This window comes from Leptospira ilyithenensis, assembly GCF_004771005.1.
Taxonomy (GTDB): domain Bacteria; phylum Spirochaetota; class Leptospiria; order Leptospirales; family Leptospiraceae; genus Leptospira_A; species Leptospira_A ilyithenensis.
The window spans coordinates 115,344-158,046 of the sequence record NZ_RQHV01000038.1 but is presented as its reverse complement, the minus strand read 5'-3'; the positions used below and the strand labels follow the sequence as shown (position 1 = coordinate 158,046).

The 42,703-nt window shown below is 40.7% G+C and carries 40 protein-coding genes and 3 tRNA genes; 26 read left to right on the top strand and 17 right to left on the bottom strand.

Features of this window, described 5'->3' with window-relative positions; all coding sequences use genetic code 11:
* Window positions 1–1,300 precede the first annotated feature (1,300 nt).
* Genes EHS11_RS06625 through EHS11_RS06595 form a run of 7 tightly spaced genes read left to right on the top strand, consistent with a single transcriptional unit; the run spans window position 1,301 to window position 8,899 of the window.
* On the top strand, window positions 1,301–1,663 hold the full coding sequence (locus EHS11_RS06625; RefSeq protein ID WP_135763603.1) for a response regulator: 363 nt from the start codon (window positions 1,301–1,303) through the stop codon (window positions 1,661–1,663).
* Between the two features lie 10 nt (window positions 1,664–1,673).
* Entirely contained in the window at window positions 1,674–1,991 is a 318-nt protein-coding gene (locus tag EHS11_RS06620; RefSeq protein WP_135763602.1) for an STAS domain-containing protein, read from the top strand.
* Window positions 1,978–4,008, top strand: coding sequence for a chemotaxis protein CheA (locus EHS11_RS06615; protein ID WP_135763601.1), 2,031 nt, complete (start codon window positions 1,978–1,980; stop codon window positions 4,006–4,008). Before EHS11_RS06620 ends, EHS11_RS06615 begins: the two co-directional genes overlap by 14 nt.
* Before the next feature lie 37 nt (window positions 4,009–4,045).
* Entirely contained in the window at window positions 4,046–6,472 is a 2,427-nt protein-coding gene (locus EHS11_RS06610) for a methyl-accepting chemotaxis protein (protein WP_135763600.1), read from the top strand.
* Between the two features lie 11 nt (window positions 6,473–6,483).
* Window positions 6,484–7,011 (top strand): chemotaxis protein CheW, encoded by a 528-nt coding sequence (locus EHS11_RS06605; protein WP_135763599.1) that lies wholly within the window; start codon window positions 6,484–6,486, stop codon window positions 7,009–7,011.
* Window positions 7,012–7,019: 8 nt separating this feature from the next.
* Window positions 7,020–7,823 carry a CheR family methyltransferase gene (locus EHS11_RS06600; RefSeq protein WP_135763598.1) on the top strand — a complete coding sequence of 268 codons (804 nt, stop codon included), beginning with the start codon at window positions 7,020–7,022 and terminating at the stop codon, window positions 7,821–7,823.
* A complete protein-coding gene (locus EHS11_RS06595) occupies window positions 7,820–8,899 on the top strand; it encodes a protein-glutamate methylesterase/protein-glutamine glutaminase (RefSeq protein WP_135763597.1) in 1,080 nt (359 codons plus the stop codon). The genes EHS11_RS06600 and EHS11_RS06595 overlap by 4 nt, the downstream gene beginning before the upstream one ends.
* Before the next feature lie 4 nt (window positions 8,900–8,903).
* Here EHS11_RS06595 and EHS11_RS06590 read toward each other — a convergent pair whose 3' ends face one another.
* From EHS11_RS06590 to EHS11_RS06580, 3 genes are all read right to left on the bottom strand, one after another.
* The gene (locus EHS11_RS06590) at window positions 8,904–10,205 is read right to left on the bottom strand and encodes an ATP-binding protein (RefSeq protein ID WP_135763596.1); all 1,302 of its coding nucleotides are present in this window, start codon (window positions 10,203–10,205) and stop codon (window positions 8,904–8,906) included.
* A 150-nt stretch (window positions 10,206–10,355) separates the two neighbouring features.
* The gene (locus EHS11_RS06585; protein WP_135763595.1) at window positions 10,356–11,945 is read right to left on the bottom strand and encodes a glycoside hydrolase family 57 protein; all 1,590 of its coding nucleotides are present in this window, start codon (window positions 11,943–11,945) and stop codon (window positions 10,356–10,358) included.
* Window positions 11,942–12,622 carry a hypothetical protein gene (locus tag EHS11_RS06580; RefSeq protein WP_135763594.1) on the bottom strand — a complete coding sequence of 227 codons (681 nt, stop codon included), beginning with the start codon at window positions 12,620–12,622 and terminating at the stop codon, window positions 11,942–11,944. Before EHS11_RS06580 ends, EHS11_RS06585 begins: the two co-directional genes overlap by 4 nt.
* Window positions 12,623–12,757: 135 nt before the next feature.
* On the opposite strand from EHS11_RS06580, the gene hpf reads away from it, so the two are divergent.
* Both hpf and EHS11_RS06570 read left to right on the top strand, forming a co-directional pair.
* Window positions 12,758–13,045 carry a ribosome hibernation-promoting factor, HPF/YfiA family gene (hpf, locus tag EHS11_RS06575; protein WP_135763617.1) on the top strand — a complete coding sequence of 96 codons (288 nt, stop codon included), beginning with the start codon at window positions 12,758–12,760 and terminating at the stop codon, window positions 13,043–13,045.
* A gap of 30 nt (window positions 13,046–13,075) precedes the next feature.
* Window positions 13,076–13,966, top strand: a complete 891-nt coding sequence (locus EHS11_RS06570) for a tetratricopeptide repeat protein (protein ID WP_135763593.1) — start codon at window positions 13,076–13,078, stop codon at window positions 13,964–13,966.
* On the opposite strand, the gene EHS11_RS06565 is transcribed toward EHS11_RS06570, so the two are convergent.
* The 4 genes from EHS11_RS06565 to EHS11_RS06550 form a co-directional block, all read right to left on the bottom strand.
* On the bottom strand, window positions 13,967–14,521 hold the full coding sequence (locus EHS11_RS06565) for a hypothetical protein (RefSeq protein ID WP_135763592.1): 555 nt from the start codon (window positions 14,519–14,521) through the stop codon (window positions 13,967–13,969). It abuts the gene before it with no gap.
* Window positions 14,522–14,525: 4 nt separating this feature from the next.
* A complete protein-coding gene (locus tag EHS11_RS06560; RefSeq protein ID WP_210413644.1) occupies window positions 14,526–15,131 on the bottom strand; it encodes an RNA polymerase sigma factor in 606 nt (201 codons plus the stop codon).
* Between the two features lie 85 nt (window positions 15,132–15,216).
* The gene (mutL, locus tag EHS11_RS06555) at window positions 15,217–16,992 is read right to left on the bottom strand and encodes a DNA mismatch repair endonuclease MutL (RefSeq protein ID WP_135763591.1); all 1,776 of its coding nucleotides are present in this window, start codon (window positions 16,990–16,992) and stop codon (window positions 15,217–15,219) included.
* A gap of 37 nt (window positions 16,993–17,029) precedes the next feature.
* Window positions 17,030–17,392, bottom strand: coding sequence for a Fur family transcriptional regulator (locus EHS11_RS06550; protein WP_135763590.1), 363 nt, complete (start codon window positions 17,390–17,392; stop codon window positions 17,030–17,032).
* Between the two features lie 124 nt (window positions 17,393–17,516).
* On the opposite strand from EHS11_RS06550, the gene EHS11_RS06545 reads away from it, so the two are divergent.
* The 3 genes from EHS11_RS06545 (at window position 17,517) to EHS11_RS06535 (ending at window position 22,223) form a co-directional block, all read left to right on the top strand.
* Window positions 17,517–17,993 carry a flavin reductase family protein gene (locus EHS11_RS06545; protein WP_135763589.1) on the top strand — a complete coding sequence of 159 codons (477 nt, stop codon included), beginning with the start codon at window positions 17,517–17,519 and terminating at the stop codon, window positions 17,991–17,993.
* A gap of 15 nt (window positions 17,994–18,008) precedes the next feature.
* Window positions 18,009–20,261, top strand: a complete 2,253-nt coding sequence (gene purL / locus EHS11_RS06540) for a phosphoribosylformylglycinamidine synthase subunit PurL (RefSeq protein ID WP_135763588.1) — start codon at window positions 18,009–18,011, stop codon at window positions 20,259–20,261.
* Between the two features lie 177 nt (window positions 20,262–20,438).
* A complete protein-coding gene (locus EHS11_RS06535) occupies window positions 20,439–22,223 on the top strand; it encodes an FG-GAP-like repeat-containing protein (RefSeq protein WP_135763587.1) in 1,785 nt (594 codons plus the stop codon).
* Between the two features lie 12 nt (window positions 22,224–22,235).
* Here EHS11_RS06535 and EHS11_RS06530 read toward each other — a convergent pair whose 3' ends face one another.
* On the bottom strand, window positions 22,236–24,428 hold the full coding sequence (locus EHS11_RS06530; RefSeq protein ID WP_135763586.1) for a bifunctional SulP family inorganic anion transporter/carbonic anhydrase: 2,193 nt from the start codon (window positions 24,426–24,428) through the stop codon (window positions 22,236–22,238).
* A gap of 160 nt (window positions 24,429–24,588) precedes the next feature.
* Between EHS11_RS06530 and EHS11_RS06525 the strand changes: the two genes are divergently transcribed.
* Window positions 24,589–26,712, top strand: a complete 2,124-nt coding sequence (locus EHS11_RS06525) for a 7TM diverse intracellular signaling domain-containing protein (RefSeq protein WP_135763585.1) — start codon at window positions 24,589–24,591, stop codon at window positions 26,710–26,712.
* A 103-nt stretch (window positions 26,713–26,815) separates the two neighbouring features.
* Window positions 26,816–27,517, top strand: coding sequence for an SH3 domain-containing protein (locus tag EHS11_RS06520; protein WP_135763584.1), 702 nt, complete (start codon window positions 26,816–26,818; stop codon window positions 27,515–27,517).
* Window positions 27,518–27,586: 69 nt separating this feature from the next.
* On the opposite strand, the gene EHS11_RS06515 is transcribed toward EHS11_RS06520, so the two are convergent.
* Window positions 27,587–27,910 carry a hypothetical protein gene (locus tag EHS11_RS06515; protein ID WP_135763583.1) on the bottom strand — a complete coding sequence of 108 codons (324 nt, stop codon included), beginning with the start codon at window positions 27,908–27,910 and terminating at the stop codon, window positions 27,587–27,589.
* Between the two features lie 298 nt (window positions 27,911–28,208).
* Between EHS11_RS06515 and EHS11_RS06510 the strand changes: the two genes are divergently transcribed.
* From EHS11_RS06510 to EHS11_RS06495, 4 genes are all read left to right on the top strand, one after another.
* Window positions 28,209–29,012, top strand: coding sequence for an SDR family oxidoreductase (locus EHS11_RS06510; protein ID WP_135763582.1), 804 nt, complete (start codon window positions 28,209–28,211; stop codon window positions 29,010–29,012).
* 95 nt (window positions 29,013–29,107) lie between these two features.
* Window positions 29,108–29,716: a hypothetical protein gene (locus EHS11_RS06505; RefSeq protein WP_135763581.1), complete on the top strand. Its 609-nt coding sequence runs from the start codon at window positions 29,108–29,110 to the stop codon at window positions 29,714–29,716.
* Between the two features lies 1 nt (window position 29,717).
* Window positions 29,718–30,002, top strand: a complete 285-nt coding sequence (locus EHS11_RS06500) for a DUF8156 family protein (protein ID WP_135763580.1) — start codon at window positions 29,718–29,720, stop codon at window positions 30,000–30,002.
* A gap of 10 nt (window positions 30,003–30,012) precedes the next feature.
* Entirely contained in the window at window positions 30,013–32,319 is a 2,307-nt protein-coding gene (locus EHS11_RS06495) for a DNA polymerase domain-containing protein (protein WP_135763579.1), read from the top strand.
* A 52-nt stretch (window positions 32,320–32,371) separates the two neighbouring features.
* On the opposite strand, the gene EHS11_RS06490 is transcribed toward EHS11_RS06495, so the two are convergent.
* Complete coding sequence (locus EHS11_RS06490) at window positions 32,372–32,527, bottom strand: type II toxin-antitoxin system PemK/MazF family toxin (protein ID WP_246047637.1); 156 nt, start codon at window positions 32,525–32,527, stop codon at window positions 32,372–32,374.
* Window positions 32,528–33,205: 678 nt separating this feature from the next.
* Here EHS11_RS06490 and modB point away from each other — a divergent pair.
* The 5 genes from modB (at window position 33,206) to EHS11_RS06460 (ending at window position 37,349) form a co-directional block, all read left to right on the top strand.
* Window positions 33,206–33,886 carry a molybdate ABC transporter permease subunit gene (gene modB, locus EHS11_RS06480; RefSeq protein WP_135763577.1) on the top strand — a complete coding sequence of 227 codons (681 nt, stop codon included), beginning with the start codon at window positions 33,206–33,208 and terminating at the stop codon, window positions 33,884–33,886.
* 10 nt (window positions 33,887–33,896) lie between these two features.
* A complete protein-coding gene (modA, locus tag EHS11_RS06475) occupies window positions 33,897–34,652 on the top strand; it encodes a molybdate ABC transporter substrate-binding protein (protein WP_135763576.1) in 756 nt (251 codons plus the stop codon).
* Window positions 34,652–35,317 (top strand): sulfate/molybdate ABC transporter ATP-binding protein, encoded by a 666-nt coding sequence (locus tag EHS11_RS06470; protein ID WP_135763575.1) that lies wholly within the window; start codon window positions 34,652–34,654, stop codon window positions 35,315–35,317. Before modA ends, EHS11_RS06470 begins: the two co-directional genes overlap by 1 nt.
* A gap of 114 nt (window positions 35,318–35,431) precedes the next feature.
* The gene (locus EHS11_RS06465) at window positions 35,432–36,592 is read left to right on the top strand and encodes an Lsa36 family surface (lipo)protein (RefSeq protein WP_135763574.1); all 1,161 of its coding nucleotides are present in this window, start codon (window positions 35,432–35,434) and stop codon (window positions 36,590–36,592) included.
* A gap of 127 nt (window positions 36,593–36,719) precedes the next feature.
* Complete coding sequence (locus EHS11_RS06460) at window positions 36,720–37,349, top strand: ACT domain-containing protein (RefSeq protein ID WP_246047630.1); 630 nt, start codon at window positions 36,720–36,722, stop codon at window positions 37,347–37,349.
* On the opposite strand, the gene EHS11_RS06455 is transcribed toward EHS11_RS06460, so the two are convergent.
* The 5 genes from EHS11_RS06455 to EHS11_RS06435 all read right to left on the bottom strand — a co-directional run bounded on the left by EHS11_RS06455 (window position 37,346) and on the right by EHS11_RS06435 (window position 40,479).
* Window positions 37,346–38,632 (bottom strand): MFS transporter, encoded by a 1,287-nt coding sequence (locus EHS11_RS06455; RefSeq protein ID WP_135763573.1) that lies wholly within the window; start codon window positions 38,630–38,632, stop codon window positions 37,346–37,348. The two genes, EHS11_RS06460 and EHS11_RS06455, sit on opposite strands and share 4 nt — an antisense overlap.
* A 92-nt stretch (window positions 38,633–38,724) precedes the next feature.
* On the bottom strand, window positions 38,725–39,090 hold the full coding sequence (locus EHS11_RS06450) for a phasin-related domain-containing protein (protein WP_135763572.1): 366 nt from the start codon (window positions 39,088–39,090) through the stop codon (window positions 38,725–38,727).
* Between the two features lie 161 nt (window positions 39,091–39,251).
* Complete coding sequence (locus tag EHS11_RS06445) at window positions 39,252–39,827, bottom strand: bifunctional nuclease family protein (RefSeq protein ID WP_135763571.1); 576 nt, start codon at window positions 39,825–39,827, stop codon at window positions 39,252–39,254.
* Window positions 39,828–39,856: 29 nt separating this feature from the next.
* Window positions 39,857–39,930: transfer RNA gene (locus EHS11_RS06440), tRNA-Ile, on the bottom strand.
* Between the two features lie 51 nt (window positions 39,931–39,981).
* The gene (locus EHS11_RS06435) at window positions 39,982–40,479 is read right to left on the bottom strand and encodes a hypothetical protein (RefSeq protein WP_135763570.1); all 498 of its coding nucleotides are present in this window, start codon (window positions 40,477–40,479) and stop codon (window positions 39,982–39,984) included.
* On the opposite strand from EHS11_RS06435, the gene hemW reads away from it, so the two are divergent.
* From hemW to EHS11_RS06420, 3 genes are all read left to right on the top strand, one after another.
* Window positions 40,478–41,665 (top strand): radical SAM family heme chaperone HemW, encoded by a 1,188-nt coding sequence (gene hemW, locus EHS11_RS06430; protein ID WP_135763569.1) that lies wholly within the window; start codon window positions 40,478–40,480, stop codon window positions 41,663–41,665. The genes EHS11_RS06435 and hemW overlap by 2 nt on opposite strands.
* Before the next feature lie 80 nt (window positions 41,666–41,745).
* Window positions 41,746–41,819: transfer RNA gene (locus tag EHS11_RS06425), tRNA-Ile, on the top strand.
* An 18-nt stretch (window positions 41,820–41,837) separates the two neighbouring features.
* Window positions 41,838–41,910 (top strand) — tRNA-Ala (locus EHS11_RS06420).
* 113 nt (window positions 41,911–42,023) lie between these two features.
* Here the strand turns inward: EHS11_RS06420 and EHS11_RS06415 are convergent.
* The gene (locus tag EHS11_RS06415; protein WP_135763568.1) at window positions 42,024–42,416 is read right to left on the bottom strand and encodes a type II toxin-antitoxin system death-on-curing family toxin; all 393 of its coding nucleotides are present in this window, start codon (window positions 42,414–42,416) and stop codon (window positions 42,024–42,026) included.
* Window positions 42,413–42,652, bottom strand: coding sequence for an AbrB/MazE/SpoVT family DNA-binding domain-containing protein (locus EHS11_RS06410; RefSeq protein WP_135763567.1), 240 nt, complete (start codon window positions 42,650–42,652; stop codon window positions 42,413–42,415). Before EHS11_RS06410 ends, EHS11_RS06415 begins: the two co-directional genes overlap by 4 nt.
* Window positions 42,653–42,703 lie beyond the last annotated feature (51 nt).

Genomic DNA, 42,703 nt, shown 5'->3' with positions numbered 1-42,703 from the left:
AAAACTTCTTTCTTCACGAACCTCTAATGAATAAACAATATTACTAAATGCCCATTAACAAACACATTAGTAATTGATGTTATGTGGTCGATCGTCTTTGGCTTATAACAAGATCGACAATGGCAGCACGTTAGTTTTTTCTATACTATCCCCGCCCCTCTTCTGTGCCAATAGAAGCGAAGAAATATCCGAAGAATCATCTGCGAAGCTGATCTATATCTATGGGCGGGGTGATCAACAAAATCACCCAATGATTTCCTTACACGGTCTCATAAATGGTTACAGCTGTCGGCAATTCATTACTATTCAAAAACTTTTATGCTTCACTATTTTTTAAAGTAATCCTTATTTATAAAATTCCGATTCATCATCAGAAACTGGCCGCAAAACGACATAAATACAGATGGACATAATTGATTTCCTGATTTGTTTTTCATTGCTTCTTTTTCATCTCATTTTGAGTTTACGATATGGAAATAACACTGGAAATTAAACTGGATTTACACAATTTTTATACAAAGGCCCGCAAAACCTCTGTTTTCTGAGAGATCAGGTGTTTTAGCGCAGAGTCCTTATACGCATCGCTTGTGTTTATGCCCGAGACGTAATCGTAAATGGTCCTGTCTGCCTCGACTTCCCACTGAGCGCGGAATAAACCTTTCTGACGCAGCACCTGATCCATCTAACAACAATGTAGAAAAGGAGATGGACACCCTGGAGTTCTGGCTTTGGCTAGGGGACTTTACAAATTACAATCTGCGGCAATCATGTGGAAGTTACTTACTTATGGGTAACGGGATGGGTGGTTAACCCCACCCAGTCTCATTAGGGCGGGGATACCAAAAATCCCATCTTATAAGGAGAGCCCTTGCTTCGGACAAAAAGAAAAGATGCGAGGTATTTATCCTAACATAGACAAAGCACTCTTCTCTTAAAAGCAAGTGAGATGTTTCCCTTCGGCGGCGAGGCCACGGATGGCCGAAGCTTTTTCGTCGGAACAGGAGGTTCCGCGAAAAAGAGCGGGAAACATCTCACGCTTGTTTTTTTTTAATATGACAATAATTTTCCACATTTCCACGTCACATTCTTCCAGAATAAAGCGAAAGCAAAACTCTCTTAAGCTAAACACAGAATAAAATATGACATTTACTTACATAAAGTCTTTCCATCAGTTTATAAATAAATTATTTACAAACTGGTAACCAGATAAGATAAACCGAAATGTTTGATGAAATAAAGCAAAAACGGCATTTCAATAAATGCCACTCTCGCCAATACACAATAATAAAGGTTAACGCAAATGTCGAAAAAAATATTAATCATCGATGACTCTCAGGCCCAACGAAAGCTTGTACGCATTTCACTGGAAAGGGGTGGGTATGATATAGTTGAGGCCGAAAACGGAGCACAAGGATTGGAGCTTCTGTCTCCTGATTTAAAGTTAATCGTATGTGATGTGAATATGCCGGTCATGGACGGGGCTGAATTTGTGAAAAAGTTAAGGGCTTCCGATCCTTATCAATTTTTACCGATCATCATGCTGACAACGGAATCACAAACATCGATTAAAGAAACACTGATGTCGCAAGGTGTTCGTGCCTGGCTCACAAAACCGTTTAACATGGAACAGCTTCTAACAGCAGTTTCAAGATTAGTTGTATAAATTCAATAAAATGGCAACAAACAGTTTCAGAAAAATCAAATTCAAGGGAGAGTTGAAGATTCGTAAATTAACTTCTATCCAATCCAAACTGCTAAGGTATTCAGATACCAACCTTGGATTTGATCTTTCGGATGTAATCGAATTTGATACCGCAGCATTGCAGTTACTTCTCTCATTGAACAAGGAACTACAAAACAAAAATTGCAAACTTCGTATAACATCCGCTTCACAAGCGGTTGAAAAAATAATTAGATTTTATAACAAAGAATTCCTGTTACTTTCAACGGATGAAATAAATCCGGAAGGACAAAAAATTGGATCCGCGTGACAAACCCGGCTTCAACGACTTTGTTGCGGAAACAAGGGATATGCTCGAAATCCTGGAGCGTGACCTTGTAGAAATCGGCCAAGGGAATCGGGAGAAAGAAACACTAAACTCCCTTTTCCGATCCGTTCATACGATCAAAGGCACGGCAGGGATGTATGATTTTTCCAAGATCTCCGATTTTGTTCACTTTTTAGAAGAAATTCTGGATAAAGTACGTTCTGGAAACTTGGAACCGACGAGCGATCTTGTACAAGTTGTTTTACAATATAAGGATCACTTACTACGTCGTTTGGAAATCTTCGAATCAGGAACATTCGAAGACGAAGAAATTCTACAGGAAGCGGAAAATCTTATCCTCAGCCTTTCCCGTTTCGGAAGTTCCAACCACATTCAAGATCTACCAAGTTCCCAAGAAGAAAACAGAATAAGAAAACTTGCAACCTGGAAGATCAGATTGTTTTGCGGCCCCGATTTATTTATCAATGGTTTGGATCCCTACCCTTTTCTCAGATATCTTTCCGAAAAAGGAACATTGGATGAAGTCTATTTGAGCGAGGACAGGATTCCGCATTTCTCGGAAATAGAACCTACAAAATCATATTTGGACATTGAGGTAATTTATTCTTCAGAACTTTCCAGGCAAGAAATTATAGACTCGTTCGAATTTGCCGGTTTGGATATGCAGATTCAAATCGAGCCAATCGAAAATTCTAAGAATTCGAATACAGACGACGATGTTAAATCTTCCCCAACGAAAGATGCCTCTCATCTTTCCAATGACACTCAAGTTTCGAAACATAAAACAACTTCATCTCGTACAATTCGGGTAGACGCCGACAAACTGGATTTAGTCGTCGATCAGGTCGGAGAGGTTGTTGTAATTTCCTCCGCACTTCAACAGATAGCTTTAGGTCTTAAGAATGAATACTTTGAAGAACTCACCCATAGAATGTCACGTCTGCTAGGTGAGATCAGATCAAATAGTTTAAAGCTAAGAATGGTTCCCGTACAAACTCTATTCAGCAGGTATACCAGAGTCGTTTTCGAATTGGGAAAACAAACTGGAAAACCAATACGGTTGGAAATCAAAGGCGGCGAAACGGAATTCGATAAAAATCTCATCGATAATTTAATAGACCCTTTAACACATATGGTTCGGAACTCAATCGATCATGGAATAGAAAGTTCGATAGAAGATCGTATCCAAGCTGGAAAGCCTCCCGAAGCACTCATTGTATTGGCCGCTTCTCACAAAGCCGGTGAAATATTAATAGAGATTTCCGATGATGGAAAAGGAATCGATCCGGAATCGATTTTAAAACGTGCGAAAGAGAAAGGACTGTACAAGGAAGGTGATCCGATTAAGGAAGAACAAGTATTGGCTTTTTTATTCGAGCCCGGGTTCTCCACAAAAAGCAAAGTCACCGAACTCTCCGGAAGAGGAGTAGGACTGGACGTAGTCAAAAGAAATGTCGAGTCACTCCGTGGTAGGATCGAAATAGATTCTAAAAAAGGAGAAGGAACCACCTTTCGGATTTACCTTCCGCTTACCCTTGCAAATATCGACGGATTTTTAATCAAAATAGGAAACAATCAATATGCGATTCCTTTGGATATGGTTAAGGAGTGTATGGAATTTCATCCTCAAGAATTCGTCATCGGAGAACAAAACTATGTGAAAGTAAGAAATAAAATATTACCTTACGTAGATATGAACGAATGGTTCGGAGAGCCTCAGGATACCACAGGCAGAAGACGTAATCTGATCATTGTAAATTCGGGAAATTTACAAGCAGGATTAATCGTAAACGAACTTTTAGGAAGGATTCATTCCGTTATAAAGCCATTAGGCGAATTATTTGAAAATGCTCAGGGAGTAAGCGGCTTTGCACTATTGGGAGACGGTTCCGTAGCTATGATTATAGACACAACGGCATTGTTATCCGAAGTGCGAATTCGAAGCGAAGAATTTTTACAGAAAAAACTAGATCTGCAAATGGAAGGCCAAGAGGCCTAAGAAGAACGAACTAATTAAAGAGAGTTAGGAGTAAAATATGACTATCACACAAAAACTATTTTCAATCGTAATAATAGGATGCCTTGGCCTTGGAATCAGCAATGGTATATCCATTTATCATACAGATAAGGTTTACGAGGAAACTAACTTTACCAATAAGAACACCTTACCCGGTTTAGTCGTATTGAAAGATATTTCCTTGTCTTTCTCCAATCTTAGAGCTTTAGTCAGAGAAAATCAGACAAACACAATTCCGGAACATAAAATCGGGATCATAAACAAAGTTCAAAAAATTGAAGAAGAATTCTCATCCTCATTGAACAGATACGCCAATTTAATTTCGGATAAAAAAGGGGAAGAACTTTTCGGAATCGTAAAAGCCGCAAAAACGGATTATATGCAAGCGTTTGCAAATAACATTTCCCTTCCTAATCAAGTTATCGATGAACAAATATTTAATGATAAGGAAGAAATTGCCTCTTACGAATTTACCAAAGCACTTAAAAATCAAATTCAATATAGTGTCGAATTGTCCGAGCAAAAAAGTAACGGCATCTCATCAAACAGCCGGACGACAAATTTATTATTGATCGTCTTTACATTGGGGATTTTCGCTATTTTGGCATTACTAGGTTGGCAAATATACAAACAAATCCGCATGCAACTTGGCGGAGATTACGAGTTGCTGGAAAGGGTAGCAAAAAAAATCGCTTCAGGAGATCTTTCCAATGATATTAACGTAAAATCTGAAGATCATAATAGTCTTTTGTTACAACTGTCCCAGGTTCAATCAACTTTAAACGAACTGATATCGGAAATGACCAAAATGTCAACCGAACATGAATCAGGTGACATTGACGTTAAAATCGACGTTTCTAAATTTCAAGGGGCTTTCAAAGCTGTCGCCGAAAATGTAAACGCGATGGTATTTTCCCATATCGCGGTTAAGAAAAAAGCGATGGAATGTTTCAAACAGTTCGGTGAAGGAAATATGGATGCCGATATTGAAAAATTACCAGGCAAAAAGAAATTCATCAATGAAACCATTGATCAGGTCAGAGCAAACATCAAAGATTTGATCCAGGAAATGAACAGAATGTCCATTGAACACGAAGCTGGCGACATCGACGTTAAAATCGACACCTCCAAATTCAAAGGTGCTTTTCAAGTCATGTCGGATAGGATCAATGAGATGGTATTTTCCCATATCGCAGTTAAGAAAAAAGCGATGGAATGTTTCAAACAGTTCGGTGAGGGAAATATGGATGCCGATATTGAAAAATTACCAGGCAAAAAGAAATTCATCAATGAAACCATTGATCAGGTCAGAGCAAACATCAAAGGTTTGATCCAGGATGCCGACAAACTGTCCGAAGCAGCCGTTCAAGGACTTCTTGATACAAGAGCGGATGCAACGAAACATAAAGGTGACTTCAGGCGAATCATCGAAGGAGTAAATTCAACTCTGGAAGCAATCGTTGGACCAATCAATGAAGTTATGAAAGTTCAATCCTCAATGGAAAAAGGTGACCTTACTCAGTCTGTAAAAGGGGACTACAAAGGGAAGTTAGGTGATTTAAGGGACTCGGTCAACAGTACTATCGAAAAATTATCAAGAAGCATTTCGGAAGTAGGCAAAGCGGCGGCGTCTTTTGCAAGTGCTGCGGAAGAAGTTAGTTCCACTTCACAAACAATGAGTCAGGGAGCAACGGAACAGTCAGCAAACGTAGAAGAGACAAGCGCATCGTTGGAAGAAATAACGGCAACCATTGAACAAAATGCGGACAACTCCAAACAAACGGAAGTAATGGCTTCGAATATGGTCAGTCACGCCAACGAAGGAGGAGAAGCAGTGAAAAAAGCAGTACAAGCGATGAAAGACATTGCAGAAAAGATCACTGCTGTGGAGGATATTGCCTATCAAACAAACTTATTGGCTTTAAATGCCGCGATAGAAGCTGCTCGTGCAGGAGAACACGGAATGGGATTTGCCGTAGTGGCAAACGAAGTAAGGAAACTTGCAGAACGTAGTCAAAGTTATGCGGGAGAGATCAGCCATTTTGCTAAAAATTCAGTCAATGTGGCCGAACGTGCAGGAAGTTTGATAAATGAAATCATTCCGAACATCACAAAAATATCGGATTTGATTCGGGAAGTATCCGCAGCCAGCAGAGAACAAAAACAAGGAGTCGGTCAGATCAATTCGGCGATGAACCAATTGGATCGGGTAACACAACAAAATTCCGCCGCATCGGAACAGTTATCAAGTATGGCTGAAGAATTATCGGCACAAGCACAAGGTCTCCAAAAAGTAGTTCAACATTTCCGTATCGGCGGAAATGAAGAGCCGGTCATTGCCGTAGCTTCCATTGATTCGATCCGTTTGCACAAAAATATGAGCCTCTTAAAGACCTCTAAAAATGGAACACCGGATTTTGACGAGTCCAAGTTCGGCCGTTTCTAAGGAGAGATTATATGAGGGCAATGGAAATTAACGCCAATCAATATCTTACATTCCGATTAGGTCAGGATGAGTTCGGTATAGAGATTCTTAATGTTAGGGAAATTTTGGAATATAGGGAGCCGACAAGAGTTCCCAGAACTTCCCGATTTATAAGAGGAGTCATAAATCTTCGGGGAAATGTAATATCTGTAATTGATCTTGCAAAATTATTCCAAAGTAGAGACATCGAGACGACAAGGCACACATGTATACTTATTTTGGAGATCCCTAAAGAAGAGGACAAAATCATCGCAGGCGTGTTAGTTGATTCGGTAAACGAAGTTGTCATGATTCCTCCCGAGTGTGTAGACCCGGTTCCCACATTCGGTGCAAATATGAAAACCGATTTCATTCGCGGAATGGGCAAACTGGAAAGCAGAGTCATTGTATTATTAAATCCTGCAAAGATGTTGGATTTTAATGAAATCATTTCTCTTTATGGAAAAGAAGACGAGGAAGCGAAAAATCCGATAGATCCGCATCCAGTAAGCGTTTCATAACACGAAATATGCATTTGTCCCTGAAAGAATCCGAATTTCAGTCGTTTTCCGATTTAATTTTTCGGTATACCGGAATTCGGATGACCGGTAAAAAGAAAGAGCTGATCGCAAGTCGTTTGTTCAAACGAATAGTAACACATAACTGTCATTCGTATGGTGAATACTTTGACATTTTGAAACGGGATGAAACCGGTGAGGAAAAAAAAGTCTTTATCAATCTGATCACAACTCATGTTACTCATTTTTTTAGAGAGCAGGATCATTTTCAATTTATTGATAAACTGTTGGCGAAAGAGGAAACACCTCCTTCTAAAATTTGGAGCGCCGCCTCATCCACCGGAGAAGAGGCATATAGCGCGGCATTGGTTCTGCATGACCGACTGGGCCCGGGAAAATGGTCTGTACTAGGAACGGACATAAGTACGGAAAGCATTGAGAATGCGAAAGAAGGATTTTTTCCAATTGAAGGGTCGGAACGAATACCAGAATATTATACCAAACGATATTGTTTAAAAGGCAAACAGGAATATGAAGGGTCTTTTACTTTCGAGAAAGAAATAAGATTTGGCGTTCATTTTGAAACGATGAACTTGATGCATTTCAGCGACTTGCCGGGAAGGTTCCGCCCTAATATAGTATTTTTAAGGAACGTATTGATTTACTTCGAACAAAAGGAAAAACAAAAAATCATAGATAAAATAGAATCAATGTTACCTCACGGATCTATCTTGATCATAGGCCACTCAGAATCGTTGAATGGGATTCATCACAATTTTAAGTTATTACAAACATCAATCTACAAAAAACTATGAGCAATCACCACTATAAAGTTATGGTCGTTGACGACTCCGCAGTAGTTCGTCAAAATCTTTCGGACATTTTGGCAAAAGATCCGATGGTTGAGGAAATCATTACTGCTTCCGATCCGATCTTTGCTATGCAGAAAATGCAGATTGTTTGGCCGGATGTAATCGTTTTGGACATTGAAATGCCCAGAATGGACGGAATATCTTTCCTGAAAAAAATCATGGCGGAGAGACCCACTCCCGTTGTCATATGTTCATCCCTTACAACGGAAGGAGCGGCTGTGACAATGGAGGCAATCAGTGCGGGAGCGGTAGATATCATCGGCAAACCAAAGTTAAATATAGTTGGTTTTTTGGAAGAATCTGCAGAAACATTTTTGCAAATCATTCGTGCTGCATCTCAAGCTCGTGTGGGAAAATTAGCTTCTTATACTTCCAAACCCGCACAATCGCATTACAAACAATCGTCTCTAAGTCCGTTGATGACAACAGGAACAACCTGGAAGTTAGTCGCCATAGGAACTTCCACCGGAGGAACCAATGCATTGGAAACAATCCTTACCGCACTTCCACCACTCTCCCCTCCGATCGCTATCGTTCAACATATGCCCGAAAAATTTACGGAACAATTCGCAAAGCGCCTAAACTCAATTTGTCAAATTGAAGTGAAAGAAGCTGTGAATGGAGACGAAATCATTCCGGGAAGAGCACTGATCGCACCAGGAAATCGCCACCTAATGGTACGTATGAGCGGTGCCAGATTTTATGCGGAGGTGAAAGAAGGGCCCGTCGTTAATCGCCACAGACCTTCCGTAGACGTACTTTTTCGTTCCGTAGCCCAACATGTAGGTCAGAATGCAATCGGAATTATTATGACCGGAATGGGAGATGATGGTGCCAGAGGACTATTGGAAATGAAAAAAGCGGGAGCCTATACCGCCGCTCAGGACGAAGCAAGTTCCGTCGTTTTCGGAATGCCGAAAGAAGCAATCTTGTTAGGTGCTGCTGAAGCGGTATTGCCTCTTAGAATGATGGCAACTGAAATTCTATCCAAGGCGGGACACAGCGGTGGAAGGTTTTAAAAAATCATTCCATGGGAAATCGCAAGGAAATACATATTTCCTTTGACTCATTTTCGTAAATATTCGACTTTGAGATTGTAAAATAAACTTTCGCATTCATATCTTCACATAATTTTTTAACCACAGGCAACCCAAGTCCGATCCCAAATTCTTCTTTCACATACCTTTCATCTACGGCTTTCTGCAAGCGGAAGAACGGTTGAAACAAAGCAATTTCTTCCGAGTTCCTACAGTCTAAATCCTCAATCTCTTTATAATTCGGAGGATTTATAAATTTAATAATAAAATCCCGTTCCGTTCTAAGGAATATTGCCATAATATTTGTCATGTTAGGAGAATACTTCATCGCATTAATCAAAACTTCTCTCACAATGGATTGAAGGGATTTTTTGCAGATTTTTATTTTCTGTTTATTTGTGTCCGTTAAAACGGAACCGATGAACTGTTGTTTCTTGATCTCAAACATATCCTTCAAATAGTCTGCCTCAATTTCTACCAAATGAATGACTTCTCCGAGAGTAACTTCACCCATATCCATATTACTTTCTTCAAAGACTATCTGAGCATCCGCCATTGTTTGAATAAGTCTCTTTGTAGTTACAAAATTATCTTCCAATAAGTTTAGAAAAGGAAGAGGAATCTTTGCGTTTGTTTCTTCTTTTTCGGCTATCTCAAGCACCGCACCAACTGTTGTGATGAGTGCACCAATCCCTGAGCCTTGCATTAAAGAAATATTCAAATTTGGTAACGCCTGTTTCATCCAAATCCGATTCCCGCCCTTGCCTTCTATTTCCTGCCTCCAATTGAATATGGAAATAATTTCCTTATACAATCCTTCTTCCTGTTTTAAAAAGCAGAGTTGCTTTTCCAAAACACCGAGCATATCTTTCTCTTTCCGTTTTTCTTCCGTAATGTCCAATTCCGAAAGAAAAACGAATTTATCTTTGCTTTCCGGAAGGGAAATGGAAGAAATTTGAATTCGAAAAGTATGATAGTCAAACTCAATCTCCGTTTGAATCGGGTTTCCATGAAGTGCATCCAAAAATTTGTCTTCGCAAATCGGAAGAAATCTGTTTGGAAATTCTCCGTATTTTTTTCCGATTAATTCTTTTTTTGGAGATTTAGAAATATGACAAGGTTCGTACGCATATACGCAGATAAGTTCCGCATCAAAAATGAAATATTTCCCTTCGGGCAACAAGGAGGACCAACCGTCTAGAACTGAAATAAAATCTAACCCCGAAAACAGATTTTTCTCGGAAATATCTGAAATCATGTACATGTATGCCACCTTTTCCAAAATCATAGGACGAAAATAATCAAAAGATCATACAAAAAAATAGAAAAAATATCACTTATCTAAAGTTAAATGAACATTTAAACCGACAGATTAATTAATAATTTATTTCCAATTTATTGGAATTAAGATCAGTTTGCACAACTGTCTTGGATCTCTTTAGGTAAAGTCGCTGACTTGGATATCGGGAAACAAATTGTGTTCGGACTCTATTTTTGCAAGGGAAGCTTCATCCATATTTCCCGTATCCAACATTGATTTCAGATGTAAAAACAAATTAGAATGAACGTTTGTTCGGCGAATTGCATAATCCACCATCGTTCCTGTTTTCATAATGAACGCCCAATCCGAGCTTTGCAAAAGCAGAAGTTCCCTTCCCATCTGTTTGAGAACACGAATGATTAACGGATCTTTAGAATCTTTCAGTTCGTTTGTTTTATGGAACATATCAATGGATAAGGAATGGATGTGTTTGTAAATCCAGTCATTGGAAGGATTCAGCCAGACATCTCCGTATCCGTTCTCTCCCCAACTGGACATCTGCATCTTTACGGACTGAACTTTGGGAACGACTCTTGTTGCTTCCAAAGGATGAATGGTTTGAATCACATCCTGATCAAAATGTATTTTTTTAAATAAAAACTCGATAAATTGAGGGCCCTCATACCACCAGTGGCCGTATAACTCTGCGTCATACGGAGATACGATGATCGCCGGTTGTTTGTTTTCGGAATATAACGCTTCCGCTTGAGAAATTCTGTTTCTTAAAAAATCCTCTGCATGATTGCCGCAAATCTCCATCGCTTCCAGAGGGCGGTAGTATTCCTTATGTGCCGTTTTGCCCGTGATTTTATGGTATTTGATTCCAGTATTGATTCTGATTCCGTTGGAATTCAGAAAGGGTTCCATATAATTATAATCCAAATCATGGCCGATGTCTCTATAGTATTCCCGGTAATGAAAATCTCCGGGATAACCGTCAATCGAACTCCATACCTGACGCGAACTTTCCTTGTCACGCCCGAATGCGAACACTCCGTATCCTACTTCCACGGGAGAATACACTCCGAACATCGGCCTAGGACTCGCATGATTTATCCCATGAGTGTCTACAAAAAAATAGCGAAAGCCTTCTTTGTCCAAATCATCTTCTAGTCCGGGATAATATCCGCATTCCGAAAGCCAAATTCCTTTTGGATCACGTCCCCAAATTTTGCGAAATGTCCGCCTACCATTCCTTAGTTGAGAGCGAATGATGCTGGGTTCTGATTGATAAAAAGGAAGAAAACCATGAGTAGCAGGACTTGTTATGATCTCCAGATGGCCTGATTCCACAAAAGGTAAAAACTGTTTTGTCAAATCTCCTTTCGTTTCTTCAAAAACGGAAAGACTGTCTTCAAAATGAGAAAGATAATAATCCGATAAATAATTCAGATGAGGATCGAACTTTGTCCTCTTTTTTTCTTCTTTGGCAAGAGAGATCAGATTTTTTATATATTTACGAAATTGATTTTGAAGGTATTCGTCTACAAGCATGGAAGACAATGTGGGAGTAAAAGACATTGTAATCCGAAAAGGAACATTCTCCTTTTTTAGATTCTGAAATACACGGATCAAAGGAATATAGGTTTCCAAAATCGCTTCGTTCAACCAGTTTTCTTCAATGAACGGAAGATCATAGCCAGGATGCCTAACAAAAGGCAGGTGGGCATGCAGCATAAGCAATAAATAACCTTTAGGGTCTGTCATTGGCTTATATGCGAATGAGAACCGAATCCTGAAGATCCGCCCAATATTCCCGGATTCTGAAGTGATTTCTCAGATTCGGCGGATAAGTAAGTTTCGGAAAAGACCCAATGCCCGGAATCAATTTTTTTTATCCAGCCGGACTCCGCCCAATTCGGGTGAATCCATTTTTCATCTAACAGAAATGATTCGGTGGCTTTTGGTAAATCTCCTGTTTTTGTTTCCAAACAGAAAAAAGATTTTTCTCCGAAGAATGCAAACAGGGAAGCATTGATCTCTTTTACGGAAACATCCCATTTGCAGTAATAGGAAGAAGTAAAAGCGGAAAGATCATGCCAGTCTTCCGCAAAACCGGATTCCTTTTTGTATTGTACTCTCAATTTAAAATGAACCTGTTCCATAGAAGGAGCACCCAATTCTATCGGAAGAGAACTGAATCTCTCAGGATCAAAATTCCAAAATACAAATGCTTCTTTAGGATTTCTGACAAGGACCTTCACCAAATCTTTTTCTACTGGTGGAATCGGTTTTAGAAATTTAGGATCATTATAAATCAGATAGCCGGGGCTAGTAGTTTTCAAAGTCGTTTGGATCTTTTCAATCGGGTCCGTAGATACAGTTTTTTTTCCTGCAGTCGTCTTTTTTTTAGGACTTGGCTTTTTTGAATCTGGGTCTGCCATGAAGATAAAAATCTTAGTTTCCTTTACCGGGAAATTCGTTTATAGTTGTAACTGCGAAGAAGGGGGTCTTCAATTCTTTTTTATTTGACTCTCTTTTTTTTTGGCTTATTACGAATTACAAACAAAGGATGAATGATGAAAATTAATTACACTTGGAAACACCTAGACCGCTCCGAAGCTGCAGAAACATACGGCAATGAAAAGCTGGAACGTGTAACGAAATATGTGGGGAAAGTATTATCATGCGAAGTATCTTTCGAAACCATCCACGGAGAAATCCACGCCAACCTCAAACTCAACGCAGACGGAAACCATTTCAACGCTCATAACGAATCCAAGGATATTTATGCATGTATCGACGGACTGGAAGACAAAATCCTTTCCCAAGTGGGCAAACACCACGACAAAAAAAGCTCTCGCTAAGATAACATAGCCGGGAAACTCTCTCCGAGGATGTTCCAAAAATCAGACGAGGCACTACATTCTCTCTCCCTCGGAGAGTTCGAAAAAGCAAAATCGGTTTATTCCGTACTTTTAGACAAAGATCCGGAAGACTTGGAATATATCAGCGGCTACTTCGTAGCAAGTTTTTGGGACAACCGACTGGATCTTGTTTTGCGAACCAGAGAGGGGAAAGACCGGGGCAATCTACTTCTCGAATATTTTTCCCTTTTTGAAGAAGAATCAAAAAAAAGAAATCTGGATACTACCGAACCGTATCATACCTGTCTGAAATGTGTTCTGGAAGAAGCAGCCGGGCATTTGAAACTTGCCTACCAATGGGAAGGCGCCAATGCACTGGATTCGGAAACATTGGGGGATCTTGCGGTATGTCTTATCAAAATCGGAGATTACAAAACCGCTCTCGAAATCATTCAATATTCCAGCGGAAGAAACAGGTTTTCCCCGAACTTAAAATTTTTCCTCGCGGAAAGTTACTGTATGACCGGAAAAGAAAAAGAAGGAATAGAAACTTACAGATCCGCTTTCCTGGACGATCCCAATCAATTCCGAATGGATCTTGTTAGTTGGCCTCCCCTATTGCCTTTGATCGAAGAAGCTAAAACCTTGGTGAAAACCGAAGACGAACTAAAGGAAATCCTACCGGTCCTCGCTTGGAAAAGCGGTTTATTTGTGACGGGAAAAAAGGAAAACATAGAAGACATCAAATCCTGGCAAAAGGAGATAACAAGACTCAGTGAGTCCGCAAAAAAAGGAAGCGGTTATAGTTTTAAAATAAAATGCAGGATCGAACAGTACGCCTACTTTATTATAGAAACGGCACCACAAGGAGTCGCCAGAGATGCCGTTTTATTTGCGCAAAAAATCTTGGAAGAGATTTGATTAACGTTCTGTGGCAGCTTCAATCAGGTAATGGATTTCCTCTGCGGCACTTCCCCTACCCGTATTCAAATAATAAGTTTCCAATTCCTTTAAGCCGCTGATCGAAGTCGGTTCCGTTTTCAAACGATTGATAAATTCCTGTTTTTGACTGCCTGCACTCAAATCAATACTAGTCGGCTCATTTAAATAGGAAGTATTGTCGATCACAACTCCTGCCGAATCATTGAGTTTGGTTTCCGTTGAAGAATACCGGCTCGCGAAAACAATCACAAGGCTGAGGAGCATCACGGTAGAAAAGGAGTATTGAAGGTTTCTATTTTCGAGAACGTTTTTGATAAACAAAAAACGGTTTGCGGAGGGAGACTCGATTCTTTCACTTTGGAGCAGATTGGCAAGTCTGGTATCAAAGTCAGAGGACATACGCGGCATGATGGTTTCTTCTTTTTTCCGCAGTTCCGTAAATAAATTACAGAGATGGGATTCGAGTACTACCGATTCTTTTTCATCGGAAAATATGTGAGGATACTGCGCACGCAACCAATTTCTAATATTCATAATATTACTTCTCAAAAAACCCTTCTCCTCTTTCGTCTTTGAGGATTAGGTGTTTTAGAAACTCCTTCGCTTTAAAGAGACGACTTTTGACTGTCCCTACATTCGTTTCCATGATTTCGGCAATCTCATTATAGGAAAGATTTTCGAAATAACGCAGCTCTAGAACTTGTTTGTAGGAATCTTCCAGCAGGCCAATCTTATCCATTAGATAACTGGACTCTTCAGAAAGTTCTAATTTTTTTTCATAACCCATTCGATCGTCTACGAATTGGTTGTCCCCGGAGTCATCCATAGGCTTTTCTTTGCCGCGTTTGCGTTTTGCGAGCAAATCCTTTGACTTGTTGACTACAATCCGATAAAGCCAGGTATAAACCCCTGCTTCGGCGCGAAAGTTTTGTATCGAGCGGTAGCCGGAAATCAATGCTTCCTGAACGATGTCTTCCGCATCATCCGAGTCTTTGACCATGGAAACTGCCTTACGGAATAGTCTCTCCCGAAAAGGAGAAACAAGTGTCATATAGGCGGTAGGGTCCCCCGATTTGATCTTTTGGAGAAGGATTTTTTCCTTATCCCGGAGGGTCATGTTTTTGCCTTCTAGTGGACGTGGCATTGGAGCAAGTATTGTTTTGGCGTTAAATAATTCAATGTTTTTAGAGCCAAAGAAAGCCCCAATCCCTCGCGCTTTTGCAAACTTTCTAAATCCGATGGAACATCTTTTCCAAATCATAACGTGTGAGTTTGATCAGAGTGGGACGACCATGAGGACAAAGAGAAGGATTTTCGCAATAGGAAAGCCTTTGTAATAACTCTGCAATGATCTGATCGGAAATCTGATCCCCTTTTTTGACGGCCGAACGGCAAGCTACGCACTTTGCCATCTCATCGTATAACTCGGATTCGTCTTTGTCCGCTTTTCTCTCGAAAAAATCAAGAATGGTCTCCTGTTCTTTTCCCGGATCGATATAACTGGGAACTTCCCGAACGAGGATCGTTCCTCCGGAAAAAGGTTCGAGTAGTATTCCCAGTTTTTCCAAAGACTCACTGTGTTTCAATGCGTCCTCTGCCTCTTCTTTTGTCATTTCGATCCGAATCGGAGTCAGAAGAGGTTGTGCCTTATATGCTTTTTGTTTTAAATCGCGAAGTACTTCTTCATAACGAATCCGTTCATGAGCAGTGTGTTGATCTATGATATAAAGTCCGTCTTCCGCCTCAGCCAGGATAAATGTTTCGAAGATGATGCCGTAATGTTTTTTAGGAACAAAGGAATGATGTTTTTTAGGATTGTCGCTTAACTGGAATAAGTTGATTCCGGGCTCCACTCCTTCCAAAGAATAATGGGAACGAAACGGCAATGTGGAAGGAAGTCCGAGACCGGGGCTTTCCCCGGCTCCGGTTGCAAATCCGAAACTCTGTCTGTTTTCCTCCGCCCTATCATAAGGAATCGGCATGGAAAGTCTGCGACGCATTTCCAAAAATTCCACGGGAGTGGAAGAACGTAACACATTCTGAATCCCTTGGAAGAGCAACCCGGTAATGGTTTCCTCCGACAGGAACCGGACTTCTTTTTTTTGGGGATGTACATTTACATCCAGATGTTCGGGAGGGATGGTAAAAAATAAAAACGCGTAAGGATGAGCGCCCGACGGTAACAACTCTCCATAACATTTTTTCAAAATTTGTGAGCTGAACTTAAGCTCTACAGGACGCTTATTTACATAGAAATATTGCCCCGTTCTGTTGGATTTGTAAAAATCCGGATGAGAAATCCAACCTTCCAGGATCACTCCGTTTCTTTCGATACGAACGATGAGTAGATGGTCTCTTAGATTTTCACCGAACACGGAAAGAACCCTTTCGAAGTGGGATTCTTTCGAAACATTCAAAACCTCTTTTCCGTTTTGCATGTAACGAAAACCGACAGATGGTTCTGCGAGAGCCGTGACCTGCACTCTGTTTCTGTTTTTTTTCTCCTCTCCTATCTCGGATTTGAGAAATTTGCGGCGAACGGGAGTATTATAAAACAAATCCCTGATTTCAATTTTGGTTCCTCTGAAATGAGGAACCATTTCCTTTTCTTTAATTTTTCCGTCTTCCACATGCACACGAAAAGCAGTTCTTCCTTCTCCAACTCCACTATCAACAGTTAGATGAGAGACGGATGCAATGGAAGCGAGAGCTTCCCCGCGAAATCCGAATGTGTATACATTTTCCAGATCCTGGAAACTTTGGATTTTGGACGTCGCATAACGCTGAACGGCAAGAGGCAGATCCTCTTCGGAAATTCCATGTCCATCGTCAGAAACTATAATTTTGCCGAGTCCCGCATTTTCCGTGAGGATCTCGATTTTTTCAGCCCCTGCATCAATTGAGTTTTCGAGTAATTCTTTGAGGATGGAATGAGAAGATTCGATCACTTCCCCTGCGGCGATTTGATTGATCAAGTCCGCAGAAAGAGTTTTGATTATGCCCATATATACAAGCTAAGAATCCGGGCGCTTGTTCGTCAAATTAACAGTTTTGGCAACGACCGATGATATTGATGTCTACGTGTTCCACTTCAAATCCAAGGTGCTGGAATTCCAAATTGGGAAGAGTGACCGATGGGATGTCCATCACCATTCCGCAGGAACGGCAAATCAAATGGGAGTGTTTGTCCAGGAATGCATCGTAACGAACGGAGTCGGATTCGATATTGAGTTTATTTACCATTCCATTCTCAACGAGATATTCCAAAGAATTGTAAACGGTAGCAAAACTGATTCGGTCTGCTTTCGAACGTACCGATTCGAAAACCATCTTTGCCGTAGGATGGTCTTTTCTCTCCATTAGGTCCTGGAGCACAAGTTCTCGGTGTTTTGTCAGAGTTTTCATGAAGTCTAATTTCCTCTTAGGCCCTACTATAGATTAGAATGGTTCCCGCCGAAAATGGTCAAATTGATTTTCTTTTTCAGAATGATTCCAAATCCTGTAATTTAGAACTAGGAGACGACAAAGAATGGCAGTTTCTTCCGAAAAATTCAAAAAAGCATTATCTCTTTGGGCAAGCGGTGTCTCTGTGATTTGTTACGAATCCAAGGCTAAAAAGGGCGGAATTACGGTTTCCAGCTTCAGTTCCGTTTCCCTGGAACCCCCATTGGTACTCTTCTGTTTGGACAAAAATAGTCCGGCAAAAGAGGCAATCGAGTCCGCAAATGCATTTTCAGTGAATATTCTCAGTTCGGAACAAAAACAAATTTCCGCTGATTTTGCCTCTAGTTCCCTGGACAAAGAAGAAGTTTTAGCAGGTCAAAACCCAATTCGCCTGGTCACCGGTGCCCCCGTTCTGAACGGGACCTTAGCCTCCCTGGACTGTTCTTTGTTTCAAATTTTAGATTCAGGCGACCATTGGATCATGATCGGACATGTGGAAGACAGTAACTCGAGTGAGAACGCCCCTCTGCTTTATTTCAACCGAAACTATCATACGATTTAAGGAAATCTCTTACGAATGGAAAAAGATTCTGTAACACTGAACGACGCCAAAGAACACGGGTTAACCGAAGACGAATTCAATCAAATTCAAAATATTTTAGGAAGAGTTCCCAATTCCACAGAACTTGGAATTTTTTCAGCCATGTGGTCGGAACATTGTTCTTATAAAAACTCCATTCTCAAACTAAAAACACTTCCCACTAAATCGGACAAACTTCTCGCCCAGGCGGGGGAAGAAAACGCGGGGGCCATGGACATTGGGGACGGGCTTGCAGTCGTTTTCAAAATAGAAAGCCACAATCATCCCACCGCCGTAGAACCTTACCAAGGTGCTGCAACAGGTGTGGGCGGAATCATGAGAGATATTTTTACCATGGGCGCAAGACCGATCACTTCTCTCAACTCACTCAGGTTTGGTGAACCATCCGAGCCTCGGAACAAATATCTTCTTTCACGCGCAGTCAAAGGCATCGGAGATTACGGAAATGCATTGGGAATTGCCGTAGGAGGAGGAGAATTATTCATCCACCCTACATTCACCAAAAACCCCTTGGTAAATGCGATGACAGTGGGAATCGCCAAACATGACCAGATGGCGTCCGCTTCCACAAGCGGAAAAGTAGGACACAAAGTATATATCGTAGGCGCAACCACAGGACGTGACGGAATTCACGGAGCTTCATTTGCTTCCAAAGATTTGTCCAAAGAATCGGAAGAAAAAAGATCTGCCGTGCAAGTGGGAGATCCGTTTATGGAAAAACTTTTGATGGAAGCGTCTCTTGAAGCCATCCAAAAGAAAGTCCTTGTGGGAATCCAGGATATGGGTGCTGCGGGAATTTCCTGTGCCACTTCGGAAATGAGTGCCAAAGGCAAAACCGGAATGGATGTGGATCTGGACAAAGTTCCTCTCCGCGAATCAGGAATGAACGCATACGAGATCATGTTGTCCGAATCCCAAGAACGGATGTTAGTGGTTCCCGTCGAAGGCAAAGAAAAGGAACTCAGTGAAATTTTTCATAAATGGGGACTTGCTTCCGTAGAAATAGGAACAGTCACCGGAGACGGGATGATTCGTATCCGAAAAGATGGAAAACTGAAAGCGGAGATTCCTGCGGAGTCACTGGTTCTCGGTGGCGGCGCTCCCAGATATGTACGGGAAGAAAAAAGACCGGCTTACCTGGATCAGGTGCAAACATTCCTGGAGTCTTCCCTTCCTGAAATTTCTTTGGACGAGGCGCATTCCGATCTACCTAAGTTTTTAGCTTCCTGGAATTTATCTTCTCGCAGACCTATTTACGAACAGTATGACACCGAGGTGGGACTCGTAAAAGTAGTGCCTCCCGGAGAAGACGGAGGACTTGTCAGAATTCCCGAAACAAAAAAAGGAATCGCGATAGCAACAGATTGTAACTCCCGTTACACGTATTTGGATCCATACCAAGGTGCTGCGTGGGCTGTTTGCGAATCGGCTAGAAATGTTGCCTCTACAGGTGCTGCACCTTACGGAGTGACCAACAATCTCAATTTCGGAAATCCTTATATTCCGGAAAACTATTATGTATTCAGCGAATGTGTGCGGGGACTGGGAGATGCTTGTCGTTACATGGGTTTGCCCGTCACAGGCGGAAATGTTTCCTTTTACAACGAATCCCCCGAAGGTCCGGTGTTCCCTACACCTACCATCGGTATGGTGGGACTCATTGATGACGTATCCCGGGGGCTCCACACTTATCCGAAGACTTCCGACAAATCCGGTTTATCCCTTTTTCTAGTAGGCCATTTTGATCCCAGCGTATCCGGGTCGGAATACCTTTCCGTATTTCACAAACTGGATACCGGAAAAATTCCCAACTTCTCTTTGGAAAAAGAAAAAGATACAATCGATACTCTACTTTCTCTTCATAAAGCGGGGATCATTTCTTCCGCAAAAGATTTATCCTTAGGTGGAATTCTTGTGGCACTCGCAAAGATTGCGATCCAAGGAGAACTAGGTTTGAATGCAGATCTTTCCGTCTTGCAGACTAGCGGAAGAAGAATAGATTCTTTGTTATTCGGTGAGACAGGTGCAAGCTTTATCATTTCTGCAAAAACAACGGACGGATCTAAAATCAAAGAAGAGTTTGAAAAAAAAGGTTTAACTGCTTATGCAATCGGAGGTTTTTCCGAAACCAAAGAATTGAACCTCATTTTGAAAGAAGGCAAAACCAATTGGAAGATTCCGGATCTGACGTTCCGTTTTGAAGAAGGACTTGCAGGTACATTTAGCTAATACAAGATAGATTCCTTTATATTTTCCATTGGAAAAAAATACCCTGCCAATAAAAGGCAAACCGGTTTGTAAAAAATTTATTTCGTGGTATGTTTGGTTTGCATTATGGACAAATATATGAGATAAGAGACGCATCGGGTGGCAAAGTTCAACCCTACCCGATGCAGGTGTATACTGATGCTAACAAATATAAAAAATCTTAATAAAACCGGCTTCATTTATTTATTACCACTCAGCTTGCAGTTTTTCTCTTGCGGCCCCCTCCATCTCAACAATCCCAATGATTATGCAAGCAGCGATTATTTCTTATTCCAATGGATTAGATGTGCGGCGAGTCCTTCCTGTGTTAGCAATTCCCAAGGACCGGAAACACCCAAGATCACAAATGTATTGAATAAAGGATTAGTTCAGACCGGGTTTCTCGTCGGCACGGCCAATGCGGATGTTTCCCTTGTGGAACTATCAATCGACAACGGCGCCTTTTCCTCCGCAGAAGGAACGAACCCGTGGAAATTCAAATTGCCGATCGGTGCCTCAACCTGGAAAGACGGAACAAAACATACGATCCAAATCCGAGGAAGAAACGCAAGCGGATCCAGCCCCGAATCAAGCAGTATTACACTTATTAAAGGATCTAACAAGGATGTGAACGGAGACGGTTATGTTGATTTGGGAGTCGGAGCCAAAGGACTGAACAAAGCCTATCTGTTTTACGGAAGTGCAAATGGAATTTCCACGATGGGTGCCGCTTCCGCGAGTACGGTTCTTACAGGCATAGTAAGTACTGATCTGTTCGGAGTGAGCCTGGCGTTAGGTGATGTAAACGGAGACGGATTCGGTGATTTTTCGGTCGGTGCTTCCGGCTTTTCTGCAAGCACGGGCCAGACATATATCTTTCACGGCAGTTCGGCAGGCATATCTTCTTCAAATGCAAGTGCAGCGAATTCGATACAAACAGGCATTAACTCAGGAGAACTTTTCGGAACAGTTCATATAGGGGATGTGAATGGGGACGGATACGCGGATTTAGCAGTCGGAGCGACTTCTGCAAGTACCGCAAAAGGAGCGACTTATATTTTTCATGGTTCCTCCTCTGGTATTTCTACAGGCAGTGCAAGTGCGGCAAATTCAACTCAAATAGGTGTTAGCGGAGGAGACAATTTCGGAACCAGCCTATACATCGGAGACACCAATAACGATGGTTTTGCCGATCTGGCCGTAGGAGCCATGAGTGCAAATTCGAACATGGGTGCGGCATACGTCTTTCTCGGAAGTTCTTCCGGAATCGCAAATGTGGCTGCGGCAAGTTCTGCTAATACGGTAATTTCTGGTACAGGATCGATCGGACAGTTTGGAGGAAGCGGAGTCCCCATCGGAGATGTGAACGGAGACGGATACGGAGACCTTTTCGTAGGTGGGATTGGTGTCAATGCAGGTCTCGGTTCAAACCAAGGACAGGCTTATTTGTTTTACGGAAGTTCTTCCGGTATACCCAGTAATTTAGCTTCCTCCGCCGGGGCGATTCTAAGCGGAACCTCGGCTGCCGATCAACTCGGTCAAGTCGCATTAGGAGATTGCAATGGCGATGGTTTTGCAGACCTTCTTGTGGGAGCACGTCTTCGAAATTCCAGTGTAGGAGAAAGTTATGTATTTCTCTCTTCCGGGTCGGGCGGAGTTTCCAGTGCCGGACCCGCAGCAGCTAACTTTACTCAGGTGGGAATCGTCGGAGGCGACAACTTCGGAAACGTCAGCTTCCACGATATCAACGGAGACGGATATTCTGACGTCATCGTAGGTGCCGCCAGCAGAAACGCAGGCCAAGGTTCCAATAACCAAGGAGAAACATATATTTTTCATAGTCAGTCAACAGGATCAGTTTCCACAAATGCGAGTTCTGCCAATACCACGATCACAGGAACTGCCGGAGGGAACCATTACTTCGGAAGCAGTTTTTCCTTATAATACGTAACATCTTTATTTGCGGGTTTTTGTTTTTGCAATATACTTTTCCGTAAAGCGAACTTCACCCGAATGAATGTCATACATCGCTCCGTAGAGACCTACCTTTTCGGATTGAACCAAACTCCGGATAAGTGGGCTTTGGTTCATAATGTCCTGCATACTTTTTTTTGTATTGAGTAGAGCCACTTTATTCACAAAATCATCGTTATTCGCATTTCGATTCAATTTAATCGATTTTTCTTCCGCAATGACAGGCTGGATTTTTTTCAGTAAAATTGGCAATTTTCCGATTTTAACATCGGAACAAGCACCTTTGATGGCACCGCAACCGGTATGCCCCAAAACAAGTATCAATTTGGTTCCAACCACCTGACAGGCGTATTCGATACTTGCCAAAATATCAGGATTCACAACATTCCCGGCTACCCTGATGCTAAAAAGATCTCCTAGTCCCATATCAAACACCAGTTCTACGGAAGTTCGGGAATCCATACAGCTCAGTACTACAGCGAGAGGGTTTTGCCCTTCGGAAGTAAGATTCATCTGATGCAGCAGGTCTTTTTCGATTCGGTTCCCCGAGACAAACCGAAGATTTCCGTCTTTTAAAATCCGAAGGATCTCTTCCGGTGCAATGGATTTTTGCAATTCTGAAGTTACCACATCTACCCTTTGATAATGGTCAATAAAACTATAATTCTCTTTGAATCCGACCAAATTGACTTCTATATTTTTTTCGGGAGCAACTGTTTCCGCAAAGTCTTTGATCATTTCAATGATATCAGGATCCACATACTCCGCAGAATAAGCATCCAAAGTAACACTTGATCCGTTCGGAAATTCGTAGAGTTTGTTTTTTAAGAACGGTTTGTTTAAAAAAGTCGCTTCTTCGGAAAGACGGATTCTTGTTGTGATTTTATTATAACGACTCTCTTCAATAATTTGAAATGCATTCTTCATGTTGTTTCTCAGGATAAAGAAAAAACCTACAGTGATACCGATGGTGATACCAATGAGAAGATCCGTAAAAACAATCGAAATGATTGTTATCAGAAAAGGGTAAAACTGATTGTTTCCTTTTTTATACATATTCCGAAACAATGAAACACTTGCTAACTTATAGCCGGTAACAATCAGAATGGCGGCAAGTGCGGAAAGAGGGATCCGATTCAGGATCTTCGGGAAAAAAGCAACGACCAGTAAGATCAAAATTCCATGGACCAAGGAAGTGAATTTCGTTTGTCCTCCGGCCTGGATTCCTACACTTCCCCGAACAATCACCGAGGTTAAAGGAAGTCCTCCCAAAAGCCCGGAAAGAATATTTCCTCCTCCCTGTGCCAATAACTCCCTGTTTGGTGGAGTGTGCCGCTTGTGTTGGTCAAGCTTATCTACTGCTTCAATATTCAGCAATGTTTCCAAAGAAGCAACTATGGCAATTACCGCAGCTGTCAGATAAACCTTATAATTTGTTATATAAGAAAAATCGGGAAATGTGAAATACTGAAGGAACTCGTTCCAATTGGAACTGACCGGAACATTTACCAAATGAGATCCGCTTGCGGGAAAAAATGAAATTTTTTCCAGAATAAAATTCAAAGCCAAAGCGTAAAGAATCACCGTAAAAAAAGGAGGAACGGAATTTTCTTTTTTTCTTTTGGTCAGATAAAACAAAAGGAGCAAGGAACTCACTCCGATCAGAAGCGATCCGATCTGATATCCGTTCGCCGCATTCAATAACTCGGAAAAAGTATTTTCATTATCCGATTGAAAGAAAGCAAAATCTCCTTCCGTATCTTTGTCAAAGCCTACCAAATGGGGAATCTGTTTCAGAATTAAAATGGTACCAATGGCTGCCATAAGTCCGTGAATCACGCTCGAAGGAAAATAATTGGCAACAACACCTAACCTAAGTAACCCGGCGAATATCTGCAAAACCCCCGCAAAAAAGACAGCCAAAGCGAAAGCTTCATAAGAGCCGAGTCTTGCAATACCGCTAAAAACAACCGCACTGAGACCGGCAGCAGGTCCACTGATACTAGTATGGGACTTACTGACCAAGGAAACAAAAACCCCGCCGATAATTCCGCCGATCAGCCCGGAAAACAACGGAGCTCCCGAAGCCAAAGCAATCCCCAAACAAAGAGGAACGGCGACAAGGAAAACAACCGCTCCTGCTATCAAATCATCTTTTATAGAAAAATTTTTCATAATTTACAATTCCGATTTTTTAGACACTAAAAGATAAACCCATATACCATAATAAAAGTCTAATTTTCAATGTAGCCTGAGAAAATTGAGTTCTATTTTATGAAAATAGTATATAGTCTCAGGCTAGATCCGTTTATAATTTTTAAGTTCAGGTAAACATATGCTTCTTAAGAAAGCAGTTAGAATTTTTATTATATCTATTATTTTTTTTCATGCCGGTTATTGCAAGGTTTATAAAGGCAACGACGGATCAGGTGTATTCACCTTGCTTCCAAGCGAACGATGGCTATATGGCAATGCATCCGCCGTCTTCTTATTCGATAAAGAAAAAAAATTGGATATACAAAAGGCGTCTCTTCTGCCCGAGTCAGAATGGATTCATTCCAAACACAATACCGCATTCGGCATTTTGGAAACAACTCTTTGGTATCGTTTGGACGTAAAAACAAATGTCGATGTCGAAAACTGGGTGCTCTCCTTGGATACCCCATCCATGTCCAGAATAGAATTTTACGTGCAAGACCCGATTACAAACACTTACACAAAAAAACTGGGAGGAAGAAAGGTTTCTCTGGAAGAGCTCGCCTACCCCAATAGATATCCTGTTTTTCCTTTTTTCCTCCCAAAAGGTAAAACAGTCAGATTGTTTTTAAAAGTGGAAACGGAGTCTGCCACCTTACTTCCATTACGCTTCTTTACCGACAAGGATTTCGATAAGTTTGACCGACTGACTAGTTTCATCTCTGGTGCCTATTACGGTGCGATGATACTGTTGCTCATGTACAATTTGGTTCTGTATTTTTCAACAAAGGACCGTTTGTTTTTATTTTACTGCATTTATCTGTTTTGTTTCGCCTTTTTCATTTTCAACAGCAACAACCAATGGTTGCCTCTGGTTGATTTTTCACAAAATACTTTTATCATAATGTTAGGTCCCGTTTTCTCGTTATTGTCTACGATTGCTGCAACCATTTTCACCTGGGTCTTTCTATTTCCCGAAAAAGAAAACACTCGGATAAAAAAATTATTAAAATTTTCCATACTGATGGATACTCTTGCCCTTTTATCCATGTTCTTTCTATCGATAGTCGATCATATCCGGATTGCAAATATAGTTCCCATGTTCGGGATCATCATCATTACGATGGCAGCGATCTTAAGATTCAGAGAAGGATTTATAGGAGCGAAATACTTTCTGATCGCTTGGTCTTTTCTCATCGTCAGTGTGATGTTATTTATTTTAATGAACTTGGGTTTTATCGATTATTCCAGTTTTATTTCCTATAGCCCGATGTATGGAAGTTTGTTTGAAGGAGTATTCCTGAGTCTGGGTATCGGGGACAGGATCAACCGGCTCAAAAAAGAAAGAGAAGAAGCAAGACAGGCTCTACTCGAATCCCAAAAGAAAGCACTGGAAGAAGAAAAAAGAATCAATCTTTCCATTTCAAGATTCGTTCCCAACCAATTTTTGGAAATTTTGAAACGAAAATCCATACTCGAAGTTATGCGGGGAGATTCGGTGGAACGGGAAATGACTATCCTTTTTTCGGACATTCGAAATTTCACAAGATTGTCGGAATCCAATCATGCAAGAGACGTATTTTTGCTTCTGAACGAATATATGGAAAGGCTTGGTCCCGCCATTGCAAAACACGGCGGATTCATTGATAAATACATCGGCGACGCAATCATGGCACTCTTTCCCGGAGGACCTGCGGACGCAATACATGCTTCCATTGCCATGAAAAAAGAAGTCGACGAAATGCGACACCACCTAACAGGAGAATTCCAATTGGAAGCCGGTTTCGGAATCCATCACGGAAGCGTAATGCTAGGAACCGTAGGCGAATCAAATAGACTGGATACGACCGTTATCGGAGATACAGTGAATCTTGCTTCCAGACTGGAGGGCCTGACTAAAAATTTCGGAATCCCCATATTGGCAAGCGATACCGTCAGAAAAAACATAGATGAAAACGACGATCTTCAATTCAGAGAAATAGATTCGGTGATTGTAAAAGGTAAAACCAAACCGGTTGTAATCTACGAAGTATTGGATGCGGACACTCACGAAATCAGAGAAGCGAAGAACGGCAGTTATCCTGTATTTTATCAGGGAATGCATCATTATAAAATGAGAAATTTCCAAATATCTCTCGAATTATTTCAAGAATGTATTAACGCTTGTCCCGAAGACAACGCCGCACATTCCTATGCAAAACGGGCAAAGGAGTTTTTAGAAAACCCTCCTCCCGAAGATTGGAGCGGATTTCTAAAATTATAATCCGCGAAAATACAGGAAAAATATTGACTCCGATCAAATTCGGTTTTTGATCTCAATAAATTCAGATAACCAAAGGTTATAAAAGGAAACGAAAGCAGAACAAATGAAACCGATCCGAAATTATTTTTTTATCTTAGTTCTTTTGTCGGGAGTCCTTTCCGAAGGGAAGGCAGTTTCTCCGCGGTATGCAAAGAACGAAATCCTATATTCTCATGTTTTATCCTCTCTTCGCATGAGAAAGGAACCGTCCGAAAAATCCGAAGTTATCGCAAGCATTTCCTACGGGGAAAAACTAAAACTATTGGAAACCACTGGCAAGTCTGGGAAATTTTCAGGAATCCAGGGCAATTGGATCAAAGCGGAATCAGGAACTAACACCGGATATGTGTTTGACGGTTTTTTAAGCAGACTACGAACTCCTTCCGATTCGGATGAAAATAGCGTCTTTACTTATGCAAAGTCAGTGGGTGCAAGTATAGGAAAAACTTCCTCCAAAGACGGATCCTCCTCGACAAAGATCGGTTTCAAAAATTCCACTCCGGAAGAAATATTTCTAATATTGAAAGGACTTGAAAAAAGATATATTTCTCCCCTCTCTTTACCCGATGAAAAATCTTTCACCAAGGTCCCGGAAGAAAATGCAGAATCCAGCGAAGTGACTCTCAAATTAACAAGAGATAAGGACGGTTATGCGAAATCTATTCTGATTGATATAGTCTGGGTCGAGTCCAGCGGTTCGGAAGTTTTTTTAATAGAAAAAAAATCTGACCAGGTCTCTCTTACAGTGACTTTGAACGAACCTTAATCATTTAATACGATATCAAATCAAACTGATTTTAGTCTGCGTAATATCCTTTACGTAGAACAGAAAAAATCAATATTTAATCACTGTTAGTTTACAGAGATCGGCAAGGTCGAAAATATTTTTGGGCAGAGGTTTCTTTTCCATTTTTGCCAATTTTCCAAGAAACCCTCCCCCATCTTCGCTTAAATCATAAAGACATTCGCGTGTAGGCTCGTTCTGTTTCAATTCTTCCGTCTTTTTCGTAAGAGATACAAATCCGTTCTGCGAATTGGGAAAGGTAAATTCCTTTCGTTCAAGAGATGTTTTTGTTTTTACATTCACTTTTTCATATAATAACTTCAAATCGGAATGAGAAAGAATGAGGATAGTAAAGATAATCAAATATTCGGACATTTAGTATTCCCTCGGAAAGACCTATTGTTTACGGAAAAATCATTTTAATCGAGCTTTTTATTTGCTATTTTGCGTGGAAGTTTGGGAACGAATTCCAATTTTCTAAATCGGATCGCAGACCAATCCGCGTCAATGGCAATGATCCGAACCCCTTCCCGATTTTATGTTTTTTAGCCTGATTTTAAATATTGACCAATACTTCATTTTTGAGATATATCTCATTTAATAAGAATAGAGGAACTATTTTTAAAGTTGTAGAAGAAATAGAGAGGAGTCCATTTAGGCTACGGAGGGCAAAATGAACAAATTTTATCAGAACAAAGTGGTATGGATTACCGGTGCTTCGTCCGGGATAGGGGAAGCGTTGGTAAAGGAATTGTCCAAAACAGGTGCCAAAATCGTACTTTCCGCTCGTAGGAAAGATCAGTTGGAAAGAGTAGCCAAGGAAAACCAACTAACAAGTGATAATAGTCTAATCCTTCCCTTGGACTTGGAGAATTATAAGGATTTCGATAAAGACGTAAAACAAGTGATTCAAAAATTCGGAACCATTGACGTTCTGATCGGAAACGGAGGGATCAGTCAAAGGTCGCTTGCTCATGAGACAGGAATGGTGATTTACGAATCTTTGATGAAAGTAAATTATTTCGGCAATATAGCTCTCACTCTTGCGGTATTACCTTTGATGAGAGAAAAGAAGACCGGTTGGATTTCCACAATTTCCAGCGTAGCGGGAAAGTTCGGTGTCCCTCTTCGTACAGGTTACTCCGCCACCAAATCCGCATTAACCGGCTTCTATGAAGCTTTGCGGGCGGAAAACCGAAAGGAGAATATCAAAGTCACATTGATCTATCCCGGCTTCATCCGAACACAAATTTCAAAGAACGCTTTGACCAAAGAGAATAAAAAACAAGGAAGCACGGATGAAGCGATTGAAAAAGGTTTGGATCCTAATTTCTGCGCCCGTGAAATTTTAAAAGGAATCGCTTTGGAAAAATTGGAAGTAGTGATTGCCGGTCCGAAAGAAAAATTGGGAATTTTTTTGCACAAACATTTTCCGAAATTTTTTGCAGGATTCATCGCAAAGACAAAAGTAACCTGATTTTCCCCTAAGCTGAAAGAGAGTCTGTTCACAAAGACCAAGGCTCTCTATTATTTACTTTACATATTTTTACAATACATATATATAGTATATGTATGACTACCGCAGTTATGAACTTGCGAGAAGAAGAAATGGACGCCCCCATTGTGAAATGGGAAAGAAACGGGATCGCCATGCTCACTGGAGTCAGAGAACAAGGGATCTATCGTTTGGCATTGCATTGGGAGTATGTATTTGCGATTTCCGGTTTTTCCGTTTTTAATCTGGATTGTGCGATCTGCTTCAACCCATTCCGAATTACAAACGAAACAAGAAAACATTCCATCGCTCCGGAGCCGATACTCGAAAAAATTTTCGTACAGAGGGCTTTCACTCCTTATCAGATTTTAGACTCGTTGCATTCCATCACCAAACAAAGAAATAGCGATATGATTTATTTTCTGCTGGCGCCTTGCAAACAGTTTTTCGATCCGGATGTGGCGGACGACGAAGGGCTCTTTTTATTAAAGAAAATGGTGGATATTTTAAAAGAAATCCGATCTTTGAAAATTCCCACACTTGTAGTTGAATCCATCAGCTATAAACATAAAAATTTTCAAACAATATTTCCCAAGCTTATGGAAACATCGGAAGACCTTTGGGAATTGCAAATTCAAAACGGACTTTCCCGTATCAAGACCAGAAAGACCCGTTTGTTGAGGTAGTATGGGCAGAACGGTCGTTCCCTATTCCAGACAGATTCAGCAGATAGAAAGCAACCTAACCGAATTTAGGCGTGGACTCCGAAAGAAGGACCAGGAGGTCTTTGACGAATTGATCCGGGATGCCAAATTGCAAGTCCAAGCGGGAGTTATGGCATCTTCCCCCTATCCGATCGACTCTATGCTCCTCACAATGGTAATTCAATTGAAAAAAGAAGTCTCCTTTTTAAAAATCGAAATAGAAAAATGCAAGAACAATCAAAAAGAGGTTTCTTTGGAAAGACATTGAGGGTCGATCTATGAATCTATCAGACAGAGCTTTGCAGGTAGAAGGATTTTTATTTGATGTTTATCATACGGAAGACCGCATCTATCTTTGGATGAAAGATTATACGGGAGCGAACACTCTGTTTTATGATTTTTACCAGCCGGTGATTTATGCGGATGGTCCTCCCGAAATATTGAAAAAATTAGTCCACCGTTTGTACGAATTGTCCGCTCTCGCGGAAAAACCCTACTTCGAAGAAAAAAGATTATTCTATCAAAACAGATTAACAAATGTATTGCGAATTACTTTATCAAAACCCTCCATTCTGCCTACAATCACCCGAAAGCTTTACGCATTGTATGGTAAATTCGATATCTACCATTCTGATATTGATCTACCCATCAGTTATATGGTCGAAAAAAAAATCTTTCCACTTTGCAAGTTGATTCTTACTTACAAGGAAACGAATCTGGGAAAGCAGATTTTACATATAGATCCGTTGACAAAGCCGACCGATTTGGAATATGAAATACCAAATCTCAAAACATTAACGCTCTCTCTTCTGAAAAGCCACCGCATCCCAATCGTTTCCAATTCACTGATCGTAAATGATAGTTACGAATTGCCCGCCAAAGATCCCCATTCTTTATTGACCAGCTTGCATCAAATACTCACGGAAGAAGACCCGGATATCATTCTATCCAGTTTCGGAGACCAGATTATATTTCCTTATCTGTTTTTCACCTCACAAAAGTTAAAATATATGCCTGCCTTCGACCGGGACAAAACAGCACCCATCCGAAGGCAGATCCAAACCAAAGGAACCAGCTTTAGCACTTACGGAACCATAGTATACAGAGCACCTTCCTATCCTTTGTTCGGAAGATGGCATATAGATTCCAAAAACAGCTTTGTTCATAAAGAAGCGGAGCTATACGGAATTTATGAATTGGCAAGAATCTCGAGACTTCCCATCCAAAAAATGGCACGCGCATCGACGGGAAAGGCGCTCACTTATATTGAAATTGATGTGGCACTTCGGATGGGATATTTGGTTCCCTGGCAAAAAAGCGCGGTGGAAGCTCCGAAGACAGCCTTACAACTGCTCAATGCCGACCGGGGAGGATTGGTCTTTCAACCGGATATATACAAAGGTTATATCTGGGAAAATGTAGCCCAATTGGATTTTGCACAAATGTATCCGAGTATTATGGTGCTTCATAATATTTCTCCCGAATGTGTAAACTGTCTCTGCTGCACCGACGATCCGGATGTTCCGCAAGTGCCAAAACTGGATTATAAAATTTGCGACAAACGAAGAGGCGTAGTCTCGATTGCACTGGAACATGTATTGGAACGCAGGTCCTATTATAAAAGAATGAAAAAAGAAACTACCGGAGAAAGGTCTATCGGCTACGATAGAAAACAATCCAGCTTAAAATGGATGTTGGTCACATCTTTCGGTTATCTGGGTTATCGTAATGCAAAGTTCGGGAGATTGGAAAGTCACGAAAGTGTAAACGCATTCGGTCGGGAAAAACTGCTTACCGCAAAAGAAGTGGCGGAAGAAAGAGGATACATATTGGTTCACGCCATCACGGATAGCATATTCATCCAAAAGGAAAATGCAGAACCTTTCACTAAATCAGAGTTAGATGATTTATCCAAAGAAGTTGAAATTCGCACAAAAATAAAGATGGATACGGACGGGATTTATACCTGGTTGTTATTTCCTCCTTCTTCGCAAGATGCAAATATGCCGGTAGCCAACCGTTATATGGGAAGATTTTCATCGGGTGAATTGAAGTCCAGAGGGATCGGTTCCAGAAGAAAAGATCTGCCTCTGTTTATCACCAATGCGCAGGCTGAAATGGTAAAATGGATGGCGACAAAAGCAACAATCAAAGAATTGAAAGATTCGGAAGAGGAAATTTTATCCATATACCAAACACATGATGATATGCTGAAAGCCGGATCGGTTCCTTGGAGAAAATTGCTAATGCGAAGATCCACTTCCAAAACCATAAACGAATATCAGGTACATGGACCGAGCGCCATTTCTCTTTTACAATTGCAAGATCTGGGAATGCAAGTAGAAGCTGGAGAAAAGATCCATTACCTGGTTGTGAAAAGCAAGGCCAAGGTGAGCGAAATTCGTTATGCGGTGAAAGAATTGCTGGAATTAAAAAGGGAAGGAAAAACAATCCATTGGGACACAAATTATTATAGAAAACTTTTGGCCTCGTCATTCAGGGAAATCTGGGCACCTTTCGCCTCTTTCACCGATTTTGATTCTTTAAAAGAAGATCAAATGTTTTTACCTTTCACGGATATTTGAAAAATTTCATTTCCTGTATGCAAATCGGATTCGATTTTTGGCGACCTTTCCGTTATTTTATAGAAAGAATAATGTTTAAGCTTTCTTCTACTTTTTCTAAAAGCTTAGATTTTAAATTTCCCGCCTTTTTAACAAATCTTGACCTGTCAAGATTGACAATCTGAGAAACATTAATAACAGAATCCTTGATCAGCCCACCAAATCTCACCACAAATCATTTTTTAAATTCGTTCGAAGAGCATGAAGAGAAATGTCCGAAACAAAACTATCCCGGTTATTTAGATCGTTAGAATAAATCTGATTTAACCTTTCAGTGATTGCGTTTTCTGAATGATTTTGGATAAATTCTTCCAAGCTCTCCTTATAAGGTGGGATTTTGGTATCCCCGCCCTGATTTGGGTGGGGTGAACCACAAAGCCACCCAATGAGTTCCAACTAACACATTCCAATCGAATTGGCAATTCTTCCTTGCATGTTCCCGAAAATTCTAAGAAAAAGTTCGCCTTTTTGCCAAGGAGGATCGAATGGACGTCCTTTTGTGTTTAATGCCTAACCTTTCCAAATAGTAAGTTGCGAACGGAGAAAAATATTTTCAATAGATAGCTGCTGCTTCAATTTAGGAAACGCGAAGACGAAAATTATGATTAGCAAAAAAGCCTGAACGATAACTACGAAAACCACAGAAGACTAAAATGACAGAACGAATCAGTGGTAAATCTAGAATTCATAGCGAAAAGACGCCATCATGTCCGGACGAACGTTTACCAGATTTCTAAGCTAAGGTTCGTCGTCGCAATAAGTCGCAGAAAAGAAACTCCGAATCTGCTTGAAAAAAGGGAAACAGATCCAGGAATAGAATGGAAACGAGAAAAAGGAAACCTTAAATATGGATTCTATTCCCTGGGAAACCGTCCGATCTCCATTGCTCCTCACTCTACAGGTTACAATCGTTTCCACGATCTTTGCGACTTTCCTTGGAATCTTTTTCGCGTATTGGATGAGCCGTTCCGCTTTTTTAGGAAAAGCTTTGGTTGATGCGATTTTGACTCTTCCGATGGTTTTGCCGCCGACAGTACTCGGGTATTATCTTCTGATCCTTTTCGGCAAAAAGGGATTTTTCGGAGCCCCACTTTTAGAATACTTTAATTACTCCATAATATTTCATATCCACGGGGCCATTCTAGCTTCCATGATCGTTTCTTTTCCTTTGGTGTATCGTTCCGCAAAAGCCTCTTTCGAAGACTTGGATCCCGAATACGAAGAAACCGCAAGAACTCTGGGAAAATCCGGGCTCTCCGCATTTCTATTCGTGATCCTTCCTTTGTCTTGGAGAGGCATTCTCGCCGGGTCTATGTTAGCTTATGCCAGAGGGATCGGTGAATTTGGAGCCACCTTGATGATCGCAGGAAATATTCCGAACAAAACGCAAACGATCGCCCTTGCGATTTACGATTCTGTTCAATCCGGTAAGGATGATTTTTCCCTGGTTTTGGTATTTCTTGCTTCCATAATCTGCATTATAGTTTTAACATTATCAGGAATTCTTTTGAAAAAGTCCCATTGGTAAACCCATTTCTATGAAACAAAAATTTGTTTATTCACTTATAACTTTAAGTTTTCTCTTCTCCACTCCCGTATTTTCCGAAGGACAAGAGATCATAGTATCCGCTGCATCCAGCCTAACAGACGTTCTAAGAAAAATCGGAGAAAAATTCGAAAAAAAACACGGAGTTAAAGCAGTTTTCAATTTCGGATCATCGGGGAGTCTCTATCAACAGATAGAAAAAGGAGCCCCCGCAGACGTTTTCATTTCTGCCGACGAAGAGACGTTAGACAAAGGAATCAAAAAAAACATTTTGGATCAGAAGTCAAAAAAAATCCTGCTCAAAAACAATTTGGTTCTGATTCTCCCCCAGGCTAGCACCGCAAAGATCGAAACATTAAAAGATTTGCAAAAATCGGAATTCAAACGGATTGCAATAGGAAATCCAAACAGTGTTCCTGCAGGACGTTATGCGGAACAAACATTGGAAAAGGAAAAATTACTCGTAGCATTGAAGGAAAAATTCATCCCTTGCGAAAATGTAAGACAGGTTCTGGATTATGTTAGTCGGGAAGAAACGGATGCGGGCTTCGTATACCAAACCGACGCAAGTCTCGCGGAAGGAAAGGTAAAAGTTGTCCTCCTACTTTCCGGGCATAAACCGATTTTATATCCCGGGACTCTGGTTTCCGGAACCAAACATTCGGAAGCTTCGTTATTATTTTTGGAGTTCCTTCAAAGTCCTGAAGCCAAAGAAATTTTCACTCAGTTCAAATTCATTCTTCCTTAATGTCCCTGTGCGTAAATATTCAAAAGAAGGTAACCGATGGAAAAAGGGAATTCCGACTCGATGTCCAATTCTCTTCTTCGGAAAATTTCCAGATCATCTACGGACCATCCGGAGCCGGAAAGAGCCTGACATTGAGAACAATTGCGGGACTGATAAAACCGGACACAGGAAAAATCTCCTTTGGAGAAAGGATCTATTTCGATTCCGAAACCCGTCAAAATATCCCTTCCGAAAAAAGAAATCTGGGATATCTCTCTCAAAATTACGGATTATTTCCTCACCTAACAGTCCGAAAGAATATAGAATTCGGATTAAAGAACCTATTCCAATTTCGACCGACCAAAGCGGACAGAGAAATAGTAAACAATCTACTGCATTTATTTGAAATCGAAGGCATGCCGGAAAGTTATCCAAAAACTCTTTCTGGAGGTCAAAAGCAGAGAGTCGCTTTGGTAAGGGCTCTCGCCCGAAAGCCGGAAATATTGCTTTTGGACGAGCCTTTTGCCGCTTTAAATCCGGATCTACGTCAAAGAATGAGAGAAGAATTGAAGTCTCTCCGGGATAGGATCCAAGTTCCGATCCTACTCATCTCTCACGATAAAACCGATCCGGATTTTTTCGGAGTTTCTCCTCTGTATATGGAAGACGGTAAAATCGTGAAGTAGGAAAGGATGATTTATTCACTGGCTAGAAAAGAAAATCTGGCACGCTCGTTCTTAAGAAAGCCTCGACGGAACTCCGATATATGTTATAATGCTCCCTTACCGGAAAAATGTAAGATGAAAAAGCGGATTTTGCCAAAAACGATATTTATCTTATTTGTCATATTTGCTTTCGAGAAAGATCTAGATGCAAAAGTCACCTGTTCCGGAGACGCATGTACTATTTTACCTACCACCATCCAAACACAATTAAACCAGGTAGACCAGGCGTTACAAGCACAGTACACGGATAAAATCTTATCCACTATGGCCGAGTCTGCGGTCATTACCAATATCAATTCCTCGCTTATGGGATCGGGCATCGTCAACAGATTCCAAATCGGGGGAGGCTTGGCACTTGCAGGTCAAAAAAAAGAAGATATCAATGTTTCCTATAAAGACTTGAACTTTTCCAAACTTCCGAACGTCGGAGCTTCACTTTCACCTAACTTAGTTTTTGCTGTCAATCTGGGATGGTTACTCGGAGACGGACCTTCGGATACGGATCAAGATCTTAAAACTTTCATGCACCGTTTCAATCTTTATGTGCACGGATTCAAATTCAATTTTGCGGAAGGAGATGTTCAAAGAGCGATCGAAGCGCAGAACAAAAACGTTCAGTTAGGCGGAGACATTACAACCGGGGGATTTACTCTTCGGTTTCATATATTCGATAGCTACTCTGACGGAATCGGTATTTTCGAATTTTCAGGAATTTCTCTCGGTATGGGAATGCATTACCAAAGGCAGACCATTGACGTTACCTATAATGACGGACAAACACAAGCAATCACCTTAGGTCCCGCCATGGGAACTTGGGGAGGCTCCACTACATTCAATTATAACAGCACGATCACAAGTGTCCCTTTGGATGTGCGCACCGGTTTTAGAATGTTTTATTTTCTAACTTTTTTTGCAGGTGCGGGAACTTCGCTTAACTTTGGTTCAACGAATTTGAAGATAGAAAGGTCCGGTCCTCTGACCATCGCACTGGATGCAGGTTCCGTTGCTTCGTCTTTACCAGCGGAAGTACAAGCACTGATTCCCAGTTCCGTACTAGGACAAAGCAAATCGGGAACTTTGGCATTGGATGTTTCCGGAACCGCGAATACTCCCAATTCCACGAGCTTTCTTGTTACCGGTTTGGAACTGAATGTATTACTAACCAAAGTTATAGTGGAAGCAATGGTTTCCCAAAAAGTCCAGTCAGTCATGATTGGCGCGAAAGTTGCTTTTTAATAACAATTCCTTCCAATTGGTATCTTTCTTGCAACAGTGTATACGATAGGATCACACTGCTTATTTCTTTTGCTCATCACGGGCCTCCATGCTCAGTATTTAAGCAGTTTGTAAGCGAGGACAGCGAATGACTACGACCGTAATTATGAACGAGACCAAGAAGCCAGTTCTACATGTATCTTGTGTACCTAGAAAAGACACCACCCTACTCAAAATCTCCCTCTCTCAAGATGATTTGGGGATTCTCTTTCGGGTCACTTCGGTATTGTACATCCATGGCTGGGATATTTTGGAAGCAGTGGCGGAAACATCGCACGAAGGCCATGTCCAGGATTTATTTGTAATCCGTAGCTGGAACGGAGGGGAAATGACGGAATCCCTCCTCTCTCAAATCAGAAAAGATCTCTATTCTTTATTTTATGAAGAAAAGTCTGTCGAAGAATACCTGCGCGATCATGGTAAAGGAGAGGTGCTCGTGAGAAAGGTAGGAGACCCGGAAGCTTCTTTGAAATTATACAATCCGATCTCTTCCGATTTTACAGTTATGGACCTAAGGATGAAAGACAATACGGGAATCCTATTCCAAATCACGGAAGCGCTCTTTCATTTGGGGATTGATATTATTAGTTTCACTGCCAATAGTTCCGATGGAAAGATCAGAGATAGTTTTTTACTAAGAACTTCCCTCACAGGAGAAAAGTTGGACGAAAAAACAATGTTTCCTTTATTGCGTTCCCGGCTTGAAAATTTTCTTTAATTTGAAAATTCTCTTTTGGTCTTAGTACCGTACAGAACGTACCAAAATAAAATCAGAATCAACAGGGAAATTACAAAAGTAAACCCCGCTCCTTTCTTAAAATAGAAGATTGCAAATACAATTGGAGACAATGCGCGTGCAAGTGATCCGAAGCTTCTAAAAAAACCGAGGGACATACCTTGATCTCCCGCTCCGCTTTCCAAAGAAGCAAAAGATGAAAGCCCCGGATTGACAAGGGCGCTCCCAAATGCCAGAAAAAAAATCGCAAGGAAAGTAAACCCGATACTTTGTCCGAAGATCAAAACCAAAAAGCCGATCGCTACGGAAAAAGAACCGATTCCCGCTATGGATCTTTCCGGATATTTTCCCGAAATCCTTCTGACAATCCCACCTTGCACGAGTACAATGATCATTCCTATATAAAGAAAAGTAAAACCGATGTCTTTCGGAGAAAAATGAAAATTTTCGGAAAGATAAAAATTGATAACAAATTCAAATCCTGAAAAACTAAATATAAAGAGTAGATTCAGAATCGAAATCCGAATCAGATTTTTTGATTCGATCTTGGAAATTGCAAGTAAAGGGTGAATTTCTTTGAATTTTTCCTCAGTGACTTTCGATTCTTTCAAATAGAATACAATCAATAATAATGTAATCAAAGAGACAACGATTCCGAAAAAAGCGGATGCAGGAAATATAACAGCAGTTCCATTCAAATACAAAAAATCTAAAAAATTCAAAACCGAGCTCATTCCCCCGAATAGAGGACCCATAATGAATCCAAGCCCGATCCCGGCTCCCAAAAGCCCCATTCCTGCGGCTCTGGACTTTTCATCGGTAGTATCAGCCATTGCAGCGGATGCCACCGACAAATTTCCGCCCATGATTCCTGTGATCACTCTGGACAAAACAAACATCCAAAACTGAGAGGAAAAGAACCAGATAGAATAACCTACAACACTTCCCAGGGTAGTGAAAATCAGAATAAATCTTCTTCCCATCCGATCCGAAAGTTTTCCCCAAATGGGAGCAGATAGAAATTGCAGAAAAGAATAAATGGAACCGAGTATTCCACCGAATAAAACCATGGTGAATTCTTTGTTTCCATCTCCTCCGATTTGTAAGGCTAAATCATAGAATAAGGAAAAGACGGAATCGTTTCCTTTGAGAAGAAAATGTTCTATTGTTTTGGGAAATAAAGGAAATAGAAGGGAAAATCCCATCATATCCGTAAACACGATTAAAAATAATATAACTCTGGTTTGTTTTTGGGAATTTGGCATTTGTAAAAGGGGTTATAAAAAAAAGTCACAGATCACTCTGTGACTTTTTCCCGTCAAAAAAAGGATGATAAAAAAAGCGGGTAAGACTCTTCTTATTTGCTTTTTACTTTATCGATCAAAGATTTCAACTCATCAAGACCTTGTTTCAATTTTTCTTTTACTTGAGGAGGGAGAGCAGTATCAATTTGTGCGTAAATAGTTTGATAATTTGCTTGAAGCTTTGTAACGATTTCATCGTAACTAGCATTTGTTTTTCCAATAGCCCCTTGTGCATCAGCAATTGTTTTGTTCAAAAGATCTCTGATTTTTTGAGCATCAGGAGATTTGTCCAATTCACCTTTGCTTTTTAGTTCGTTGTAAACTTTTTCAAGATCAACTACTGCTGTTTTTAACTTTTCTTCACCGGATCTAAACAATGCGATTCCAGCGTTTACTACATCCATTACTAATTTTTCCATACAATATTCCTCTCGGGTCAATTTCCTTATATCGGGATTCCCAAAAGTAGATTATGATTCATCACATGACAATTAAAAAAAGAATGTTTCCCATAAAGTAGAGAGACATAATCAGAAGTTTATCTAAATATTCTAATCAATGGAAGAAACTATCTCGTTTCTTAGCTATTTTCAATCAACTTCTTGATTTGATCTCTGATTTTTGCGGCAGTTTCGTAATCTTCAGTTCGGAGCGCATTCTCCAAGGTTTCTTCCAAAATCTGTAGATTGGATTTGGGGAGGGCTTGGATTTTTTTTTCGGGAGTGATATTCTCACCTTGGATTTCATCCTCTTTCATCACGATTCCAGCCTCATCTAATACTGATTTTGCGATAAAGATAGGGGCGTTTGCTCTGAGTGCAAGCGCAATGGAATCGGAAGGTCTTGCATCCAAAGTCAAAATTTCTTCATCACGTCTCAATTGGATCTTTGCGTAAAAAGTGCTGTCGATGATTTCTTCAATCGTGATCTTCAGGACGGTCGCACCCATTGCAGTCAGCATGTAGAGCATAAGATCATGAGTCATCGGCCTTGGAGGTTTTGTACCATCGATCACCGTTGTGATGGAATGAGTTTCCAGGGGACCTATAAAGATAGGAACCACACGGTTGTCTTCCGTATCCTTGGGTCGGAGGAATACGGCAAAGCCAACATTGGTCAGGCTAATATCAGAGATTTTTACTTCGAAAAATTCCATAGACGACCTGTTTGCCTCGCAATTATAAATGGGCCCAGAAGGGCTCGAACCTTCGACCCGCAGATTATGAGTCTGCTGCTCTAACCAACTGAGCTATAGGCCCTTTACCCATTCCAATGTTTTTCAGAAAAAGGGAGAGACAAGCAGAAAACCGTTACTCACTCCCCACGGAGCGAATAAAGAGTCCTTTTTCGAAAAAATCTTCTAAATCCGTTCTTTCTTTTCTCCAAAAAATCCATGCCCAATAATGATTCTGTCCTTTTGACCAAATCCAGAGATTCGCTTTCAAAAGATTTTGGTTTCTAATTTGTTCCGCACGGTAAATCAAAACGGTTAAGCCCGAAATATTTACAGTTTCTTTTGTTTTATTTTTCCCATGCCAGAAGATCTCCGATTCATAAGCATCTCTTTCGAAAGAGAGAGAATTTAAAGGAAGTTTTCGTAAAACAATGAAAAACGGATCACTCTCGGCAGGATAAATATGAGCTGTCGTTTCAAAACTAAGAGATTGTTCTTTGATAACTACATTTGCGGGAAAAGAAAACTCTTGTCCTTCCCATAAAAATTTCTCCGATTTCAGAAGTAATTTTTGGGAAAGAATCGTTGTAAAACTAGAACTGATTGCGAGTATAAAAAATACAGTCCTATACATGAACTCCATTTCAACGAAAAGCACCCCGAGCTTGCAAGCAAGAAAAGGATTTACGGGCATCTACGTACATTATCCTTTCTGTTACCAGAAATGCGATTATTGTGATTTTTTTTCAGAAGGGATCGGAGAAGGAAGATCAAACGTAGAAGATTTGTTATTCGATTCGTATAAAAAAGAGTTTTTGCTTAAAAAAGCAAATTCCCAAGAGTTAAAAACCGCAAAAGTAGATACGGTATTTATGGGTGGAGGAACTCCCAGTAAAGCCAGTCCCGAAAATTGGTTTCGATTGTTAAAATTTTTCAGAGAAGAATCTGATTTTAGTTCCGATCCGGAAATCAGCATAGAAGCAAATCCGGAAGATCTATCTTTGGATTTTATCCAAAGCTTGAAAGAAGCGGGTTTCAACAGACTCAATATAGGGGTTCAAACCAGAAACCCCAGGGACTTAAAATTTTTAGGCAGGTACTATGATGAAAACAAATACCAAAATCTAAAATACATTTTGCAAAACTCTCCTATCGAACGAATCGGAATCGATTTGATGTACGGACTTCCCGATTCAAAAAAAGAAGATTTTTTGGAAGATTTGGATTATTTTTTGAACTTCCAGCTAAACCATATTAGTTTGTATTCATTGACATTGGAAAAAGGTACTTCCTATTCCAGAAATGTAAAAGAAAAAAAAGCGAAACCTCCCAATGAAGAGATGCAAAGGGAAATTTTGGAGCTACTTCCCTCCCTTATGCAAAAGAGAGGTTATACTTGGTATGAAGTTTCCAATTACTGCAAAGAAGAGCTTTTTTCCCGCCACAATTTACGTTATTGGACTTACGAATCCTATCTTGGGCTCGGACCAGGAGCTCATGGTTTTTTAGACGGATCCCGGTATGGCAATCCCAGAAATACAGGCACCTATTTGAAACATCCGGGCAAACCTTCCACAGAGGAAACCTCTTCCCCCAGAGAAGAACTGGCACTCTCCTTATTCAGGCTATTTTTACCCATCCATATTCCTTCTTTTCTAGAAGCTTACATTCCTCGGAAAACTGCAAAAAAAATGATCTCCAGTTTGGATGGATTTGCCGCCAAAGGTTACTGTAATTGGGACGGTTCCCGTTTCCAATGGGAGTCCACCGCATTACTTATATTAGATGACTTAATTACTGAACTTGCCATTTCCGAGTAAATTTTCCAGCTAATTCATGCAAAATGCATGGAAAAAGATTTGCCCGTAAGCCCTATTCGAAAAATACTGTCCCTATCCCGGGGCCTGTAGCTCAGTTGGTTAGAGCACACGCTTGATAAGCGTGGGGTCATAAGTTCGAGTCTTATCAGGCCCATAGGATACCGTTTTATACGGGGCGTTAGCTCAGCTGGGAGAGCATCTGATTTGCATTCAGAAGGTCATCGGTTCGATCCCGATACGCTCCAAAATCCTACCCCTTTTTTACATCTATTTTCCATTGGCATCTGTCTTACTGTTTGGTGGGACCTTCCCAATATGGGAAAATTTCTACCTGCGACAGGTGCTTTATGAACTAGACTTATCTAGGATTAGAGGATTTTTTTAGCCAGGTTGCTAATTCATCCTCTTTAATCGAACCATCCGCAACTTTTAACATAACTTTGACAACATCCTCTTCTGAGGTTTCAATAGTAAATCCATTTGAGGCAAGAAAGACAAACATCAAAAGAAACGAAGTTCTCTTATTCCCATCAATAAAAGGATGATTTTTAGCAATGCCTATGCCGAGGGAAGCGGTGAGTTCAAAAATACTAGATTTAGGTTTATAATGCCAGATGTTCTTTGATCTATCGAGAGCTGACTCAAGCAAACCTTCATCTCGAATGCCTAATAAACCCCCATGCTGTTTGATTTGATCTAAATGTATCGCTTCCGCAATTTTTTTACTTAACCATTTAGATTCGCTATTCATTTAGCGAGTTCTTTCAAAGCATTTCTATATTTTTTCGAAGCTTCCTGATATAATTCCATCGAAGCTTCGAAATCAGGATCATATGGAGATAATAGAATGCCATTTTCGGTTTCCAAGAGAAAGACAGTGTCTCCTTCATGAAAATTATATTTCTCTAAAAGAGCTTTTGGGATAGTTGCTCCTGCAGAATTTCCGATGGCCCGAATTGTCGTTTTTTTGACAAAAGGAATGTCCATAGTTATAACATAGGTAATAACCGAAAACAATCAACTATTTTTTCATTATTA

What these genes read in the sequence shown, in the direction of transcription:
- EHS11_RS06625 (WP_135763603.1), top strand. Translation starts at nt 1,301, where the DNA reads ATGTCGAAAAAAATATTAATCATCGATGACTCTCAGGCCCAACGAAAG.
- EHS11_RS06620 (WP_135763602.1), top strand. Translation starts at nt 1,674, where the DNA reads ATGGCAACAAACAGTTTCAGAAAAATCAAATTCAAGGGAGAGTTGAAG.
- EHS11_RS06610 (WP_135763600.1), top strand. Translation starts at nt 4,046, where the DNA reads ATGACTATCACACAAAAACTATTTTCAATCGTAATAATAGGATGCCTT.
- EHS11_RS06605 (WP_135763599.1), top strand. Translation starts at nt 6,484, where the DNA reads ATGAGGGCAATGGAAATTAACGCCAATCAATATCTTACATTCCGATTA.
- EHS11_RS06600 (WP_135763598.1), top strand. Translation starts at nt 7,020, where the DNA reads ATGCATTTGTCCCTGAAAGAATCCGAATTTCAGTCGTTTTCCGATTTA.
- EHS11_RS06595 (WP_135763597.1), top strand. Translation starts at nt 7,820, where the DNA reads ATGAGCAATCACCACTATAAAGTTATGGTCGTTGACGACTCCGCAGTA.
- EHS11_RS06590 (WP_135763596.1), bottom strand. Translation starts at nt 10,205, where the DNA reads ATGATTTTGGAAAAGGTGGCATACATGTACATGATTTCAGATATTTCC.
- EHS11_RS06585 (WP_135763595.1), bottom strand. Translation starts at nt 11,945, where the DNA reads ATGACAGACCCTAAAGGTTATTTATTGCTTATGCTGCATGCCCACCTG.
- EHS11_RS06580 (WP_135763594.1), bottom strand. Translation starts at nt 12,622, where the DNA reads ATGGCAGACCCAGATTCAAAAAAGCCAAGTCCTAAAAAAAAGACGACT.
- hpf (WP_135763617.1), top strand. Translation starts at nt 12,758, where the DNA reads ATGAAAATTAATTACACTTGGAAACACCTAGACCGCTCCGAAGCTGCA.
- EHS11_RS06570 (WP_135763593.1), top strand. Translation starts at nt 13,076, where the DNA reads ATGTTCCAAAAATCAGACGAGGCACTACATTCTCTCTCCCTCGGAGAG.
- EHS11_RS06565 (WP_135763592.1), bottom strand. Translation starts at nt 14,521, where the DNA reads ATGAATATTAGAAATTGGTTGCGTGCGCAGTATCCTCACATATTTTCC.
- EHS11_RS06560 (WP_210413644.1), bottom strand. Translation starts at nt 15,131, where the DNA reads ATGCCACGTCCACTAGAAGGCAAAAACATGACCCTCCGGGATAAGGAA.
- mutL (WP_135763591.1), bottom strand. Translation starts at nt 16,992, where the DNA reads ATGGGCATAATCAAAACTCTTTCTGCGGACTTGATCAATCAAATCGCC.
- EHS11_RS06550 (WP_135763590.1), bottom strand. Translation starts at nt 17,392, where the DNA reads ATGAAAACTCTGACAAAACACCGAGAACTTGTGCTCCAGGACCTAATG.
- EHS11_RS06545 (WP_135763589.1), top strand. Translation starts at nt 17,517, where the DNA reads ATGGCAGTTTCTTCCGAAAAATTCAAAAAAGCATTATCTCTTTGGGCA.
- purL (WP_135763588.1), top strand. Translation starts at nt 18,009, where the DNA reads ATGGAAAAAGATTCTGTAACACTGAACGACGCCAAAGAACACGGGTTA.
- EHS11_RS06535 (WP_135763587.1), top strand. Translation starts at nt 20,439, where the DNA reads ATGCTAACAAATATAAAAAATCTTAATAAAACCGGCTTCATTTATTTA.
- EHS11_RS06530 (WP_135763586.1), bottom strand. Translation starts at nt 24,428, where the DNA reads ATGAAAAATTTTTCTATAAAAGATGATTTGATAGCAGGAGCGGTTGTT.
- EHS11_RS06525 (WP_135763585.1), top strand. Translation starts at nt 24,589, where the DNA reads ATGCTTCTTAAGAAAGCAGTTAGAATTTTTATTATATCTATTATTTTT.
- EHS11_RS06520 (WP_135763584.1), top strand. Translation starts at nt 26,816, where the DNA reads ATGAAACCGATCCGAAATTATTTTTTTATCTTAGTTCTTTTGTCGGGA.
- EHS11_RS06515 (WP_135763583.1), bottom strand. Translation starts at nt 27,910, where the DNA reads ATGTCCGAATATTTGATTATCTTTACTATCCTCATTCTTTCTCATTCC.
- EHS11_RS06510 (WP_135763582.1), top strand. Translation starts at nt 28,209, where the DNA reads ATGAACAAATTTTATCAGAACAAAGTGGTATGGATTACCGGTGCTTCG.
- EHS11_RS06505 (WP_135763581.1), top strand. Translation starts at nt 29,108, where the DNA reads ATGACTACCGCAGTTATGAACTTGCGAGAAGAAGAAATGGACGCCCCC.
- EHS11_RS06500 (WP_135763580.1), top strand. Translation starts at nt 29,718, where the DNA reads ATGGGCAGAACGGTCGTTCCCTATTCCAGACAGATTCAGCAGATAGAA.
- EHS11_RS06495 (WP_135763579.1), top strand. Translation starts at nt 30,013, where the DNA reads ATGAATCTATCAGACAGAGCTTTGCAGGTAGAAGGATTTTTATTTGAT.
- modB (WP_135763577.1), top strand. Translation starts at nt 33,206, where the DNA reads ATGGATTCTATTCCCTGGGAAACCGTCCGATCTCCATTGCTCCTCACT.
- modA (WP_135763576.1), top strand. Translation starts at nt 33,897, where the DNA reads ATGAAACAAAAATTTGTTTATTCACTTATAACTTTAAGTTTTCTCTTC.
- EHS11_RS06470 (WP_135763575.1), top strand. Translation starts at nt 34,652, where the DNA reads ATGTCCCTGTGCGTAAATATTCAAAAGAAGGTAACCGATGGAAAAAGG.
- EHS11_RS06465 (WP_135763574.1), top strand. Translation starts at nt 35,432, where the DNA reads ATGAAAAAGCGGATTTTGCCAAAAACGATATTTATCTTATTTGTCATA.
- EHS11_RS06460 (WP_246047630.1), top strand. Translation starts at nt 36,720, where the DNA reads ATGACTACGACCGTAATTATGAACGAGACCAAGAAGCCAGTTCTACAT.
- EHS11_RS06455 (WP_135763573.1), bottom strand. Translation starts at nt 38,632, where the DNA reads ATGCCAAATTCCCAAAAACAAACCAGAGTTATATTATTTTTAATCGTG.
- EHS11_RS06450 (WP_135763572.1), bottom strand. Translation starts at nt 39,090, where the DNA reads ATGGAAAAATTAGTAATGGATGTAGTAAACGCTGGAATCGCATTGTTT.
- EHS11_RS06445 (WP_135763571.1), bottom strand. Translation starts at nt 39,827, where the DNA reads ATGGAATTTTTCGAAGTAAAAATCTCTGATATTAGCCTGACCAATGTT.
- hemW (WP_135763569.1), top strand. Translation starts at nt 40,478, where the DNA reads ATGAACTCCATTTCAACGAAAAGCACCCCGAGCTTGCAAGCAAGAAAA.
- EHS11_RS06435 (WP_135763570.1), bottom strand. Translation starts at nt 40,479, where the DNA reads ATGTATAGGACTGTATTTTTTATACTCGCAATCAGTTCTAGTTTTACA.
- EHS11_RS06415 (WP_135763568.1), bottom strand. Translation starts at nt 42,416, where the DNA reads ATGAATAGCGAATCTAAATGGTTAAGTAAAAAAATTGCGGAAGCGATA.
- EHS11_RS06410 (WP_135763567.1), bottom strand. Translation starts at nt 42,652, where the DNA reads ATGGACATTCCTTTTGTCAAAAAAACGACAATTCGGGCCATCGGAAAT.